General features: G+C 64.4%; 51 protein-coding genes (2 of these 51 running past the window's edge). 40 read left to right on the forward strand and 11 right to left on the reverse strand.

Going from position 1 to position 57,295, the window contains the following annotated elements:
- The 5 genes from FXB41_RS24325 to FXB41_RS24345 form a co-directional block, all read left to right on the forward strand.
- A protein-coding gene (locus FXB41_RS24325) for a dihydrofolate reductase (protein WP_007600976.1) crosses the window boundary here: on the forward strand, positions 1-218 show its 3' end. The gene continues 292 nt to the left of window position 1, outside the view; 218 of the gene's 510 nt are visible here — the last part of the coding sequence; its start codon lies beyond the left edge, outside the window; it ends in the stop codon at positions 216-218.
- A gap of 153 nt (positions 219-371) precedes the next feature.
- The gene (gene hflK, locus FXB41_RS24330) at positions 372-1,508 is read left to right on the forward strand and encodes an FtsH protease activity modulator HflK (protein WP_007600977.1); all 1,137 of its coding nucleotides are present in this window, start codon (positions 372-374) and stop codon (positions 1,506-1,508) included.
- Positions 1,505-2,401 carry a protease modulator HflC gene (gene hflC / locus FXB41_RS24335; RefSeq protein ID WP_219683472.1) on the forward strand — a complete coding sequence of 299 codons (897 nt, stop codon included), beginning with the start codon at positions 1,505-1,507 and terminating at the stop codon, positions 2,399-2,401. The genes hflK and hflC overlap by 4 nt, the downstream gene beginning before the upstream one ends.
- A gap of 83 nt (positions 2,402-2,484) precedes the next feature.
- Complete coding sequence (locus FXB41_RS24340) at positions 2,485-2,691, forward strand: DUF2065 domain-containing protein (protein WP_007600979.1); 207 nt, start codon at positions 2,485-2,487, stop codon at positions 2,689-2,691.
- 144 nt (positions 2,692-2,835) lie between these two features.
- Positions 2,836-4,332, forward strand: coding sequence for a Do family serine endopeptidase (locus FXB41_RS24345; RefSeq protein WP_007600980.1), 1,497 nt, complete (start codon positions 2,836-2,838; stop codon positions 4,330-4,332).
- 139 nt (positions 4,333-4,471) lie between these two features.
- On the opposite strand, the gene serB is transcribed toward FXB41_RS24345, so the two are convergent.
- Entirely contained in the window at positions 4,472-5,377 is a 906-nt protein-coding gene (serB, locus tag FXB41_RS24350) for a phosphoserine phosphatase SerB (RefSeq protein ID WP_007600981.1), read from the reverse strand.
- An 11-nt stretch (positions 5,378-5,388) separates the two neighbouring features.
- Between serB and miaA the strand changes: the two genes are divergently transcribed.
- The 12 genes from miaA to FXB41_RS24410 all read left to right on the forward strand — a co-directional run bounded on the left by miaA (position 5,389) and on the right by FXB41_RS24410 (position 21,654).
- Positions 5,389-6,345: a tRNA (adenosine(37)-N6)-dimethylallyltransferase MiaA gene (miaA, locus tag FXB41_RS24355; protein ID WP_219683473.1), complete on the forward strand. Its 957-nt coding sequence runs from the start codon at positions 5,389-5,391 to the stop codon at positions 6,343-6,345.
- Positions 6,346-6,675: 330 nt separating this feature from the next.
- Positions 6,676-8,451: an acetolactate synthase 3 large subunit gene (locus FXB41_RS24360; protein ID WP_007600983.1), complete on the forward strand. Its 1,776-nt coding sequence runs from the start codon at positions 6,676-6,678 to the stop codon at positions 8,449-8,451.
- A 154-nt stretch (positions 8,452-8,605) separates the two neighbouring features.
- A complete protein-coding gene (locus FXB41_RS24365) occupies positions 8,606-9,589 on the forward strand; it encodes a threonine dehydratase (protein WP_219683474.1) in 984 nt (327 codons plus the stop codon).
- A gap of 23 nt (positions 9,590-9,612) precedes the next feature.
- On the forward strand, positions 9,613-10,155 hold the full coding sequence (ilvN, locus tag FXB41_RS24370; protein WP_007600986.1) for an acetolactate synthase small subunit: 543 nt from the start codon (positions 9,613-9,615) through the stop codon (positions 10,153-10,155).
- A 3-nt stretch (positions 10,156-10,158) separates the two neighbouring features.
- Positions 10,159-10,848, forward strand: coding sequence for a class I SAM-dependent methyltransferase (locus tag FXB41_RS24375; RefSeq protein WP_007600988.1), 690 nt, complete (start codon positions 10,159-10,161; stop codon positions 10,846-10,848).
- Positions 10,849-11,037: 189 nt separating this feature from the next.
- Positions 11,038-11,934 (forward strand): EamA family transporter, encoded by an 897-nt coding sequence (locus tag FXB41_RS24380; RefSeq protein WP_007600990.1) that lies wholly within the window; start codon positions 11,038-11,040, stop codon positions 11,932-11,934.
- A gap of 2 nt (positions 11,935-11,936) precedes the next feature.
- Positions 11,937-12,539 carry a LysE family translocator gene (locus tag FXB41_RS24385; protein WP_007600991.1) on the forward strand — a complete coding sequence of 201 codons (603 nt, stop codon included), beginning with the start codon at positions 11,937-11,939 and terminating at the stop codon, positions 12,537-12,539.
- A 147-nt stretch (positions 12,540-12,686) separates the two neighbouring features.
- Positions 12,687-13,706 (forward strand): ketol-acid reductoisomerase, encoded by a 1,020-nt coding sequence (ilvC, locus tag FXB41_RS24390; RefSeq protein ID WP_007600992.1) that lies wholly within the window; start codon positions 12,687-12,689, stop codon positions 13,704-13,706.
- A gap of 351 nt (positions 13,707-14,057) precedes the next feature.
- A complete protein-coding gene (locus FXB41_RS24395; RefSeq protein ID WP_246649119.1) occupies positions 14,058-17,441 on the forward strand; it encodes a bifunctional diguanylate cyclase/phosphodiesterase in 3,384 nt (1,127 codons plus the stop codon).
- A 51-nt stretch (positions 17,442-17,492) separates the two neighbouring features.
- A complete protein-coding gene (locus FXB41_RS24400) occupies positions 17,493-18,593 on the forward strand; it encodes a DUF2336 domain-containing protein (RefSeq protein WP_007600994.1) in 1,101 nt (366 codons plus the stop codon).
- A gap of 59 nt (positions 18,594-18,652) precedes the next feature.
- Positions 18,653-19,504, forward strand: a complete 852-nt coding sequence (locus tag FXB41_RS24405; RefSeq protein WP_219683476.1) for an SDR family oxidoreductase — start codon at positions 18,653-18,655, stop codon at positions 19,502-19,504.
- Between the two features lie 437 nt (positions 19,505-19,941).
- A complete protein-coding gene (locus tag FXB41_RS24410) occupies positions 19,942-21,654 on the forward strand; it encodes a sulfatase-like hydrolase/transferase (protein ID WP_219683477.1) in 1,713 nt (570 codons plus the stop codon).
- A gap of 33 nt (positions 21,655-21,687) precedes the next feature.
- On the opposite strand, the gene FXB41_RS24415 is transcribed toward FXB41_RS24410, so the two are convergent.
- On the reverse strand, positions 21,688-23,247 hold the full coding sequence (locus tag FXB41_RS24415; RefSeq protein WP_219683478.1) for a glycine betaine ABC transporter substrate-binding protein: 1,560 nt from the start codon (positions 23,245-23,247) through the stop codon (positions 21,688-21,690).
- The gene (locus FXB41_RS24420) at positions 23,244-24,026 is read right to left on the reverse strand and encodes an ATP-binding cassette domain-containing protein (protein WP_219683479.1); all 783 of its coding nucleotides are present in this window, start codon (positions 24,024-24,026) and stop codon (positions 23,244-23,246) included. The genes FXB41_RS24415 and FXB41_RS24420 overlap by 4 nt, the downstream gene beginning before the upstream one ends.
- A 145-nt stretch (positions 24,027-24,171) precedes the next feature.
- On the opposite strand from FXB41_RS24420, the gene FXB41_RS24425 reads away from it, so the two are divergent.
- Positions 24,172-24,990, forward strand: coding sequence for an ABC transporter ATP-binding protein (locus FXB41_RS24425; protein ID WP_219683480.1), 819 nt, complete (start codon positions 24,172-24,174; stop codon positions 24,988-24,990).
- Positions 24,990-25,775 carry an ABC transporter permease gene (locus FXB41_RS24430; RefSeq protein ID WP_007601005.1) on the forward strand — a complete coding sequence of 262 codons (786 nt, stop codon included), beginning with the start codon at positions 24,990-24,992 and terminating at the stop codon, positions 25,773-25,775. The genes FXB41_RS24425 and FXB41_RS24430 overlap by 1 nt, the downstream gene beginning before the upstream one ends.
- 44 nt (positions 25,776-25,819) lie before the next feature.
- Here the strand turns inward: FXB41_RS24430 and FXB41_RS24435 are convergent, their stop codons facing one another.
- A complete protein-coding gene (locus FXB41_RS24435) occupies positions 25,820-26,269 on the reverse strand; it encodes a cupin domain-containing protein (protein ID WP_007601007.1) in 450 nt (149 codons plus the stop codon).
- Between the two features lie 137 nt (positions 26,270-26,406).
- Between FXB41_RS24435 and FXB41_RS24440 the strand changes: the two genes are divergently transcribed.
- The 18 genes from FXB41_RS24440 to FXB41_RS24525 all read left to right on the forward strand — a co-directional run bounded on the left by FXB41_RS24440 (position 26,407) and on the right by FXB41_RS24525 (position 47,762).
- Complete coding sequence (locus FXB41_RS24440) at positions 26,407-27,432, forward strand: ABC transporter substrate-binding protein (RefSeq protein ID WP_219683481.1); 1,026 nt, start codon at positions 26,407-26,409, stop codon at positions 27,430-27,432.
- A gap of 29 nt (positions 27,433-27,461) precedes the next feature.
- On the forward strand, positions 27,462-28,166 hold the full coding sequence (locus FXB41_RS24445) for a hypothetical protein (protein WP_007601019.1): 705 nt from the start codon (positions 27,462-27,464) through the stop codon (positions 28,164-28,166).
- 95 nt (positions 28,167-28,261) lie between these two features.
- The gene (locus FXB41_RS24450; protein ID WP_007601021.1) at positions 28,262-29,584 is read left to right on the forward strand and encodes an ABC transporter substrate-binding protein; all 1,323 of its coding nucleotides are present in this window, start codon (positions 28,262-28,264) and stop codon (positions 29,582-29,584) included.
- Positions 29,585-29,615: 31 nt separating this feature from the next.
- A complete protein-coding gene (locus FXB41_RS24455) occupies positions 29,616-30,386 on the forward strand; it encodes an ABC transporter ATP-binding protein (RefSeq protein ID WP_007601023.1) in 771 nt (256 codons plus the stop codon).
- Positions 30,386-31,090, forward strand: coding sequence for an ABC transporter ATP-binding protein (locus FXB41_RS24460; RefSeq protein WP_007601025.1), 705 nt, complete (start codon positions 30,386-30,388; stop codon positions 31,088-31,090). Before FXB41_RS24455 ends, FXB41_RS24460 begins: the two co-directional genes overlap by 1 nt.
- A 13-nt stretch (positions 31,091-31,103) precedes the next feature.
- Positions 31,104-31,985: a branched-chain amino acid ABC transporter permease gene (locus FXB41_RS24465; RefSeq protein ID WP_219683482.1), complete on the forward strand. Its 882-nt coding sequence runs from the start codon at positions 31,104-31,106 to the stop codon at positions 31,983-31,985.
- Positions 31,982-33,001: a branched-chain amino acid ABC transporter permease gene (locus FXB41_RS24470; RefSeq protein WP_007601029.1), complete on the forward strand. Its 1,020-nt coding sequence runs from the start codon at positions 31,982-31,984 to the stop codon at positions 32,999-33,001. Before FXB41_RS24465 ends, FXB41_RS24470 begins: the two co-directional genes overlap by 4 nt.
- Entirely contained in the window at positions 32,961-33,920 is a 960-nt protein-coding gene (locus tag FXB41_RS24475; RefSeq protein ID WP_007601037.1) for a polyphosphate kinase 2 family protein, read from the forward strand. Before FXB41_RS24470 ends, FXB41_RS24475 begins: the two co-directional genes overlap by 41 nt.
- 1,049 nt (positions 33,921-34,969) lie before the next feature.
- Positions 34,970-37,300 carry a mechanosensitive ion channel domain-containing protein gene (locus FXB41_RS24480; protein ID WP_219683483.1) on the forward strand — a complete coding sequence of 777 codons (2,331 nt, stop codon included), beginning with the start codon at positions 34,970-34,972 and terminating at the stop codon, positions 37,298-37,300.
- 98 nt (positions 37,301-37,398) lie between these two features.
- Entirely contained in the window at positions 37,399-38,397 is a 999-nt protein-coding gene (locus tag FXB41_RS24485; protein ID WP_219683484.1) for a tripartite tricarboxylate transporter substrate-binding protein, read from the forward strand.
- Positions 38,398-38,851: 454 nt separating this feature from the next.
- Positions 38,852-40,504 (forward strand): NAD-dependent malic enzyme, encoded by a 1,653-nt coding sequence (locus FXB41_RS24490; RefSeq protein WP_219683485.1) that lies wholly within the window; start codon positions 38,852-38,854, stop codon positions 40,502-40,504.
- Positions 40,505-40,849: 345 nt separating this feature from the next.
- Positions 40,850-41,242, forward strand: a complete 393-nt coding sequence (locus FXB41_RS24495) for a BlaI/MecI/CopY family transcriptional regulator (RefSeq protein ID WP_007601043.1) — start codon at positions 40,850-40,852, stop codon at positions 41,240-41,242.
- Positions 41,239-43,758: a M56 family metallopeptidase gene (locus tag FXB41_RS24500; RefSeq protein ID WP_219683486.1), complete on the forward strand. Its 2,520-nt coding sequence runs from the start codon at positions 41,239-41,241 to the stop codon at positions 43,756-43,758. The genes FXB41_RS24495 and FXB41_RS24500 overlap by 4 nt, the downstream gene beginning before the upstream one ends.
- 167 nt (positions 43,759-43,925) lie before the next feature.
- Positions 43,926-45,377, forward strand: a complete 1,452-nt coding sequence (locus FXB41_RS24505) for a DUF1800 domain-containing protein (protein ID WP_219683487.1) — start codon at positions 43,926-43,928, stop codon at positions 45,375-45,377.
- A 2-nt stretch (positions 45,378-45,379) separates the two neighbouring features.
- Positions 45,380-46,630 carry a DUF1501 domain-containing protein gene (locus tag FXB41_RS24510; RefSeq protein ID WP_219683488.1) on the forward strand — a complete coding sequence of 417 codons (1,251 nt, stop codon included), beginning with the start codon at positions 45,380-45,382 and terminating at the stop codon, positions 46,628-46,630.
- Between the two features lie 30 nt (positions 46,631-46,660).
- Positions 46,661-46,885, forward strand: a complete 225-nt coding sequence (locus tag FXB41_RS24515; RefSeq protein ID WP_219683489.1) for a hypothetical protein — start codon at positions 46,661-46,663, stop codon at positions 46,883-46,885.
- 94 nt (positions 46,886-46,979) lie between these two features.
- Positions 46,980-47,495 (forward strand): septal ring lytic transglycosylase RlpA family protein, encoded by a 516-nt coding sequence (locus FXB41_RS24520; protein ID WP_219683490.1) that lies wholly within the window; start codon positions 46,980-46,982, stop codon positions 47,493-47,495.
- A gap of 111 nt (positions 47,496-47,606) precedes the next feature.
- Positions 47,607-47,762: a hypothetical protein gene (locus FXB41_RS24525; RefSeq protein WP_198288273.1), complete on the forward strand. Its 156-nt coding sequence runs from the start codon at positions 47,607-47,609 to the stop codon at positions 47,760-47,762.
- A gap of 20 nt (positions 47,763-47,782) precedes the next feature.
- Here FXB41_RS24525 and FXB41_RS24530 read toward each other — a convergent pair whose 3' ends face one another.
- The 3 genes from FXB41_RS24530 to FXB41_RS24540 form a co-directional block, all read right to left on the reverse strand.
- Complete coding sequence (locus tag FXB41_RS24530) at positions 47,783-48,088, reverse strand: hypothetical protein (protein WP_007601056.1); 306 nt, start codon at positions 48,086-48,088, stop codon at positions 47,783-47,785.
- Between the two features lie 86 nt (positions 48,089-48,174).
- Positions 48,175-48,447 (reverse strand): hypothetical protein, encoded by a 273-nt coding sequence (locus FXB41_RS24535; protein WP_007601058.1) that lies wholly within the window; start codon positions 48,445-48,447, stop codon positions 48,175-48,177.
- Positions 48,448-48,576: 129 nt separating this feature from the next.
- Complete coding sequence (locus FXB41_RS24540) at positions 48,577-51,267, reverse strand: flavin-containing monooxygenase (protein WP_007601060.1); 2,691 nt, start codon at positions 51,265-51,267, stop codon at positions 48,577-48,579.
- Between the two features lie 191 nt (positions 51,268-51,458).
- Between FXB41_RS24540 and FXB41_RS24545 the strand changes: the two genes are divergently transcribed.
- Both FXB41_RS24545 and FXB41_RS24550 read left to right on the forward strand, forming a co-directional pair.
- Positions 51,459-51,704: a hypothetical protein gene (locus FXB41_RS24545; protein WP_007601066.1), complete on the forward strand. Its 246-nt coding sequence runs from the start codon at positions 51,459-51,461 to the stop codon at positions 51,702-51,704.
- An 81-nt stretch (positions 51,705-51,785) separates the two neighbouring features.
- Entirely contained in the window at positions 51,786-53,246 is a 1,461-nt protein-coding gene (locus FXB41_RS24550) for a carboxylesterase/lipase family protein (RefSeq protein ID WP_219683491.1), read from the forward strand.
- 17 nt (positions 53,247-53,263) lie between these two features.
- Here FXB41_RS24550 and FXB41_RS24555 read toward each other — a convergent pair whose 3' ends face one another.
- Positions 53,264-53,443: a hypothetical protein gene (locus FXB41_RS24555; RefSeq protein ID WP_007601069.1), complete on the reverse strand. Its 180-nt coding sequence runs from the start codon at positions 53,441-53,443 to the stop codon at positions 53,264-53,266.
- 156 nt (positions 53,444-53,599) lie between these two features.
- On the opposite strand from FXB41_RS24555, the gene FXB41_RS24560 reads away from it, so the two are divergent.
- The gene (locus FXB41_RS24560; protein ID WP_219683492.1) at positions 53,600-54,394 is read left to right on the forward strand and encodes a DODA-type extradiol aromatic ring-opening family dioxygenase; all 795 of its coding nucleotides are present in this window, start codon (positions 53,600-53,602) and stop codon (positions 54,392-54,394) included.
- 96 nt (positions 54,395-54,490) lie between these two features.
- Here the strand turns inward: FXB41_RS24560 and FXB41_RS24565 are convergent, their stop codons facing one another.
- The 3 genes in view from FXB41_RS24565 to glgC are tightly spaced (at most 36 nt apart) and all read right to left on the reverse strand, a layout consistent with a single transcriptional unit that may run on beyond the window.
- A complete protein-coding gene (locus tag FXB41_RS24565) occupies positions 54,491-54,751 on the reverse strand; it encodes an SWEET family sugar transporter (protein ID WP_007601071.1) in 261 nt (86 codons plus the stop codon).
- A 36-nt stretch (positions 54,752-54,787) separates the two neighbouring features.
- Positions 54,788-56,242: a glycogen synthase GlgA gene (gene glgA, locus FXB41_RS24570; RefSeq protein ID WP_219683493.1), complete on the reverse strand. Its 1,455-nt coding sequence runs from the start codon at positions 56,240-56,242 to the stop codon at positions 54,788-54,790.
- On the reverse strand, positions 56,239-57,295 hold the 3' portion of the coding sequence (glgC, locus tag FXB41_RS24575; RefSeq protein ID WP_007601076.1) for a glucose-1-phosphate adenylyltransferase. The gene runs 206 nt beyond the window's last position; the window shows 1,057 of its 1,263 coding nt (coding positions 207-1,263); its start codon lies off the right edge, out of view — the gene reads right to left on this strand; the stop codon is at positions 56,239-56,241. Before glgC ends, glgA begins: the two co-directional genes overlap by 4 nt.

Consider the following 57,295-nt stretch of genomic DNA (forward strand, 5'->3'; position numbering starts at 1 on the left):
AGATCGCCGTGATTGGCGGTGCCGAAATCTATCGGCAATGGCTCGATCGCGCCGATCGCCTCGAAATCACCGAAGTGCATGCCCGCCCCGAGGGCGACACGCATTTCGACATCGACAGGGCCGAGTGGGATGAGGTTGAGCGCATCCGTCATCCTGCCGGACCCCACGACAGCGCCGACTACTCCTATGTGACATATCGTCGGCGGGCGGGCCATTAACCGCATTTGCCAATGTTAACATTGACTTTTCTGCCCCCAAGCTTAGCTCGGAGGGCGGCGAGGGCTGCGTTGTAAGGGACCTGCCTGTCCCCTATAAAGCCGGACCGGACAAAGCGGGCGGGGGCAATTTCACCCTGCCGAGGAGAGCGTCGAATGCCGTGGAAGAATCAGGGCGGTGGCCCATGGGGCTCGGGTCCGAAGGGACCATGGGGCAACGGCCCGCAACCGGTCGGGCCAAGGCCGCCGGATCTGGAAGATCTTCTGCGGCGCGGCCAGGATCGCCTCCAGCAGATCATGCCGGGCGGCTATTTCTCCGGCATCGGCATCACGCTGATCGTGCTGCTCATCGTCGCGTTCTGGCTGCTATCGGGCTTCTTCCGGGTGCAGTCCGAAGAGCTCGGCGTCGTGCTGCGCTTCGGCAAGCATGTCCGCACCGTGGAGCCCGGCCTGAACTATCACCTGCCGTATCCGATCGAGACCGTGCTGCTGCCAAAGGCATTGCGCGTTTCCACCATTTCCATCGGCATGACGCTGATCGACGATCCGGCGCGGCGCGGCCGCTCCATTCGTGACGTGCCGGAAGAGAGCCTGATGCTGACCGGCGACGAGAACATCGTCGACGTCGACTTCACCGTGCTCTGGCGCATCAAGCCCAACGGCGTCGGCGATTTCCTCTTCAACATCCAGAATCCCGAAGGCACCGTAAAGGCGGTCGCCGAGAGCGCGATGCGCGAGGTGATCGGCCGCTCGCAGATCCAGCCAATCCTGACCGGCGCGCGCAACGTCACCGAACAGGGCGTGCAGGAACTGATCCAGAAGACCCTGGACAGCTACGGCGCCGGCATTCAGATCAGCCAGGTGCAGATGCAGAAGGTCGACCCGCCGGCGCAGGTGATCGACGCCTTCCGCGACGTCCAGGCGGCGCGCGCCAACCTCGAGCAGCTGCAGAACGAGGCGCAGACCTACGCCAACCAGGTCGTGCCGCAGGCACGCGGACGTGCGGCGCAGATCATGCAGGCCGCCGAAGGCTACAGGGAGCAGACGGTCGCCGAGGCCAAGGGCCAGAGCTCGCGCTTCCTGAAGGTTTACGAGGAATACAAGAAGGCGCCCGACGTGACGCGTGAACGGATTTATCTGGAGACGATGGAGCGCGTGCTCGGCGGCTCGGAAAAGCTCATCTATGACGGCGGCCAGTCGGGCCAGGGCGTCGTGCCTTATCTGCCGCTCAGCGAATTGACGGCCAAGCGGCCGCCTGCAACCGGCCAGCAGACGACCGGAGGCAACCGATGAGATCTCCGGTCACAGGCATTGTCACGCTGCTCGGCCTCCTGCTCGTCGTGATCGTGGGCTACATGTCCCTGTTCACGGTGGCGCAGACCGAGCAGACCATCGTGCCGCAATTCGGCAAGCCCGTCGACGTCGTCACCGATCCCGGCCTGCACTTCAAGGCACCGTGGAATTCGGTGATCAACATCGACAAGCGCATCCTCGATCTGGAGAACCCGTCGCAGGAAGCGATCGCGTCCGACCAGAAGCGGCTCGTGGTCGACGCCTTTGCGCGTTACCGCATCAAGGACGCGCTCCGCTTCTATCAGAGCATCGGCTCGATCCAGGCCGCCAACATCCAGCTCACCACGCTCTTGAACGCGGCGCTGCGCCGCGTTCTCGGCGAGGTGACCTTCATCAACGTGGTCCGGGACGACCGCGAGAAGCTGATGCAGCGCATCCGCGATCAGCTCGATCATGAGGCCGACGGCTACGGCATCCAGGTCGTCGACGTCCGGATCCGCCGTGCCGATCTGCCCGAGCAGAACAGCCAGGCGGTCTATCAGCGCATGAAGACGGAACGCGAGCGCGAAGCCGCCGAGTTCCGCGCGCAGGGCGGCCAGAAGGCACAGGAGATCCGCTCCAAGGCCGACCGCGAGGCGACCGTGATCGAGGCGGATGCAAGGTCGCTGGCCGAGCAGACGCGCGGCGTCGGCGATGCCGAGCGCAACCGTCTGTTCGCCGAAGCCTACGGCAAGGATGCGGATTTCTTCTCCTTCTACCGCTCGATGACGGCCTATGAGAACGGGCTGCGCGCGAACGACACCCGCTTCCTGCTGCGCCCGGACTCGGATTTCTTCCGGTTCTTTGGTAACCCGTCCGGCAAGACGGCGACCACGACGCCAGCGAAGCCGTAAGTGAGACAAGGGCGGCAAGTCGGGCCTCAGGTCTGGCCGCCCCTCGTCCAGACAAGAACAGCACAGCGGGAGGTTCCAATCCGATGAGGTCCATTGCGTTCACCGACTTCCTCATCGGTTTGGGCATCCTGTTCGTGCTGGAAGGCTTGATGTTCGCGGCAAGCCCGGCCTGGATGCGCAAGGCCATGAAAAGCGCGATGGCCACACCGGACAATGTCCTGCGAGCGGTCGGCATTGGTTCGGCCGTGGCCGGCTTGGTCCTGATCTGGGTTATGCGACGGCCAATTTAGCCGTCGCACCAACGCCAAAGTGAAGGCGAGGGACCGGTTTTCGCCTTATTGTCCGGGTCTTGAGGCCCGTTAAGGTCCGCGCTTGCGCCGTCCCCCCGTTCGAGCGCAGTCTTGACGCCGAATCCTTGCTTCCTGGAGATCACAATGACCGCTGCCACCATTGCCCCGACCCGTTTGCGCTTAGGGCTGGCCGCGCTCGCCGTTGGCGCTTTCAGCGCATTCGGCACACCGGCCTCTGCGCGCGGACCGGACGGCATCGCCGACGTCGCCGAGAAGGTGATCGACGCGGTCGTCAACATCTCGACCTCGCAAACCGTCGAAGCCAAGGGCGGCGGCGGCAATGCCATGCCGCAACTGCCGCCCGGCTCGCCCTTCGAGGAGTTCTTCGACGACTTCTTCAAGAATCGCAAGGGTCCCGGCGGCGGCAGCAAGGGCGGAGAGAATAGCCCGGCGCCGCGCAAGACCAACTCGCTCGGAAGCGGCTTCATCATCGACACGTCAGGCGTCGTCGTCACCAACAACCACGTCATCGCGGACGCCGACGAGATCAACGTCATCCTCAACGACGGGACCAAGATCAAGGCCGACCTGGTCGGCGTCGACAAGAAGACCGACCTCGCCGTGCTGAAGTTCAAGCCGCCGAAGCCGCTGGTGTCGGTGAAGTTCGGCGATTCCGACAAGCTGCGCCTCGGCGACTGGGTCGTCGCGATCGGCAATCCTTTCAGCCTCGGCGGCACCGTGACGGCCGGTATTGTTTCGGCGAAGAACCGTGACATCTCGTCAGGTCCGTACGACAGCTACATTCAGACCGACGCCTCCATCAACCGCGGCAATTCCGGCGGTCCGCTGTTCAACCTCGATGGCGACGTCATCGGCGTCAACACATTGATCATCTCGCCCTCCGGCGGCTCGATCGGCATCGGCTTCGCCGTACCGTCGAAGACGGTCGCGGGTGTGGTCGACCAGCTCCGCCAGTTCGGCGAGTTGCGCCGCGGCTGGCTGGGCGTGCGCATCCAGAGCGTTACCGACGAGATCGCCGAGAGCCTCAACATCAAGCCGCCGCGCGGCGCGCTGGTTGCCGGCGTCGACGACAAGGGCCCGGCCAAGCCGGCCGGCATCGAGCCCGGCGACGTCGTCGTCAAGTTTGACGGCAAGGACGTCAAGGACCCGAAGGATCTGTCTCGCGTGGTCGCCGACACGGCGGTCGGCAAGGAGGTCGACGTCGTCATCATCCGCAAGAGTCAGGAGGAGACCAAGAAGGTCACGCTCGGCAGGTTGCAGGATCCCGACAAGGTGCAGGCCGCAGTGAAGACCGACGAGCCTCCGCCTGAAAAGACCGTGACGCAGAAGGCGCTCGGCCTCGATCTCGCGGCGCTGAGCAAGGACCTGCGTGCGCGCTACAAGATCAAGGACAGCGTCAAGGGTGTGGTCGTCACCAATGTCGACGCCAATTCGGACGCCGCCGAGAAGCGCCTCTCCGCCGGCGACGTCATCGTCGAGGTGGCGCAGGAGGGCGTCTCCAGCGGCGCCGACATCCAGAAGCGGGTCGACCAGCTCAAGAAGGACGGCAAGAAGTCGGTGCTGCTGCTGGTGTCGAACGCCGACGGCGAGCTGCGCTTCGTGGCGTTGAGCGTGCAGTAAGGGGCATGAGTCGCCACACATTCACTGTCATGCTCCGCGAAAGCGGGGCATCCAGTACGCCGCGGCCTTTCCGTATCCTCGCCCTGTCTCTGGAATACTGGATCACCCGCTTTCGCGGGTGATGACAGCGGAGAGGAGGCTACGCCTCCACGAACTCCTCGCGCCGATACCCCTGCGCATACAGCAGCGCGGTGAGATCGCCATGATCGATCCGGGCTGCCGCAGCCGCGGCCACCGCAGGCTTGGCATGATACGCCACGCCCAGCCCAGCCGCCTGGATCATCGCGAGATCATTGGCGCCGTCGCCGACCGCCAGCGAGTCGACGTCGTCGAGATCGAACGACTCCATCAGATCCACCAGCGTCGCGAGCTTTGCCGCGCGCCCCAAAATCGGCTCCTTCACCTCGCCGGTGAACTTGCCGTCGCGGACGACGAGCTCGTTGGCGCGGTTCTCCTGGAAACCGATCCTGGTGGCGACCGCACTGGTGAACAGTGTGAAGCCGCCGGAGACGAGACAGGCATAGGCGCCATGGGCGCGCATGGTCGCGACCAATTCGCGGCCACCCGGCGTCAGCGTAATGCGCTTGGCCAGCACCTCGTCGACGGCACTGGCGGGGAGGTCTTTGAGCAGCGCGACGCGCTCGCGCAGCGCCGGCTCGAACTCGACCTCACCGCGCATCGCACGCTCGGTGATGGCTGCCACATGGGCCTTCACCCCGACGCAATCGGCGAGCTCGTCGATGCATTCCTGGCCGATCATGGTGGAATCCATGTCGGCGAGAAAAAGCTTCTTGCGCCGGAAGCCGACTGGTTGCACCACGATATCAATCGGTAGGTCGCCGCGAAGCTCGCGGAGCCGCTGTTCGATGGCGTGACGGTCGCCTTCGAGGTTACTGTCGGCGCCGAAGGGGATGTCGACTGCCACCCCGTCGAACAGCCAGTGCGCGGGAGCTGCCTGAGGCAGCACGGCGCGGGCGCCGTCGACGATGGTCGAGTCGAGCGCGGGGTTATTCGGGTTGCAGATCAGCGTGGCAACGAGGGACATTTGAGGTTTTCGTGAGCGAGGGGCAAGTCGGCAGAGGGCATGTTGGCAAGGCCGTGCTTATCGCAGGCCCGACCGCCAGCGGCAAGTCGGCGCTCGCGATCGAGCTTGCGCTCGCTGCGAACGGGGTCGTGATCAATGCCGATTCCATGCAGGTCTACCGCGACCTCCGCATCATCACCGCGCGCCCCACCCTAGGCGACGAGGCGCAGGTGCCTCATCGCCTGTACGGCCATGTCGATGCGGCCGTGAATTTTTCGGCCGGAGCCTGGGTGAGTGACGCGGCGAGGGCGCTTGAAGAGGCGCAAGCCGAAGGCCGCCTGCCGATCTTCATCGGCGGCACCGGGCTGTATTTCAAGGCGCTGACGGCGGGCCTTTCCGTGGTGCCGCCAATCCCCGCCGAGGTGCGCGAGGACGTCCGGGCGCGGCTGGAGCGGAACGGCGTTGAGGCGATGCACGCGGAACTCGCAGCCGCCGATCCCAGGGCGGCCGAGCGATTGAACCTGCGTGACCGCACGCGCATTGCGCGCGCGCTCGAAGTGGTCGAAGCCACCGGCCGTTCGCTGCTGGACTGGCACCATGAGGGGCAGCCGCCGCTCTTGCCCAAGGACAGTTTTCGCGCTGTGTTCCTCGCGCCCGAGCGCGACGACCTCTATGCGCGCATCGACGCCCGCTTTGATGTCATGTTGGAGGCCGGCGCGCTGGAGGAGGTCGAGCGTCTCGCCGCCCGAGACCTCGATCCGTTGCTGCCGGCGATGAAGGCTCACGGCGTGCCGGCCCTGGTCCGGCATCTGCGTGGTGAGCTCAGCCTGGAGCAGGCGGCCACCATCGGCCGCGCCGACACCCGCCACTACGCCAAGCGGCAGTTCACCTGGTTTCGGCACCAATTGCCCGAATTCGAGTGGGTGAAGCCGGAGGGGGTGCGGGGCTGGCTGGCGGCGGCGGTGAACGCGGCCCGGGACCCCGGTTGATACGCTTTTGTGCCTCGGTCGCCGAATTTACCTCTCGCCCAACCCCGGGAACGCCGCTACACTGCCAAAATCGCGCAGGAACGGCCGCATCGCCTTGACATCCGGGCTTTGGCCGCTATGTTTCGCGCAACCTTTGGGAAGCCGAGCCGCCGCCATGCGTAATATTATTACCAAACTCCTTATCGCCGTCGTACCCAGGCACACCGCCGGGGGTGGCTAGCTGCCATCCACATGACAGGCGGTGTGCATGGGCCCTCTTCGGGGCCTTTTTTATTTCCGAAAACCCGACACGAACGAAGCCGCTGACAACAGCGCATCCGGAGCAAGCCAATGAGCGACAAGAGCCACGATCCGAACCAGATGACCGGCGCCGCAATGATCGTCCGCGCGCTCATCGATCATGGCGTGACCGACATTTTCGGCTATCCCGGCGGCGCGGTGCTTCCGATCTACGACGAGATCTTCCAGCAGAGCGAAGTCCAGCACATCCTGGTCCGCCACGAGCAGGGGGCGGGCCACGCCGCCGAGGGCTATGCGCGTTCGACCGGCAGGCCGGGCGTTGCACTGGTGACCTCCGGCCCCGGCGCCACCAACATGGTGACGCCGCTCACCGACGCGCTGATGGACTCGATCCCGCTGGTCTGCATCTCCGGCCAAGTGCCGACGCATCTGATCGGCAACGACGCGTTCCAGGAATGCGACACGGTCGGCATCACGCGCCCCTGCACCAAACACAACTGGCTGGTGCGCGACGTCAACGATCTCGCAAAGGTGCTGCACGAGGCGTTTTACGTTGCGACCACGGGTCGGCCGGGCCCGGTGCTCGTCGACGTGCCCAAGGACGTGCAGTTCGCGACCGGCACCTATCATCCGCCGCGCAAGTCCGACGTGCATCGCTCCTACGCGCCGCGCGTGAAGGGCGATGCGACGCAGATCCGCAAGGCCGTGGCGCTGCTCGCAGGCGCCAAGCGCCCCGTGATCTACAGCGGCGGCGGCGTGATCAATTCCGGTCCCGAGGCCACCAGGCTGCTGCGCGAGCTGGTCGAGGTCACCGGCTTTCCGATCACCTCCACGCTGATGGGCCTCGGCGCATATCCCGCGTCGGGCAAGAGCTGGCTTGGCATGCTCGGCATGCACGGCACCTACGAAGCCAACATGACCATGCATGATTGTGACGTCATGCTGTGCGTCGGCGCGCGCTTCGACGACCGCATCACCGGCCGCGTCGATGCGTTCTCGCCGGGCTCGAAGAAGATCCACATCGATATCGACCCGTCCTCGATCAACAAGAACATCCGCGTCGACGTGCCGATCATCGGCGACTGCGGCAACATCCTCGGCGACATTCTCCAGGTGTTCAAGGCGGAGGCGAAGAAGCCCGACATCAAGGCCTGGTGGCAGCAGATCGCGCAGTGGCGCGCCCGCAACTCGCTCTATTACAGGAAGAGCAACGACGTCATCCTGCCGCAACACGCGATCCAGAGCCTGTTCGAGGCGACGCGCGGCAGGGACACCTACATCACCACCGAGGTCGGCCAGCATCAGATGTGGGCCGCGCAGTTCTACGGCTTCGAGGAGCCGCATCGCTGGATGACCTCGGGCGGTCTCGGCACCATGGGCTACGGCCTGCCGGCCGCGGTCGGCGTGCAGGTTGCCCATCCCGACAGTCTCGTCATCGACATCGCGGGCGATGCCTCGGTGCAGATGACGATGCAGGAGATGTCGACGGCGGTGCAGTACGAGCTGCCGATCAAGATCTTCATCCTGAACAACCAGTACATGGGCATGGTGCGGCAGTGGCAGCAGCTGCTCCATGGCAACCGGCTGTCGCATTCCTACTCGGAGGCGATGCCGGACTTTGTCAAGCTCGCGGAAGCCTATGGCGGGGTCGGCATCCAGGTGCACAAACCCGGCGATCTCGACGGCGCCATCCAGGAGATGATCTCGGTCAAGCGCCCGGTGCTGTTCGACTGCCGCGTCGCGTCGCTGGAAAATTGTTTCCCGATGATCCCCTCCGGCAAGGCGCACAACGAGATGCTGTTGCCGGAGCAGGCGAACGACGAAGCCACCGCAAAGGCGTTCGCCGGCGGAAAGGCGCTTGTGTGAGCGTGATCGTCACAAATTCCGCTGTCATCGCCCGGCTTGACCGGGCGATCCAGTATGCCGCGGCCTCTCGATCGCTCTCGGGGGCCTCTGGAATACTGGATCCCCGCCTTCGCGGGGATGACAGTCGCGAGAGATGGAGTGATGAGAAGGTGAAATGTTCGACCTGAACGAACTCGGACGCGCACATGCGATCGTGGGGCAGGCGGTGCCGCCGACGCCGGCGCACGCCTGGCCGCTGCTCGCCGAGCGGCTCGGCACGCAGGTCGTGGTCAAGCACGAGAATCACACGCCGACAGGCGCCTTCAAGGTGCGCGGCGGGTTGGTCTATCTCGATCGGCTGAAGCGCGAACGGCCGAACATTCCGGGCATCATCTCGGCGACGCGCGGCAATCATGGTCAGAGCCTCGCTTTTGCGGCGAGCCGCCATGGCGTGCCTGCCGTGATCTATGTGCCGCGCGGCAATTCGGTCGAGAAGAACCGCGCGATGAAGGCGTTTGGCGCAGAGCTCGTTGAACATGGCGAGGACTTTCAGGCCGCACGCGAGGAGGCCGGGCGCCACGCGCAGTTCGCCGGACTGCACATGGTGCCGTCGTTCCATACGGACCTGGTGCTGGGCGTGGCGACCTATGCGCTCGAAATGCTCCGGGCCGCTCCCGATCTCGACGTCCTCTATGTGCCGATCGGGCAGGGCTCGGGGATCTGCGGCTGCATCATGGCGCGCGATCTGCTCGGCCTGAAGACCGAGATCGTCGGCGTGCAGTCGACCGAGGCGCCGTCCTACGCGCTGTCGTTCGCGGCGGGCCACGTCGTGACGACCGAGACCAGCAACACGCTCGCGGACGGCATGGCGACGCGGATTCCCGATCCGGAAGCGCTCGCGGTCATCCTCAAGGGCGCCTCGCGTATCGTCCAGGTGACGGACGATGAGATCGCGCTCGCGATCCATGCGCTCTGGACCGATACGCATAATCTCGCCGAAGGCGCCGGCGCCGCCGCGCTCGCCGCAGCGCTTCAGGACAAGTCAAGACTGTCGGGCAAGCGCGTCGGTCTCGTGCTGTCAGGCGGCAATATCGATTTCGATCTGTTCCGCGGTTGGGTCGGGACGGATGCGCCGGTCGCTGATCGGGCAACGGCGTAAAGACGAGAATAGAGGGGACGACAATGAACCAGCCCGCATCCGCCTACTTCATCGAGGAGCGCCACGACCCGAACGAGACACACACGCTTTCGGTGCTCGTGCAGAACGAGCCCGGCGTGCTCGCGCGCGTCATCGGACTGTTCTCGGGGCGTGGCTACAACATCGAAAGCCTCACCGTCTCGGAGACCGAGAGCCAGAAGCATCTCTCGCGCATCACCATCGTCACCACCGGTACGCCCATGGTGATCGAGCAGATCAAGCATCAGCTCGACCGCATGATCCCGGTCTATCGTGTCGTCGACATGACGCTGACCAAGCGCTCGATCGAGCGCGAGCTCGCAATGGTCAAGGTGCGCGGACAGGGCGAGCATCGCGTCGAGGCGCTGCGGCTGGCGGACGCGTTCCGCGCCCGCGTGATCGACGCCACCACCGAGAGCTTTGTGTTCGAGATCACAGGCAATACCGAGAAAATCAATCAGTTTATCGACCTGATGCGTCCGCTTGGCCTCGTCGAAGTGTCGCGCACCGGTGTTGCCGCGATTGGTCGCGGGCCTGAAGGAATGTGAGCCATGCTGGCGCGCGACTGGTATTACAACGAGCGGAACCGGATGGGGATCGGGCCCGCTGTGGCGTCGATCTACGACAGCCACGACGATGCTGATCTACGGGCGCGCGCCGCGCTGAAAATGCTCGGCGTCCAGCGCGGCTGGCGCATCGCCGATATCGGTTGCGGCAACGGCGTGCTCGCGACCGAGGCTGCGCTCATGGGCGCCGAGGTCGACGCCATCGACATCTCGCCCGCGATGCTGGCGCTCGCCGAGATCTACGCGCGCGACCGCAAGGCGCCCGTGCGCACGCAGTCCGCCGGCCTGCTCAGCTTCGCCTACCGGCCGGAATCCTATGACCTGATCGTCAGCGAGTTCACGCTGCACCATCTGCCGGATTTCTGGAAGGCGGTGGCGATGTCGCGGATCTATCGCGCGCTCAAGCCCGGCGCCACGTTCTATTTGCGCGACATCGTCTACGCATCGATGCCCGATGTGCTCGAGCGCGACGTCGAGCAATGGGCCGACTTCGAGATCAAGAACCACGATGTCCCGCGTGAAAGCGTCGTCACCCACATGCGCGACGAGTATTCCACTTTTGGTTGGGTCATGGAGCGGATGCTGACCGACGTCGGCTTTACGCTGGTCTCGGCCGATTACCACGCCCCGATGCACGGCACTTATCTGCTGCGAAAACCCAATTCTTCCACGTAAAGGCCGGCGAGCAAGGCTAAAGCTGTGAGAGCAAACTGCAACTACGATGTAGCTGCGCTCCCTCCCCCGCTTGCGGGGGAGGGCTGGGGAGAGGGTGTCTCCGCAATCGAGAATCCCCAAGAGGAGAGAACCCTCACCCGCGCCTTCGGCGCGACCTCTCCCGCAAGCGGGAGAGGTTAGGAGTTTGGAATGAAGCCGGCCGACATCCTCATCGCCATCCTGGTGGCGATCATCTGGGGGCTTGCCTTTGTGGCGAGCCGGATCGCGCTCGACGAATTTTCGCCGGAGCTGATGACGGCGATGCGCTTCACCATTGCCGCGGTCCCGTGCCTGTTCATTCGCAAGCCGAAAGTCGCCTGGTCGCTCCTGATCGCGATCAGCTTTACGCTCTTTCTCGGCCAGTTTCTGAGCCAGGCCTATGGCATCGCCCATGGCGTGCCAGTCGGATTGACTTCCGTCGTCGTGCAGAGCCAGGCGCTGTTCACGGTCGGCTTTGCCGCGATCGCATTCGGCGAGCGGCCGACGCCGGTTCAGACGCTGGGCATCGTCATCGCAGCCGTCGGGCTTTTGATGATCTGCGGCACGGTCGGCTATGATTTCAGCGTCGGTGCCTTCGCCGTGCTGATGATCGCGCCGGTCAGCTTTGCGCTCGGTAATATCCTGCTGAGGGGCGCTCGCGGCGTGCCGATGTTCGATCTGTTCGCCTGGTTGTGCCTCGCCACCGCGGTGCCGCTGTTCGCGCTCACGCTGGTCGTCAATGGACCGTCGCCGACCTGGCAGTCACTGATCCACATGTCGCTCACCGGCCTGATTTGCCTGCTGTTGATCGGCGGCATCTCCACCAGTATCGCCTATTGGCTGTGGGGCCGGCTGCTGCGTGACTATCCCACCGCGCAAGTGGTGCCGTTCGCGCTGCTGGTGCCGTTCGTCGGCTCGGCCGCGTCCAGCATCATGTTCGGCGAGCGCTTCGGTCCGCTGCGCCTTGCCGGCATGCTCACGGTGATCGGCGGTATCGCTGTGATGGTGCTGGCGAAGCGCCCCGAGGCGGTACCCCAGAGGACCGCAGCCGAAGGCCGCGTGAGGTAAGCATGTCCCAGTCGCTGCTGTATGCCTTCCTCGCCTTCATGGCCGTGATGTATTTCACGCCTGGGCCGAACAACATCATGTTGCTGTCCTCGGGGCTGACTTATGGCTTCCGTCGCACGATTCCCCACATCGCCGGCGTCGTCATCGGCTTCGCCTTCATGATTGCAGCGGTCGGCTTCGGGCTCGGCACAGTGTTCCTGGCTTATCCGATCCTGCAGACCATTCTAAAATATGCCGGTGCCGCCTACCTGGTCTACCTCTCCGCCGTGATCGCTTTATCGGGTCCGGCGAAGCCGGGCGAGGGAGACGGCCGGGGTCCGATGACCTTCCTGGGCGCCGCCATGTTCCAATGGATCAACGCAAAAGGCTGGGTGATCGTGATCGGCACCATCACCGCCTATGCGGCTATCGCCCAATTCCCGCTCAACATCGCGATCCAGACCTTGATCAGCCTGCTCGTGGGCACGGTCTCGACGGTAGCCTGGGTCTTCTTCGGCACCGCATTGCGGGCGGTCCTGACCTCCGTGCGGCTGGTCCGCGCCTTCAACATCCTGATGGCCATCCTGCTGCTGGCGTCCCTCTATCCCGTGGTCATGGATGCATGATGCCCCGACTTTCCATGCAGAAACGGGTTTCCCAGGGGGCCGAAAATGCTCTAGACAGCCCCCGAAATCCGCAAATTTCACCGTCCGAGACCTGACTGACAAGACCTGACCAACGGCCGATTTCGGCCCCTGAACGAGGAAACGACCATGCGTGTTTATTACGATCGCGACGCCGACCTGAACCTGATCAAGGGCAAGAAGGTCGTCATCGTCGGCTATGGCAGCCAGGGCCACGCCCATGCGCTGAACCTGAAGGATTCCGGCGTCAAGGACGTGGCGATCGCGCTCCGCAAGGGTTCGGCCTCGGCCAAGAAGGCGGAAGCTGCCGGCTTCAAGGTGATGGAAGTCGCCGAGGCCGCCAAATGGGCCGACCTCGTCATGATGCTGACCCCGGACGAGCTCCAGGGCGACATCTACCGCGAGCACCTGCATGACAACATGAAGAAGGGCGCCGCCCTCGTCTTCGCGCACGGTCTCAACGTCCACTTCAACCTGCTCGACCCGCGCGCCGATCTCGACGTTCTCATGATCGCGCCGAAGGGCCCCGGCCACACTGTGCGCTCGGAGTATCAGCGCGGCGGCGGCGTGCCCTGCCTGATCGCGATCGCCAAGGACGTCTCGGGTAACGCCCACGACCTCGGCCTGTCCTACGCCTCCGCCGTCGGCGGTGGCCGTGCCGGCATCATCGAGACCACCTTCAAGGAAGAGTGCGAGACCGACCTGTTCGGCGAGCAGGTGGTGCTCTGCGGCGGCCTGGTCGAGCTGATCAAGGGTGGCTACGAGACGCTGGTCGAAGCCGGCTACGCCCCGGAGATGGCCTATTTCGAGTGCCTGCACGAAGTGAAGCTGATCGTCGACCTGATCTATGAAGGCGGCATCGCCAACATGAACTACTCGATCTCCAACACCGCGGAGTACGGCGAGTACGTCACCGGTCCGCGCATTGTCACCGACGAGACCAAGAAGGAGATGAAGCGGGTTCTGAACGACATCCAGTCCGGCAAGTTCGCCCGCGACTGGATGCTCGAGAACAAGGTCAACCAGACCTCGTTCAAGGCGACCCGCGCCAAGCTCGCCGAACACCCGATCGAGGAAGTCGGCGCCAAGCTGCGCGACATGATGCCCTGGATCAAGAAGGGCGCTCTGGTCGACAAGAGCAAGAACTAACGGCAACGACGTGGTTACCGGGGGCGCGACGGAGCGCCCCCGGGCCTCCGTCCATCTTCGCCGGTTTCCCGCGCTTGCGCGGACGCCGGCCTTGGAATGACGTGGCGAGACGCCGTCCCGCCTCCGCGCGATCTCGCTAATGATCTTAGCTCACCGCGCACGCGAGGCGCCCTGCTGAAACCGGTTCTACACGGTAGTATGGTGCGTTTTTCTAAGCTTTTTCGAACATTGCGACACAGTTACTGCCGTAGTTCCGTACGATTACGGAGTGAATTAGCGATAGGCAACTCAACCAAATCTTAGTGCGACCGGGCGATGGTGGAAGCTGATCGCTCGAACCACAGAAATGTAATGCTGAGAGCTTGGCGAAGGCTGGCCGGGTCGCCAGGATCGTCCGTCACGATCCTGGGGCTGCTGTTTTCTTTCGTTGTCGTCACCCTGTTTCTGGTTGATCTGGCTGCTCGCTATCGAGAAGCGGTCGCCTCTGCGAAAACCGATGCTCTCAATCTTTCGGCCATCCTGGCCGAGCATGCCGCAGTGACGTTCGAAGACATCGATCGTGTCCTGCTCGAGGCGCAGGCAATCCGCAACGATTCCTTGTCCGGAAAATACGCCGACGCCGGCGCGGCCAACACCGCGCTCCGTCAACTGGTCAAGAGCTCGTCGATCCTGGTCGCGGTTGGTTGGACCGACGCATCCGGAGCCGTCGTTGCGCACTCCTACGACCGTGCGCCGCCGCGCGGCAACATCTCCGAAATGCCGCACTTCATCGCGCAACGCGATGGCGCTGGCACCGAGTTGTTCGTTGCGCCGCCCTATCGGTCGGCAGGCGGTGATAAATGGTTCAGTGCGGCGTCGCGCCGGTTGAACAATTCGGATGGGAGCTTTGCGGGCGTCGTGACCGCGCCATTGGATCAATCCTATCTGTTGAAGATCTATCGCAAGATCAATCTGGGCCCGGGCGGCTCCGTCGTGTTGATCCATCGCAACGGACGGATCCTGGCGCGCGTGCCGGAACAGAAAGATGTGCTGGGCATGTCTGTTGCTGGCGGCCCGATGTTTACCCAGTATCTGCCAGTCTCGGAAGCGGGCTCATACGAACTGACGAGTCCCGTCGACGGCATCAACCGCATTGCGGCCTACAAGGCCGTATCCGGGCTGCCGCTGGTTCTGGTCGTGACCTATTCGCGTGATTACGTGCTGCAGCCGTGGTATCGGCATCTCTACACCTTCGGCCCGCCGGCTGCCGCGATCGTCACCATCATCCTGATCGGAACCTTGCTGCTGCGACGGCAAACAAACGCACTCGCGGCCGCGAGTTCCCGTTTCGACGCGGCGTTGAGCAACATGCCGCATGGGCTCAGCATGTTCGACGCCGATGAGAAGCTGCTGATCGCCAACAGCCGCTATCGTGAGATGTATGATCTCACTGAGGCGCAGGTCGAACCTGGAACGCCGCTCGGCAGCATCGTCGGCCACTACAAGAGCGCCGGGGGTGATCTCGACGTCAAGGAATTCCTCGACGGCGCAAGACACCGGACTCCGAAGATCGTCATGCTCGCCGATGGCCGGATCATCTCGATCGTGCGTACGCCGATGCAGGATGGTGGCTGGGTCGCGACCCATGAGGACATCACCGAGAAGCGGCGCGACGAGACCTTGCTGGCGGAAAATGCTGCCGAGCTAAAACGCATCAACACGCGTTTCGACGTCGCCATCAGCAACATGTCCCAAGGGCTCTGCCTGTTCGATGCAGACAAAAACCTCGTGGTATCGAATAGTCGCTATCAGCAGATGTACGGTCTGCCCGACGAACTCGTCAGGCCCGGTACGCCCCTGCAACTCATATTGCAGCACTACGTGGATCGCGGCGAAGCCAGTCCGCTCAGCGTCGACCAGCATGTCCGGCTGATGCCGACCCAGCGCCAGCAGGACTACGAGCTGAGAGACCACCGGCAGATACTGATCCAGCGCAAGCCGTTGCCGGATGGCGGCTGGGTCGCGACGCACGAAGACGTCACCGAGCAAAAGAGCGCCGAGAGAATGTTGGCGCAGAAGGCCGCTGAACTCGAGGCGATCAACATGCGCTTTGATGCCGCCCTCAACAACATGGCTCAGGGGCTTTGCATGTTCGATGCGGAGCAGAGGATCGTGGTGTCGAACGCGCGCTATTGCGACATTTACCATATTGACCCCGATCGGATAAGGCGCGGAACCACACTGGCGCAAATTCTCGAATATCGCCGCGAGCAAGGCACGCATTTCGTCGATGTCGCGCCGGAGGTCTATCTCGATCAGAACGTCAAGCAGCTCAGTGAGACGCGGGAGCTTGCGGACGGACGGGTGATCGCGATTGCTCGCCACATGATGCAGTACGGCGGTTGGCTCACGACCCACGAGGACATCACCGATCGGGCGAGAAACGAGAAGCGGATCGTATATCTGGCCCAGCACGATCTGCTCACCGGCTTGGCGAACCGCGCCGTGTTTGCGGAAAAGCTCGATGAAGCGGCAAGGCGGTCGCAGCGTCGTGGCACGACGTTTACCGTGCTGATGCTCGATCTCGACAGGTTCAAGCTCGTCAACGATACGCTCGGTCACGCCGCAGGCGATCAGCTGCTGATCGAGGTCGCGCAGCGACTGAGCTCATCACTGCGAGATACCGATGTGCTGGCCCGCCTCGGTGGCGACGAATTTGCGATCATCCAGGAGAACGAAAGCGATCAGAGAGAAGGTGCCATCGCGCTGGCGCTGAAGATCATTCGTCTGGTCGAGCAACCGTTCGATCTTGGCAGCAACCGTGTCAGCGTCGGTACCAGCATTGGCATCGCGTTCGCGCCCGAGCACGGCATCGACGCGGAGATATTACTACAGAAGGCGGACGTCGCGCTCTACGCGACGAAATCCTCAGGCCGGAATGATTTCCGAATCTTCCAGCCGGAAATGACCGTGGCTGCCGACACACAGAAGTCGATGGAGGGCGAGTTGCGGGAGGCGATGGCCCGCGACGAGTTCGAGCTGCACTACCAGCCGGTGATCGAGGCCGGAACGCGCGCGCTGACCGGGCTGGAATGCTTCGTGCGATGGCACCATCCATCGAGGGGCGTGCTGGCGCCTTCGCAGTTCCTCGATGTCGCCGAGCAGGCTGGATTGATGCTGCCGCTCGGTGAATGGATCTTGCAACAGGCCTGCCTGGACGCGGCCGCTTGGCCGGCGCACATCAGAGTCGCCGTCAACATGGGTGCCGCCCAGTTCCACAGGAGTAATGTGCTCGACGTCGTGCTGTGCGCGCTGGTTGAATCGGGATTATCGCCCGAACGCCTCGAACTCGAAATTCCCGACGCTGCGCTCTTGGGCGGGAATCCTGCGGCTCACTTGCTTGCGGTCCGACAACTGAAGAACCTCGGTGTCGGCGTCGTCCTCGACAATTCCGGGCTAGGCTATTCCGCGGCCAGCTACCTCCAGAGTTTCCCATTCGACAAGTTCAAGATCGACCGGGCGATCGTGCAGGGCTGCACGACGCGAAGGGATTGCGCCGCGGTCGTCGCCTCCGCTGTGGCATTGGGGCGCGGTCTTGATGTCACGACGGTGGCCAAGGGCGTCGAGACCCCAGCGCAGTTGGACGCCCTCCTTGCGGCAGGAGTGGACTACGTACAGGGCTATCTGATCGGACGGCCCGTGCCGAATTCCGAAATCTGTTTCGATTCACCGTTACAGGCGCGAAACGTCGCGTGATCCCATGACCTCCGTCGAAATACGTGCAACTCAACCGCCAGGACACGAGAGATGACTCTGGAGAACGGTCTGATCGACCGGCTCGAGATCGCACTGGCGAGCCGGGAGCTGTCGAAGCGCGCCGAACTCCTGCGCCAGGTCGCCGATCTCTTCGTGGTCGGCTCAGGCAAGTTCACCGACGAGCAGATCGACCTGTTCGACGAGGTGATGAGCGCGCTCCTCAAGAATATCGAATGCGCCGCGCGAGCGGCGTTCGGGAGCCGGCTTTCAGGATTGCCCGATGCGCCGCGTCGGACGATCCGCTTGCTGGCCTTTGACGACGCGCCCGAGGTGGCGGCGCCGGTCCTGGAGCACTCACCACAGCTCGACGAGGCGAGCTTGGCGGAGAATGCGCGGACCAAGAGCCAGGATCATCTGCTGGCTATCGCCGGCCGCAGCCTGTTGACGGAACCCGTCACCGATGCCCTCCTCGAGCGCGGCAACAACGATGTCGCCATGCGGACCGCCGGCAACGACGGCGCCAGCTTCTCGACTAACGGAATGTCCAAGCTCCTCAGCCGGGCGCGGGACAATGGCGCGCTCGCGATGTGCATCTGGGCTCGGCCCGATATTCCTCGTGAGACCATGTTGAAGTTGTTCGTCCATGCATCTGAGATGGTGAGATCCAAGCTGGAGGCAGCCGATCCCCGCCAGGCAGCTCTGACCCGGCGTGCAATTGCGGAGGGCTCCGATGAGCTGCAAGCGATGGCGCGGGCAGGCTCCAGCGAGCACGCCCGGGCGTTGGCCGAGGTGACGTCCTTGTATTCGAGTGGGCAATTGGACGAGGCACGCGTACTCGGCTTCATCGGCGAGCGAAGCTTGGACAAGACGGCTGTCGCGCTATCGCTCATGAGCGACCTGCCGATCGGAGCGATTGAGCGTGCGCTGGTCCGTTCGCAGCCCGAGCAGATTCTCATCCTCGCGAAGGCGATCGGTCTGTCCTGGGACACGACGAAGGCAATCCTGACGCTTTACCCCGGTGAGGCTCACGAGAGCCGAGAGCGATTGGAGCAGTGCTTCGCGAGCTTCCTTCGGTTGAGTCCAAATACGGCGAAGGCTGCACTCCAGTTCTACAGGCTCCGTGAGCGTGCCGGCCCGGGTCCTGTCCACTAACGGCGTTGCGCCCCAGCACCTTTCCCCTGCATGATGCGGGAGCTCTTGGGGGGAAGACCATGCGATCCGTCGTCATCACCGGCGCGTCCACCGGCATCGGCTGGGCCATTGCGAAATTTCTGGTCGGGCGCGGCTATCGTGTTTTCGGTAGTGTCCGCAAGCAGGCCGATGCGGATCGGCTCATGGGTGAATTCGGTGCGAACTTCACGCCGCTGCTGTTCGACGTCACCGACGAGGCGGCGGTCCTCGCCGCTGCGCGAAAAGTCCGCGAGGCTCTGGGCGGTGAGACGCTGGCCGGTCTCGTCAACAACGCCGGCGTCGCGGTGGCGGGGCCCGTGCTCGAATTGTCGGTCGACGACTTCCGCCGGCAGATGGAGATCAACGTCATTGGCCCGGTCATCGCGACGCAGGCCTTTGGGCCGCTGCTCGGCGCCGATCCGTCGCTGAAGGGGCCGAAAGGACGGATCGTGATGATCAGCTCGGTCGCGGGCAAGAACGGCAATCCGTTGTCGGCGCCTTACAGCACCTCCAAGCACGCCATCGAAGGCCTGTCGGAGAGCTTGCGCCGCGAGTTGATGCTGTTCGGCATCGACGTCATCATCGTCGCCCCCGGCGCGGTGAAGACGCCGATCTGGAGTAAGGCCGAGCAGATCGATCTCTCAGTCTACCAGAACTCGCCTTATCTGCCGGCGCTGAACAAGGTCAGGGCGTTCATGATGAAGCTCGGCGAGACCGGGCTGCCGGCCGAGCGGATCGCCGAGGTCGTTTTCGAGGCGCTCACCGCCGAGAGGCCCAAGGTTCGCTACCAGATCACGCCGGACCGGACGCGACATTTGATGACGGCCACGCTGCCCAAACGTGTGGTCGACCGCATCATCGCCAAGCGGCTCGGGCTGCTGCCGCAGGGCTGACCGACGTTCAGCCCGCCTCTGCCGCACGTCGGGCCGCGGTTTCGCCGGGGGGCACCATTCCGGCACTTCCCCAACCGCGACGCGTCCATGTCAGCGGCGGCCGAGGAGGCGCAGCCGCGCTTTCGGGCCGAGATCGAGGTGGCGCTGGAACAGGCACCCGCCGCCGACCCGGAGGAGGCGAGATCGAGCGGATGGCGGAGAGGGTCATCGACCTCTTCATCGCGGGCATCGCCAAAGCTTAAGCGTGGCTGGCCCATGCGGCCCATTCGCCCATCGCTAACATTAAGCGAAGGTCGGACCGCGACACGCGTTGCTTGTCCGTGACCGTTCAATTACAGTTTTATGACACGGTGCAGGCCTTCCGGCTGCGCCGAACGCCGCAGGCCCGGTCAGCCGGCTCGGCATCACCGTGCCGGACCAGCAGTTGCGTGTCGTCAATGGCGTCCGCGCCCAATCCAGGTCCTTCTGCCACGACCGCCGTATTGGCGAGCGTCGCCGCGCTCGGCATCTGGCGGCTGCTCGCGGTTGCGGCGCCGCATCTCGCCGCGCTCGTCCTGATGTACGAGACCGAGACGGATTTCGGTGCACGGCTCTCCTTCGTGCTGGCCTGGGGCATCCTCAACTTCTTCTGGATCATGCTGCTGCGGCGTCCGGCGCTCTCGGGTGCGCTGTCGCTGACCATGGTCGTGGTGCTGGTGCTGCTGTCACGGCTGAAGCACGACGTCGTGCAGATGACGGTCAACTTCATCGACCTGATGATGATCGACCGCGACACGGTCGCGTTCCTGTTCACGATCTTCCCGAATTTGCGCTGGTCGGTGATCGGGGCCGGCCTCGTCACGCTGCCGCTGATGTATGCGCTGTGGTGGCTCGACCCATTCCGCATCCGCAGGCTGCCGGCGCTCGCCTGCAAGCTCGCCTGCCTCGCCGCGCTGGTCGGCTATTCGCTCTATCATCCGGACGAGGCCTGGCGCGGCTATTACGACGACGGCTATCTCTCGAAGTTCTTCCGCTCCGGCGTCAGCGCGGTCTCCGACTTCGCGCAATACGGCTTTATGGAGTCGGCCGCTTCGACCAACGAACGGCTCAACATGCCGCTGGTCGATGCCTGCCATCCCGCCGGCCGGCGGCCGAACATCATCATGGTCCATGATGAATCGAGCTTCGACATCCGCGCCGCGCAGGGCATCAAGGTGCCGGCTGGCTACGGCAGCCATTTCAAATCCTGGGACGGCAAGGAGCGCACCTTTCTGGCCGAGAGCAATGGCGGGCCGAGCTGGTTCACCGAATACAATGTGCTCGCGGGGTTGTCGTCGCGTTCGTTCGGCCGCTTCGCCTATTTCGTGACGCGCATCGCAACAGGCCGTGTCGAGCGCGGCCTGCCGCTGGCGCTGCGCCGCTGCGGCTACGATACGATGTCACTCTACCCCGCCTATGGCGGCTTCATGGCCGCGCGCAGTTTTCAGATGACGACCGGCGTCGAACGCTTCCTCGACTCCAAGGATCTCGGCGCCAAGGATGTCGAGCCGGATAGCTTCTTCTACGACAAGGCGCTCCGGCTGATGGGCGAGCGGACGCCGAACAAGCCGCTGTTTACCTTCATTTACCTCGGCGCCAATCATTTCCCCTGGGAGACGCGCTTCCGCCCGGATCTGCTGCCGAACTGGCGCGCACCGGGCAATGTGCCGTCCATCGACGAATATCTGCGCCGGCAGGCGATGAGCGCCGAGCAGTACAAGGCTTTCCTCGCGGGCTTGAAGAAGAATTTTCCCGGCGAGCCTTTCCTGATCGTGCGCTATGGCGATCATCAACCCGAGTTTGCGCCTGCTATCCTCGAGCCCGGGCTCGACGAGGGTGCAATCGGCAAAAAGCTCGACGCCTACGACCCCCGCCTCTACGCGACCTACTACGCGATCGACGCCGTCAATTTCGACCCGGTGAAGAGCGAGGCCGTGATGGACACGGTCGATGGTCCGTATCTGCCGCTGGTCATCCAGGAAGCCGCCGGCATCCCGCTCGATCCGTCCTTCGCCGAGCAGAAGGAGATCATGCTCCGCTGCAAGGGCATCTTCTACGGCTGCAAAGACGGTGCCGAAGCGAGCCGGCTGAACCGGCTGCTGATCGATGCGGGGATGATCCGCGGGTTGTAGCGTCCTCCAACGTCGTCGAATGAATGGCGCGGCTTACCGCCCACCCACCTTCTCCCACAGCCATTTGGCCACCGCATCCGGGGACGAATTCGCGTCATTTCCGGCGGCGCGTAAATTGGCTTCGCGCATGGTCGCGATGTCGATCTTGCCGAGCAGCGGTTTCAGCGCGGCCCGCAGCCGCTCGTCGCCGGCGCGTTTCGGAGCCAGCAGCAGGATGGCATCGTAGGGCGGGATCGCGTGCCTGGGATCGTCGAGCGCAACCAGATCGTATTTTGCGATCAGCCCGTCGCTGGTGTAGCCCGCGATGACATCGACTTCGCCGCTGGCGACCGCCGCATACATGAAGTCCGGCTGCATCTGGCGCTGGGCGCGGAACGAGAGGCCATAGGCCTTTTGCAGCGCCGCCCATTCGGGTCGCGAGAAGAACTCATAGTCGCCGGCGATCGACAGGGTCGAAGCATGCGCGGCGAGATCGGCGATGGTGCGGATGCCAAGCGCCTCCGCCCGCTTCTTCGGGATCACCAGCGCATAGGCATTCTCGAAACCGAGCTCGCCGAGTAGCGTGATGTTCTCCTTCGCAAGCGTTGTCTGCAGCTCCGCCAACAGCTCCGCGCGCGGCTTGATGTCCGTGCGGTGAAGCTGATTGGCCCAGAGCGTGCCGGAATAATCGACATAGAGATCGATATCACCGGCCTTCAATGCCTCGAAGATCACGCTCGAGCCGAGACCGGATCGTGCGACGGCGGAAAGACCGACCGCCTGCAGCCGGTCCCGCATCAACGCCGACAGCACGTACTGCTCGGCGAACGTCTTGGCGCCCACGACATAGCTTTGCGACGAGCGCCCCATCGTCGGCACCAATGTTGCGGCGACCAGTGCCGCGATCCCGGCCGCGCCAAGCGCGGTACGCACGCGGCTGCGCCGGCGCAGGCCGCTCTCGATCAGGCCGAGCAGTTGATCGACGGCGAGCGCCAGCAGGGCCGAGGCAAAGCAGCCGAACAGCACGAACACCCAGTTCTGGGTCTGGAGCCCGGCAAAGATATAATTGCCGAGGCTGGTCTGCCCGATCGGGGTCGACAGCGTCGCGGTGCCGATCACCCACACTGCGGCGGTACGGATGCCAGCCATCATCACGGGGAGGGCCAGCGGCAGTTCGACCATCACGAGCGACTGCCGTGCGGTCATTCCGACGCCTTTGGCAGCCTCGATCAGCGCGGGATCGATGCCGTTGAGGCCGGTGATGCCATTGCGCAGCACCGGCAGCATCGAATAGAGCGCAAGCGCCAGCATCGCCGGCAGGAAGCCGAAAGCGGAGAAGGAGACGCCGAACCAGGCCAGCGCCACGGAGGCCGCGAGCAGCAGCAGCGGATAGAACAGCGCGAGCAGCGCCAGCCCGGGCACCGTCTGCACGATACTGGCGAGCGCGAGCAGGACTGCGCGCGGGGTAGGGCGGTTGCGCGTCAGGATCGCCAGCGGCAGGCTGACGATCAGGCCGAGCGCAAGTGCAGCGAGACTCACCCGGACGTGGTTGCCGAGATAGTCGGGCAAATGTCCCAGCGCCTCGCCCCAGCGCGGATCGGTGAAAAGGCTCATGCCGCCCCGCTCTGTAGCAGCAGCGCGTTCAATCGCTCGACCTGGCGTCGCGGCGTCCGCAGCAACTCCAGTACGTAGGCGTCGCTGCTTTTCGAGAGCTCCACTGGCGTACCCTGCGCCAGCAGCTTTCCGCCGCGCATCACCGCGATGCGGTCGGCCAGCAAAATCGCTTCCGTCATGTCGTGGGTGATCATCACGGTGGTCAGGCCGAGCTTGCGGTGCAGCTCGCGAAAATCGTCGCCGAGCGCATCGCGGGTGAGAGGATCGAGCGCGCCGAAGGGCTCGTCCATCAGCACGATGCGGGGCCGTGCCGCGAGCGCGCGCGCCACACCGACACGCTGGCGCTGGCCGCCCGAGAGCGCATCCGGCAGCCGCTCGCGATGCGCGGCCCGGTCGAGCTGCACGAGCTCGAGCAACTCATCGACCCGCGTCGCGATATCCGCCGCCGGGACGCCGAGCAGTTTCGGCGTGATCCCGATATTGTCCGCGACGCTCAGATGCGGGAACAGCCCGCCGCTCTGGAAGACATAGCCGATGCGACGCCGCAGCGCGACCGGATCGACGGATTGCACGTCGTCGCCCTCGACGGTGATCGTGCCGCCATCCGCCTCGATCAGGCGGTTGGCGAGCCGCAGCAGCGTCGTCTTGCCCGAACCCGAGCCGCCGACGACGGCGACAAACTCGCCTTCGGCGATGTGGAGTGACACATCGTCCACGGCCTTGAGCGCGCCGAAGCTCTTGGTGACGTGGGCATAGCCAATCATCGGCCTGGACGGCATCGGGCGGGTCTCACTGCGCTGACCCGCCCCAAGGAGGGAGGGAGGAAGGGAGGGATGACAAGGCCCATGCGTACCACGCTTGGCGGCTTGATTGAACTTGGCTGCGCGAGCGGCTAAGGCATCGGGCCAAGCTCGGAGGGAACACATGACAACGCCCACGGCGGTGGCGCTGGAAGATGCCAAGGTCGCGTTCCAATTGGGGGACGGGCGGGTCTATACGGCGGTGGAGAAGGCGAATCTGACCGTCGGAGAGGGCGAGTTCGTCGCCATCGTCGGGCCGACCGGCTGCGGGAAATCGACGCTGCTCAACGTCGCGGCCGGGCTGCTCAAGCCGGCTGCCGGGAGCGTCAAAATATTCGACCAGCCGCTCGCCGGGCTGAACCGGGATGCCGGCTATCTGTTCCAGGCCGATGCGCTGTTCCCCTGGAAGACCGCGCTCGACAATGTCGCGATCGGGCTCGAAGTCAGCGGCACGCCGCGCAGCGAGGCGCTGCCGCGGGCGCAAAAGTGGCTGACCTCGGTCGGTTTGGGCGCCTTCGCCAACCGCTATCCGCATATGCTCTCGGGCGGCCAGCGCAAGCGCGTGGCGCTGGCGCAGGTGCTGATCCGCGATCCAAAGATCCTGCTGATGGACGAGCCGTTCGGGCCGCTGGATGCACAGACCCGGCAGGTGATGGGCAACCTGCTGCTCGACCTCTGGAATGCGGACCGCAAGGCCGTGCTGTTCGTCACCCATGATCTGGAAGAGGCGATCGCGCTCGCCGACCGCGTCGTGATCATGTCGGCGGGGCCATCCTCCCGCATCATCGGCGACTGGCGCGTGAGCCTGCCGCGCCCGCGCGACATTTTCGAAGTGCGGCTGGACAAGGAATTCCATGCGCTTCATCGCGAGATCTGGAGCGTGCTCAAGGACGAGGTCATGAAGGGCTATGCGCAGTCCACCCAAGCGGCGGAGGCGGTGTGATGTCGCGCGTCACTCTCCTTGCGCTGCAAGTGCTGGTCGCGGTGGTCTGCCTCGCGCTGTGGCAATTGCTCTCGACCGTGCCCGTGTTCGGCAAGATCCTGCTACCGCCGTTCTTCTTCTCCAATCCGGTCGATGTCTTCGCCCAGATCGTCAAATGGTTCTCGTCCGGTGTGATCTGGAAGCATCTCGGCATCACGCTGACGGAATCGATCCTGGCCTTCGTGATCGGATCGGCCGGCGGCGTGCTGATCGGCTTCTGGTTCGCGCGCCAGCCGCTGGTCGCCGCGGTGTTCGATCCCTACGTCAAGATGGTCAACGCACTGCCGCGGGTGGTGCTGGCGCCGATCTTCGCGCTATGGCTTGGGCTGGGCATCTGGTCCAAGGTCGCGCTCGGCGTGACGCTGGTGTTCTTTATCGTGTTCTTCAACGTCTATCAGGGCGTCAAGGAGGTTAGTCGCACCGTGCTCGATAACGGCCGCATGCTCGGCATGAGCGAGCGGCAACTGATGCAGCACGTCTATTGGCCGTCGGCGCTGTCGTGGATGTTCTCCTCGCTGCACACGTCGGTCGGTTTTGCCGTGGTCGGTGCCGTCGTCGGCGAATATCTGGGGTCGGCGGCGGGGCTCGGCTATCTCATCCAGCAGGCCGAGGGCATCTTCGACGTCGCCGGCGTGTTCGCCGGCATGTTCGTGCTGTCGGCCTTCGTCATCCTGATCGATTTTGGGGTGACATTGGTGGAGCGGAGACTGCTGGTCTGGCGCCCGACCGTGGACGGGCGCGGCTAGGCCGAAAGGGGCCCGCGCGTCGCGCGAGCCCGGATCGCGAAAGTTCAATCCAGCAACTTGGTGTCGTCGGGCGCCTGCGGCGGCGTCTTGATCGCGATCGCCTTGACCTGTCCGCTGATCGGTTTGGTGCCGCCATGCGGCGTCCCCTTCGGGATGATGACGAGGTCGCCCGGCTTCACCGTGACTTCCTTGTCGCCGAACCAGATCGTGCCGGTGCCCTCCAGAATGTACTGGATCTCGTTGGTGTTGGGATGCATGTGCTTGGGCACATTGCCGACCTGGATCGAGATGGTGGCGCCATCGGCGCTCGCGAACATCTTGGAACGGAAGCCGACGGCGTTCGCGTTTCCGAGCGCGTCGCCCTCCATCTCGCTGGTATGGATGATCTGCGGAGTGATGTTTTCCGCAGCCAGCGCCGGCCGCAGCAGGTGGGTTGCGCCGCACCCGGCGGCAAAAGCGGTGGCGATCGACAGTCCGATTGCAAGGCGATTCATGGATGATCCTCCCCATCAAGAATTGTTCTTGTGGGCTCATGCTATTGCGCCGAAAGGCCGATGGCCAGCGCCTTCGGTCCTGCTTCTCAAGCCAGTCCCGCTGCTCTATGGTGCCGCCAGCCGAACGGAGGAAACCAATGAAGAACACGATAGCCAGGCTCGCGGGCGCGCTACTCGCGCTGACGCTCACCACCGGTCTTGCCGCGGCGCAAAGCAAGGTCACCATCGCGATCGGCGGCGGCTCGTGCCTGTGCTATTTGCCGACGGTGCTGGCAAAACAGCTCGGCGAATACGACAAGGCCGGTCTCAATGTCGAGCTCGTGGACCTCAAGGGCGGCTCGGACGCGCTCAAGGCCGTGCTCGGCGGCAGCGCTGACGTGGTCTCCGGCTATTTCGACCATTGCGTCAACCTCGCGGCCAAGAAGCAGGAGCTTCAGGCATTCGTCGTCTATGACCGCTATCCCGGCCTCGTGCTGGTGGTGTCGCCGTCGCACACCAACGAGATCAAGTCGATCAAGGACCTCGCCGGCAAGAAGGTCGGCGTCAGCGCGCCCGGCTCCTCCACCGACTTCTTCCTGAAGTATATGCTGAAGAAGAACGGCGTCGATCCCGCCAGCACCGCCGTGATCGGCGTCGGCCTCGGTGCCACTGCGGTCGCTGCCATGGAGCAGGGCCAGATCGACGCGGCCGTGATGCTCGATCCGTCCGTGACCGTGCTCCAGGGCAGCCACAAGGATCTGCGCATCCTCTCGGACACCCGCACGCAAAAGGATACGCTCGAGACCTTCGGCGGCGAATATCCGGGCGGCGCGCTGTACTCGACCGCGGCCTGGGTCGCCGGCCACGAGAAGGAGACGCAGGCGCTCACCAACGCGATCCTGGGCACGCTCGCCTGGATCCACTCGCACTCGCCCGAGGAGATCATGGCGAAGATGCCGGAGGAGACGGTGGGCAAGAACAAGGACCTCTATCTCGCGGCACTCAAGAACACGATCCCGATGTACTCCGAGACCGGCAAGATGGATCCGAAGGGCGCTGACGCCGTGCTCGCGGTGTTCAGCGTCGGATCGCCCGAGGTCGCCAACGCCAAGATCGACGTCAGCAAGACCTTCACCAACAAGTATGTCGAGCAGGCCAAGAAGACCACGGGGAGCGCCAAATAACTGACGCGAAGTCTCGGTAACCAGGCGTCATGACGTCACTGACAATCCATCGCGTCACGACGCTTGATCTTGCCGTGCGGCCGATCGTCTGGCCGTTCGCGGAGGAGCGGCGTGACGAGATCGCGGCGCATTTCGCCGAGAAGCAGCGCGAACGACCAAAACTCTGGAACGGTGGCGTCCTGCTCGGGCGCGATGCGATGTTCGCCGACGGCCATCTTTCTACGACCTATTTCGAGACGGATTTCGCGAGCTTCCTCGCCTGGCGCGACTGGGGCTTTCCCGACAAGGCCGTGTTCAACGGCTTTGGCATGGGCGCGCTGCTCACCTCCGACGGCGCCTTCGTCATGGGCGAGATGGCGCAGCACACCGCCAATGCAGGCCGGATCTATTTCCCGTCGGGCACGCCCGATCTCGGCGACGTCAGGGGCGACACGCTGGACATTCCCGGCAGTGTGATCCGCGAACTCGAGGAAGAGACCGGCCTGACCGAGGCCGACTATCGGATCGAGCCCGACTGGCACTGCGTCGTCACTGGCCCAACGATTGCGATGCTGCAAATTATCAACCTGGACATGCCGGGTGATGTGGCGCGTGCGCGGATCGAAGCCAATCTGGCGGCGGAGGCCGAGCCAGAGCTCTCGGCGATCCATCTCGTGCGCGGGATGAGTGATCTCACGCCGTCCATGCCGCGATTTGTCACGGCTTTTGTCGAGCAGCAGTTCGCGTCGCGCTGATGCGCGAGGCTTGACATCGCTGCGCCCAGCCCATGTGATGGGTAAAAATACAAAACCAAAAAGAATGCAATGCACAATCGTCCAAGGAGGTTCTGATGCGCGTGCGCATGGCTGCCCGTTTGGTGCGTGGGCTGTTGGTCGCGATATCAGCGACGGGCTTGGCGCTGTCCGTCCAGGCCCAGGATCAAGGCAAAGAGAAGAAGATCAAGATCGGCGTCGTATTCGATCTGACCGGGCCTCTCGCCGGCGGCGGCTCTGAACTCGGCTATATCGGCGCAAAGATCGTTCTCGACCATTTCGCCAAGACCGGCGTCGAGGGTTACAAGATCGAGGCGGTCTATGCCGACGCCCAGAGCAAGCCCGACATCGCGATCAACGAATCCGTCCGCCTGCTCGAGCAGGAGAAGGTCGACATGGTGCTCGGCTTCTTCTCCTCGGCGCAATGCGTGCCGGTCGCCGCTCGCGTCGAGCAGCTCAAGAAGTTCATGTGGATGACGACCTGCATCTCGTCGGCCGTGTTCAACGAGAAGGGTTATAAATACGTCTTCCGCCCGCAGGCGAGCGGCGATCAATTCGGCATGATGACGATGGATTTCATCGCGCAGAACGCCAAGGCGAAGTTCGACAAGGAGCCGAAGGATCTGCGCGTCGCCATCATTCACGAAGACGGCGCTTATGGCGTCGACGTGTCCAGGGGCAACGAGGCCGGCGCGAAGAAGGCGGGCTTCAACGTCGTGATGAAGGAGGGTTATTCGGCCACCGCGCCTGACCTCTCCGCGCTGGTGACCAAGCTGAAGCGCGCCAAGCCCGACGTCATTTTCCACACCGGCTACAACCCTGATATCACGCTGTTGCTGCGTCAGGCGCGCGAGCAGGGGCTGAAGTTCGGCGCGCTGATGGGACACGGTGCGGGTTACGGCGTCTACGAGAAGCTGAAGGAAGGCATGGGCACGGATGCCACCTACATCTTCAACACCGACCCGATCTCGATCTGGCTTGCCAACCAGAAGACCATGGATCCCAAGCTCCCGCCCGTGATCAAGATGGTCGGCGAGGAGTTCGACAAGATCCGGCCCGGCGTCGCGATCCGCTCGGCGCATGTCGGCATCGGTGCGTCCAACACGTATGTGTTCATGAATGACGTGCTGCCGCGCGCAATCAAGAAATATGGCGGGGTTGATCCGGATGCGCTGCGCAAGGCTGCGCTCGATACCGATATTCCCGAGGGCGGCACCATGCTCGGCTTCGGTGTCAAGTTTTACGGCGAGGGCACGCCGATGGCCGGGCAGAACGAGCGCTCGTTCCCGGTCGTGATCCAATACATCGACGACAAATCCTCCGTGGTGTGGCCCAAGAGCCAGGCGCAGCGCGAGGCCGTGCTGCCGCTGCCGAAGGGCACCACCTACAGCAACCAGTAGCGCCAAGGCGCGCAGAGAGGAGAGCGGGACGGTGCTGGAAGTCAACGGGCTGGTGAAGCGGTTTGGTGGCTTCACCGCCGTCAACAATGTGTCGTTCAAAGTCGATCAGGGCGAGATCCTCGGCCTGATCGGCCCCAACGGCTCGGGCAAGAGCACGATCTTCAATATGCTCTCGGGTACGCTGGCGCCGACGTCCGGTTCGATCCTGTTCGACGGCTCCGAAATCGCAGGCCTTCCGCCGCACCGGATCATCAACAGCGGCATCGGTCGCACCTTCCAGATCCCGCGACCATTCCGTCGCTTGACGATCTTCGAGAACGTCGCGCTCGCCGGATTCTACGGCCAGGGCCGCCACAGCCGTGCCAGGGCCGAGGAGGCGGCCGAGCGATCGCTGGCGATGGTCGGCTTGCCGACCGATCGCCATGCCAGTGTCGATGGCCTCGGCGCAGCCGGTCTGAAAAAGCTCGAACTGGCGAAAGCGCTCGCCACCGCGCCAAAACTTCTGCTGGCCGATGAGAGCCTCGGCGGCCTCGACGAGGCCGAGATGGGTCAGGCGGCCGACATGCTGCGCAACATCCGCGACGAACTCGGCATCACCATCATCTGGGTCGAGCACATCATGGGCGTGCTGATGCGCGTCGTCGATCGCGTCATGGTGCTCGATCACGGCGAGAAGATCTCGGAAGGGTTGCCGAGTGCCGTTGCCGGCGATCCCCGCGTCATCGAGGTCTATCTCGGCACCGACGCCGAGACAACGCAGGCCGCGGCCGCCGCAGCGCGCCGCCGCGCAGGGGTGCAGTGATGTTGGAGCTCCGCGGCGTCAATGCCGGCTACGGCACCTTCCAGGCACTGTTCGACGTCGATCTCGACGTGAGGGCGGGTGAGGCCGTCGGCGTTATCGGGCCCAACGGGGCCGGAAAGACCACCCTGATGCGTGTCATCTCCGGGCTGATCCGCCCCTCGCGCGGGTCGATCAGAATGGAAGCCGTCGACGTCGTGGCGACGCCGCCGCACAAGATCGTCAGCCTCGGGATCGCGCATGTGCCGGAGAACCGGCGGTTGTTTCCGCAGCTATCCGTCGACGACAATCTCAAGATGGGCGCCTTCATGAAGGAGGCGCGTGGGCACTATCCCGAGCGGCTGGACGTGGTGTTCGACCTATTTCCGCGCCTGAAGGAGCGACGCCACCAGATGGCCGGCACCATGTCCGGCGGCGAGCAGCAGATGTGCGCGATCGGCCGCGCGCTGATGTCGAATCCAAAGCTGCTGCTGCTCGACGAGCCGTCGGCGGGGCTCGCGCCGGTCGTGGTGCAGCAGGTGTTCGAGCTGGTGAAGCGGATCCGCGCCAGCGGGCTGACCGTGCTGATCGTCGAGCAGAATGTGCAGCAGGTGCTGCGGGTGGTCGATCGCGCCTATCTGATCGAGGCGGGCACGATCAGGTCCTCGGGCACCTCGGCCGAGATGCTGGCGAGCGACACGGTCAAGGAAGCGTATCTCGGGGTGTGAGGTTCATGCGGGCATGCAAGCATTTCTGGACATTTTCGACATCTACCTGCTGGAGGCCGTGATCAACGGCATCCTGCTCGGCGGCGTGCTGGCGCTACTCGCGCTCGGGCTCAATTTGATCTTCGGCGTCATCGACGTGACCTGGATCTGCTACGCCGAGCTGGTGATGATCGGCATGTACGCGATGTATTTCCTGGTGCAGTATTACGGCATCAGCTATTTCCTCGCCGCGCCGCTCACCATCCTGCTGGTCGCGTTGCTCGGCGCGGCGCTGCATTACCTCGTGATCGCGCCGCTGCTCACGGCGCCGCCGATCAACCAGTTGCTCGCGACCGGCGGGGTGCTGTTCGTGCTGCAGAGCTTTGCCACCGTTGCCTTTGGCATCGACTTCCGCAACCTCGGCATCCGCCTGCCGGTGCTCGCTTTCGGCGACATGAATTTCAGCTACGCACGACTTCTGTCCTTCCTGGCCGCGCTAGTCGGCATGGTCGCGGTCTATCTGTTCATGACGCGGACTTTCACCGGCACCGCGATCCGGGCGATCTCGCAGGACCGGCAGATCATGGCGCTGATGGGCGTCGATACCAAGCGCATCTATCTCATTACATCCGCGATCGGCGGTGGGCTGGCCGGGCTCGCCGCCTGCCTGTTGGTTCTGCAATATGATGTGCATCCCTTCGTCGGTCTGTCGTTCGGGCCGATCACCTTCCTGATCTGCGTGCTCGGGGGCTTGGGCAATTTCATCGGCGGCTTCATCGCCGCCTTCGTGTTCGCCGAGATCATCTCGCTCGGCGGCCTGTTCTCCGATCTCGAATGGGGCTACGTGCTCGCCTTCGCGTTCTTCATCGTCATGATGTTCGTCCGGCCCGCGGGCCTGCTTGCGAGGCGCCGATGATGGGGCGGGGACGGCTTGCAGCTTGGGGTATCGGATTGGCGGCGCTGGTCGCGCTGCCTTTCGTCTATCGCGATCCCTATCATCTGCACATCATGGTGCTGATCCTGATCTGGTCGTTCGCCTATACGTCATGGTCGATGATGGGGCGGTTCGGCCTGGTCTCGCTCGGCCATGGCGGGTTCATGGGCATCGGCGCCTATGTCACGGCGCTGCTCTGGAATCACCTGGGATGGTCGCCCTGGATCGGCATTCCCGTCAGCATGGCCGCGGCCGGCGCCCTGGCGCTGATCGTCGGCTATCCCTGTTTTCGCTTTCGCATCACCGGGCACTATTTCGTGCTGGTGACGCTGGCGCTCTCCGGCATCGTGCTCCAGGTCATCACGGCGACGCGCGATTACACCGGCGGGTCGCTCGGCTACACGCCGAACCGAGCCGCCGGCAACAAGCTCTGGTCGCTGCAATTCGACGACAAGATCACCTGGTACCTGATCGCGCTCGGGGTCTGGCTGTTCGGCATCGTGCTCTGGCACTGGGTGGACCGCAGCATGGCCCGCTATGCGCTGGAGGCGATCTCGGAGGACGAGGACGCCGCGGCCGCCGCCGGCGTCGACGTCACGGCGGAGAAGCTGAAGATCACGCTGCTCAGCGCGCTGATGACGGCCTTGGCCGGCGCGCTTTACTGCCAGTACCAGATGTTCATCACGCCCGACACCGTCAGCGGCATCGCGGTGTCGCTCCAGATGGTGTTCGCAGCCATCGTCGGCGGCCTGTTCGTTTCGCTCGGTCCGACCTTCGGCGCCATCATCACGATTATGCTGGCCGAGACCCTGCGCATCGGCTTTGGCACCAAGGCGGTCGGCTGGGACAATCTCGTCTACGGCGTGCTGCTGGTGCTTTTCATCATATTCCTTCCGAAGGGCATCCTTGGTAGCTTGCTCGATCGATTGAAGCCGCAACGCAAGGTGCCCCGCGCTCATGAGCAAGAAGCCGTCCAAATCGCTCGCCCAGGAACTTGACCGCTACATCACGCCATTCCGCTACGACGGTTCGGGCAAGTTTCATCTCAAGGACCACAAGACCGACGAGAAGGGCGATCTCGACAAGGAGAAGGCGCAGGAGCTTCTCGACGCCAACAAGAAGCGGCTGATTGCGTTTCAGGAGAAGCTCTACGCCCAGGACCGCTGGTCGGTGCTGATCGTGTTCCAGGCGATGGACGCTGGCGGCAAGGATTCTGCGATCAAGGCGATCTTCGAGGGCATCAATCCGCAGGGCTGCGCAGTCAGTGCCTTCAAGGCGCCGAGCAGCAGAGAGCTCGACCACGACTTCCTCTGGCGCCACGCGGTCGCGCTGCCGGAGCGCGGCCATATCGGCATCTTCAACCGCTCCCATTACGAGGAATGCCTGGTGACGCGGGTGCACCCGGAGATACTCGCCAAGGAGAAGCTGCCGCCAAAGCTCGTCACCAAGAGCATCTGGAAGGAGCGGTTCGAGGACATCTCTGCGTGGGAGCGCTATCTCTGTCGCAACGGCACCGTGGTGCTGAAATTCTTCCTCAACCTGTCCAAGGACGAGCAGCGCGAGCGCTTCCTCGACCGGCTGGAGGAGCCGGCCAAGCAATGGAAGTTCTCGATGGACGACATCAAGGAGCGCGCGCTGTGGCCGCGCTACCAGGCGGTCTATCAGGACATCGTCCGGCACACGGCAACGCCGCATGCGCCGTGGTACGTCGTGCCGGCCGATCACAAATGGTTCGCCCGCGTCGTGATCGGGTCGGCCATCGTCGCGGCGCTCGAAAAGCTCGATCTGCGCTTCCCCCGCGCCGACAAGGCTTCGCTGGGCGAATTCGACGAGGTGCGCAAGGCGCTGGAGAAGGAGGAGAACGAGGAGAAGGCGGGCAAGAAACAAAAAACGCGAAAACAACCCCATGCACAGTAGCCGGGGATAGCGAAATCAATGACTTGAAGGTCAGCGCGAGCGCCTGCGGATTTAACGAAATCGTTGACACGTCGGGCAAAACAGGAGCATGATGTCACCATCCCCAAACCCTCAGTACCCGCGCGCCATCCCGTAGCAGACGCGCTCCACATTGGCGGGAAGGGCGGTTCTTGCAATCCGCCTACTTCTCGTATTTCGCTGCAGCGAATCCCTCGCGGTGGAATGGAACGCGCCCTCAAATGTGATTTGCGCACCATTGATCTTGCTTGACAGTCTTGCGTCACGGGAGGACCATCCCAATGGTCGCAAACAAGCGACGCGCAACGTCCACATCAAGAGCAAGGGGAGGTCTATGACACCACCTCCGCAGAACCAGCCGCGTTAAGTGCGATGGAGCTCGTTCGGACTATCGCATAGCGGCAGAAACGCGAACGGCACGCCGGGCCAAGGTCTAGTGGGCTGCATCAGTGTGGCATAGCCCCTACCTGCCCGGCGCTGTATTCTGCATCACACCGATTGCATCACAGCGATCATGTCGGATGGCCGTGACGAGGCCGCCGCGCTTTCGATATCCTGCTTCTCTCCTCCTCCTCATCGCGTCATTCCGGGCCGACTCCCGGAATGACGCAGGGTGATCTCATATCAGCACGATCGCACATGACGTCTCGGCGGCGCCTGAGCGAGCGCCTCGTCCTTCGAGACGACCGCTTCGCGGCCTCCTCAGGATGAGGCTCAGCTGCATCCAGCTGCATTGAAATGCAGCCGCATACTCATCCCTCATCCTGAGGGGCCCGCCGCAGGCGGGCGTCTCGAAGGATGGCCGCAGCCGAGCTTCCAGCCGCGTGCCCGCATTCCAATCGCTGCACGTCCGGCCTTGAGACCGGGGTTCCCGCTTCCTGCACCGCGGCAAATGCCAAGAGAATGTCGCCTCATTGGCCAACTTCCGACACAGCGCCCGGGCGAATAGCGTCGATCCGACATGATGCATGTGCTTCGGCGGTGACGGTCCCGACGTCGCCGTCGCATTCATTTTTCCCAGGGAATCCCTCGTGTCGCATAAGCTTGCCTTCGCGCTTCTCGCCGCGCTCTTGATCGCGATCTCGTCTCTCTCCAGCGTCCGCGCCGCGCCGCCTGCGCCTGCGGCAAACAGCGCTGCCGCGTTATCGCCCGATGAGGCCAAGCGCGCGCTGGAGACGCTGCAGGATGACAAGAAGCGCGCGCAGATGATCGACACGCTGCGTGCGATCGCCAATGCGTCCGGTGCACAGCAGCCCGCGCCCGAACCAAAATCGCCGATCCCGCTCGCGGCCGACGGTCTCGGTGCGCAGCTCATGCTCACCGTGTCTGAGGAGATCGGTGAAATTTCGCGAGACGTCGCCGATATGGCCAGGACGCTCACGCACTTCCCGGCGTTCTATTACTGGATCGTGCGGACCGCGAACGATCCCGCGGCCTACAATCTCCTGATCGAGATTGGTTGGAAGCTCGCGCTGGTGTTCGGCTGCGCCTTCTGCGCCGAATGGGTGATCTTCCGTCTGATCCGGCGCCCCGTCGCCTTCCTGGAAGGGCGCATGCCGCAAACGGCGCGTCTGCCGGTGCAGGTATTGCCCATTGCCGATCCCCCGTCATCGGTGGCCGATGTCACCCCCGCGCCAGAACTGCACATGCGCCGCCACAGCCTGGCGCGGGCCTGGCAAATCATGCTGCGGCTGCCGCTCGTGCTGGGACGCTTCCTGCTCGAGCTGCTACCCGTGTTGGTCTTTGTCGGTGGCGCCACGGCGCTGCTCGGCACCGAGATCGGCGAGCCCACCACCGTCCGCCTCGTGATCCTCGCCGTCGTCAATGCCTATGCGTTCTCGCGCGGGCTCATCTGTGTGGTCCGTGTGCTGGCGGGACCGTTCGGCTTGTTTCCGGTCAGGGCCGAAACCGCCGCCTATATCGAGATCTGGGCGCGCCGTATCGTCGGTGTCGGCGTCTCCGGCATCGCCTTTGCGAATGTGGCGCTGCTGCTCGGCCTGCATCGCGGCGGCTATGCCGCGCTCCTGCGCATGGTGATGCTGGTCGTGCATCTCTTCATCGTCGTGATCATCCTGCAATGCCGCCGCCAGGTCGCCGAAGCCATCCGCGCTCCGGCCGACCGGCAGGGGATCGCGGCGGGACTGCGCAACCGCATTGCGGGCGGCTGGCATTATCTCGCCATCGCGCTCGACCTGGCGCTGTGGGCCGTGTGGGCGCTGAACATTCGCAACGGCTATTCGTTGCTGCTGCAATATTTCGTCGGCACCATCGCGGTGGCGCTGATCACGCGCGTTGCCATCATGCTGACGCTGGGCCTGATCGACCGCGGCTTCCGCATCAAGCCGGAAATCCTCCAGCGCTTTCCGGGCCTCGAGATCCGCGCCAACCGCTATCTGCCACTGCTGCGCAAGATCGTATCCGGCGTCATCGCCTTCATCGGCCTGGTGGCCGTGCTCGAAGTCTGGGGCGTCGACGCCATCGTCTGGTTCTATGGCGGCCAGATCGGCAGCCGGCTGATCTCGGCGGTGGTGACGATCGGACTTGCCGTATTCATTGCAGCTGCGATCTGGGAAGCCAGCAACGCGCTGCTCGACCGCCAGATCAATTCGCTGTCGCGGGACGGGCACTATGCGCGCGCAGCGCGGCTGCGGACCTTTCAGCCGATGCTGCGCACGGCATTGCTCTGCCTGATCGCCACTGTCGTCGGCCTCACGGCGCTCAGCGAAATCGGCGTCAACGTCGCACCGCTGCTGGCGGGCGCCGGCATCGTCGGTATCGCCATCGGCTTCGGTTCGCAGAAGCTGGTGCAGGACCTCATCACCGGGCTGTTCCTGCTGCTGGAGAACACCGTCCAGGTCGGCGACAACGTCAGCGTGTCCGGGCTATCGGGCGTGGTGGAGAACGTCTCGATCCGCACGATCAGGCTCCGGGCCGGCGACGGTGCCGTGCACATCGTGCCGTTCAGCGCGGTCACGACCATCACCAACGCCAGCCGCGGCGCCGGCAATGCGTCCGTCAGCGTCAACGTCGCCTACAAGGAGGATACCGACCGCGCCGGCCAGATTCTCAAGGACATCGTCGACGAGATGCGCCGCGAGGTGGAATTCCGCAGCCTGATCCGCGGCGATCTCGAGCTCTGGGGCATCGACAAGGTCGACGGCGCCATGGTGTCGATCGTGGGCCAGATCCGCTGCACCGAGGCTGGCCGCTGGCCGGTGCAGCGCGAATTCAACCGCCGCATGAAGCAGCGTTTCCAGCACAACGGCATCGAGGTCGCATCCGCCACCCAGACCATCCTGATGCACATCGCGCCGCCGGCTGACAGCGCCGCTCATCTGACGCCGCGTCGAGCGGCAGGATAGTCGCTCGGTAAACTTACCGCTTGCCTTGGTTGAACCGGCAGCGTTCACTTCGCCCCAGTTCGCTGACGACATGCGGGCGGTGAAAAAGGGTGGATGGAATGTGGGGGCGGTGGGCTGGACTGCGCGGTCATGTGATCGTCATTTGTGCGTTGCTTGGATGTGCGGCGTGGGCCACACCGGCAAACGCCCAGCTGTTTCCATCGCGTCCCATCACCCTCGTGGTGCCGTTCGCTGCGGGCGGTCCGACCGATACTCTGGCGCGGATCCTGTCCGAGCGGGTCGCTGCCGAGTTGCACGCGACGATCGTGGTCGAAAACGTCGCCGGCGCCTCCGGCAGCATCGCCGGCGCCCGCGTCGCGCGCGCAACGCCTGACGGCACCACGATCACGATCGGCCATTGGGGCACGCATGTGCTCAACGGCGCGATCTTCAAGCTGCCCTACGACGTGATCGCCGACTTCGAGCCGGTCGCGACGATCGCGATGGGCACGCAGCTCATCGTCGGCCGGAAGTCGATCGAGGCCAACACTCTGAAAGAGATGATCGCGTGGCTGAAGGCCAATCCCGGCAAGGTGACCGCCGGCACCGCGGGCGCCGGCACCGGGGCCCACGTCGCCGGTGTCTTCTTCAAGGAGAGAACCGGCACCGACTTCCAGTTCGTGCCGTATCGCGGCGCGGGGCCCGCCATGATCGATCTCGTGGCCGGGCAGATCGACATCATGTTCGATCAGGCCTCCAACTCGCTGCCGCACTACAAGAACGGTGCGATCAAGGCGTTCGCGGTGACATCGCCGACGCGGCTCGCCTCCGCGCCCGATATCCCGACGGTCGACGAGGCGGGGCTGCCCGGCCTCTACATCTCCTATTGGCACGGCATCTGGGCACCGAAGAACACGCCGAAGGAGATCGTCGCGAAGCTCAACGCGGCCATCGTCACCGTGCTTGCCGACGCTTCCGTCAAGCAGCGGTTTGGCGAATTGGGGCAGGAGATTCCTCCGCCCGATCAGCAAACGCCCGCAGCGCTCGGAGCCTTCCAGAAGGCCGAGACCGAGAAATGGTGGCCGATCGTGAAGGCCGCCGATATCAAGGCGGAGTAACTCGCGGCGCCACACGCGCTTCCCTCATCCTGAGGAGGTCGCGCAGCGGCCGTCTCGAAGGATGGCCGCGGGTGTGAGATCGCGCGGGCTTGCCTCTCCCGCTTGCGGGAGAGGCCGACGCGCCGCAGAGCGCGGCGGGTGAGGGCTCTCACCACACAGGGACATCCGCCGCGATTCTCGACAGTCCCGACGCGGAGATACCCCCACCCCAACCCTCCCCCGCAAGCGGGAGAGGGAGCCCCACCGCCAACGCGGCGCGTCTTGCACACCCTCACATGAGAGGAGTGTCTAGCTTTGCGGCGTTAACCTTTTCGTGCACGACGGCCGGTCTGTCGCGAAAACCTCGCTGCGGTGCGGCATCACAATCCGTGCCGCGGTTTTCTGCCTCCTTGATCTCCAGTGAGCGCTGGCCGACAATGCCCGCCCTTCAATAAGAAACTCCCTGGGGGAATTCGTGAATAGACCTGCTCGGGTCAGCGCCCATTCGACATCGTCCGATTCCGTGCACGGCATGGCGCTGCTGCGCGATCCCCTGCTCAACAAGGGCACCGCCTTCACCGCGCAGGAGCGCGATGCGCTCGGCCTGCGTGGGCTGCTTCCGCCTTGCGAGCTGACGATGGAAACCCAGGTCGAGCGCGTGCTCGTCAATCTGCGCACGCTGCCGACCGATCTCGAGAAATATGTCGCGCTGAATGCGTTGCATGACCGCAACGAGGCGCTGTTCTTCCGTGTCGTCGTCGACAATATCGACGAGATCCAGCCGATCATCTACACGCCGACGGTCGGGCTCGCCTGCCAGAAATACGGCCTGATCTTCCAGCGCCCGCGCGGTATGTTCATCTCCTCGCGCGATCGCGGCCAGATCGCCGAGATCCTGAAGAACTGGCCCTATCCGGCCAAGCTGATCGTCGTCACCGATGGCGAGCGCATCCTCGGCCTCGGCGATCTCGGCGCCAACGGCATGGGCATTCCGGTCGGAAAGCTCTCGCTGTATTCCGCCTGCGCCGGCGTGCATCCCGAAACGTGCCTGCCGATCGTGCTCGACGTCGGCACCAACAATGAAGAGCTGCTGAAAGACCCGTATTATCTCGGCTTGCGCGAGCGGCGGCTCACGGGCGAGGCCTATGACAGCTTCGTCGACGAGTTCATGGTCGCCGCGCGAAAGACCTTTCCGGGAGTGCTGATCCAGTTCGAGGATTTCGCCAACCATTCGGCGTTCAAGCTGCTGCACAAATACCGCGATGAGGCCTGCGTCTTCAACGACGACATCCAGGGCACGGCTGCGGTGGCGCTCGCGGGCCTGTTTTCGGCGCTGCGCGTCAACGGCGGCAAGCTGAAGGAACAGCGCATCCTGTTCCTCGGCGCGGGCGAGGCCGCGACCGGCATCGCCGATCTCGTGACGTCCGCGATGATGGCGGAGGGCGCCTCTGAGGCAGAAGCGCTCCGCCGCAACTGGCTGGTGGATTCCCGCGGCCTCGTCGTCGGCGGCCGTGAAGGCCTGTCCGGCCACAAGCTCCGTTATGCCCATGCCGGCCAGGCGCCGATCGCCGACTTCCTCACGGCGATCAGGACGCTGAAGCCGACGGCGATCATCGGTGTTGCCGCGGTCGGGGGTGCCTTCACGCCCGACGTGCTCAAGGCGATGGCCGAGCTCAACGAGCAGCCGATCGTGTTCGCGCTCTCCAATCCGACTTCGAAGGCCGAATGCTCGGCGGAGGACGCCTACCGCTACACCGGGGGCCGCGCGCTGTTTGCCTGCGGCAGTCCGTATGACCCGGTCAAGCTCAACGGTCGTACCTTCGTGCCGCGCCAGGGCAACAACTCCTACATCTTTCCGGGCGTCGGCCTCGGCGTCATCGCCAGCCGCTCGCGGCTGGTGACGGACGAGATGTTCATGGCGGCCGCCCATACGCTCGCCGACTGCGTCGGCAAGGACGATCTCGCGCAGGGCAGCCTCTATCCGGCGCTGCCGCGCATCCGCGAGGTCTCGGTGCGTATCGCCGCCGCCGTCGCCGATGTCGCTTTTCAGCGCGCGCTCGCGGACGGACCCGCGCCCAATGACGTGAAGGGACTGGTTCAGTCCCAGATGTACGAGCCGCAGTACTGAGGCTCACAATTCGATTTGAATTTGCGGAGGCAGCCCCTCACCCCACCCTCTCCCCGTAAGAACGGGGCGAGGGAGTGAGAGAGGTTGCCTCCCTAACCTCTCCCCGCTCTTCTGCGGGGAGAGGTCGGATTGCCCCGGCGATGCGAAGCATCGTCCGGCGCAATCCGGGTGAGGGGCAGGGCAGTCTGCTAGCCCGATCGAAAGTCGATCCGACTTGCGAGACGTTATTTCCACGGTTCGGTCAGCACGCGATACCATTTCAGGTAGAAACTCCGTTGCGCGGCGCGGGCGTATATGCGACGCTCTGTAGCGTTACAAGAAAATGCGAAACCAAGGTAAGCCGCCATGGACGATCGTTTGCCGGACCTGGGCGACCTCGAGCACGAGGTCATGCAACTGGTTTGGGCCCATGGTCCTGTCACGGCCGAGGTTGTGCGCGAGAAGCTGTCGCGTCGGCTGAAGGAATCGACGGTCCGCACGGTGCTGCGCCGGCTGGAAGAAAAGGGCTATGCTCGGCACACGGTGGACGGACGCACCTATGTCTACCACGCAGCCGAAGCGCGCGCGCGGGTTGCGGCCAAGGCGGTGCAGCGCATCGTCGACTGGTTCTGCAACGGCTCGATGGAGGAGGTCCTCGTCGGCATGGTCGACAATGCAATGCTCGACCAGCAGCAGTTGCGCACGCTGGCCGACCAGGTGGCCAAGGCGAAGAAGGCGAGGGGAGTGAAGAAAGAATGATCGCAACTCTGGCGGAGGCGGCGCTACGCTCCCTTGTGCTGGGAGGCGTCGTCTGGTTCGGTCTCAACCTGTTTCGCGTGCGCAATCCGCACGTCCACATGACGGCGTGGGTCGTCGTGCTGCTGGCATCGCTGGCGATGCCCTTGGTGATGCATTGGCCGACGGTCACGATCACCCGGCTGCCATTGCCGGTATCGGTGCCGGCTGATGTCCTGCCGGCTGATATCTCGATGTTTGAGATGCCGCAGCCCATGCAGCCGATCGCGCCCGGCGCGGCGATTGCTTCTCCGGCGCAGAGCGGCGTCTCGATCAATTGGTGGCTGATCGCCACCGTCGTCCATGCCGGCGTTGCCAGCCTGTTGCTGCTGCGGTTGGCCATCGGCCTCTGTCTGACCTGGCGCCTCGCGCGCGCGGCAAGACCGATCAACGGTCTGCAGATGGTCGACGCCGATGTGCGCGTCAGCCGCGAGGTCGGCGGTCCCGTCACGTTTGGCTCGACCATTCTGGTGCCGCCGCAATTTTCCGGCTGGGACCCAAAGAAGCGCCTCGCGGTGCTCGCGCATGAGGGCGCGCATGTCGCCAACCGCGATTTCCATATCCTCCTGCTCGCTTCCCTCAATCGCGCGGTGTTCTGGTTCAGCCCGTTCGCCTGGTGGCAGCTCGCGCGTCTTGCCGAACTTGCCGAGATCATCAGTGACGCCGAGGCGATCGAGGTGATCGACGATCGGCTGTCCTATGCGGAAATCCTGCTTGATTTCGCAAGCACGGTAAACCCGCGGCCGGTCGAGCTCGCGATGGCGCGGGCCTCGACCGTGCGCGCGCGCGTCGAGCGCATCATCGCGACTGCCGTGATGCCGGTCGCGGTCGGCTGGCGCAAGCGGCTGTGGATCGCGGCCGCGATCGTCCCGGCCGTGATCGTGTCCGCCGGCATGATCGCCTATCGCACCCCAGAGCCTGCGCCGCTCGCCGGCGATAGTGGAGAGGTGCCGGCCCAACATTACCGCCCCTTCGTCAATTTCTACGCCATGGGCCCGGCCTCGGTGTTCGCCATCTTCCGCGAGGGTGATGATCTCTACGGCCAGCTCACCGGGCAACGTCGGCTGCGCCTGACCGTCGGCAGCGACGGCACCGCGTCCTACCTGGCTTCGTCGAGCGAGATCACGTTCCCGCTCGATGCGGAACGCCGCTCCTCCGAACTGATGCTGCGGATCAACGGCCGCGACGTGCGCGCGGTGCGTGTCGCCGAGATGCCGGCGCCGACGACCGAACCTGCCTCGCTCGATCAATATGTCGGCTGGTATAGGATTGCGCCGAACCGCGTGCTCACCGTCCGCCGCGATGGCGACCGTCTCTGGCTGCAGGAAACCGGGCAGGGGGCGACGCAAGTCCTGGCCGAGGGCACTGATGCCTTCTCCTTTCGCGGCGACCATCTCGTGATCTTCCTGCGCGACGAGCAGTCGAGGGTCTCGCGCGTGTTGCTACAAAGTGCGGTTTTCGGCGGCCGCCTCGCAGCCCGCGTCGATGCGGCGGTGGCACAGGCGGTCCAAGCGGATTTCGCGCGCCGCCTTGCCGAAGTCCCCGATCGCTTCAGGGAGCAGGTCCCGGCGGTCGGCGGCAAGGAGATGATCTTGCGGGGGATCGAGGATCTGCGCGCCGGCACGCCGAACTACGATCGCATGAGCGCGCCGCTCGCGGCCAAGATCCACCGCCAGCTCAATGAAATGCACGCGACGTTCGTTGCGCTCGGCGGATTGGAATCGATCTTCTTCCGCGGCGTCGGTCCCGGCGGCTACGACATCTATGGCGCGAAATTCGAAAACGGCACGGCCGAATTCCGCCTGCTGATCGAGCCCGACGGCAAGGCCGGCGATGTGATCTTCCGAGCCGACGGCAACGACGAACTCGGTGGCATCGTGCCTTGCTCGGAGGAGGCGAACGTGCGCGGCCGCGCCGGCACCTCGCCGATCAGGATCATGGTCTATAACGAGATGCGCGACGACATCCAGGTTTTCAATCTCGATGCCGACGGCAATCGCAAGATGCAGAGCGTCGTCAGGCCCAACATGACCTGGGCCTCCACCACCACCGTGAACAATCCGTGGGTGATTGCCGACAAGTCGGGACGGTGCATGGAGATCCTGGTGCCGGGTCGGCAAACGCGCTTCCACAATGTCGAGGCCTCAAACCTCGGCGCGCGTCCGGGTCGCGCAGCGCGGCGCGCCGTTCCGATCGCCAATGGCGAGGAGATGCTGCGCCGCTACATCGAGGGCGTCGGCAGGGGACAGCCGGACTACGAGCGCATGACGTCTGAGGTCGCCGACATCACACGCGCGCAGCTTCCGTTCGATCAGGCGATTCTGACGCGACTGGGTGCGCTGCGTGCGGTCTCCTTCCGCGGCGTCACTGCGCTCGACAGCGATATCTATGTCGTCCAGTTCGCCAACGGTTCGGCGGAATGGCGCATCGGCGTCAGAAACGGCACGATCACGAAAATCGCGCTCGGGCCGAATTTTTAGGACGAGCGCCGCTGCCGCTCTGCGGGAGTGGTGGCGCCCGAGTTCGTGGCGGCGGTCGCTCAATCTATGCTTGCAGACTCACGTCGTGAATGCTACAATACGTAGCATTACGGTTCGTAGCTTCGCGCCGACACCGTCGGCAGGCTCGAAAGAATTAGGCATTCGTTATGAGCAGTTCTGCAAAGGCCGATTCTGTGCTGGCGCTTCATCGCTTCGGAATGGGGCCGCGTCCGGGATCGATTGCGGCTGTCGGGACCGACCCGCGTGGCGCGCTGATCGCCGAGCTCGACCGTCCGCTCGTCCTGAACGCTGCCGCCACCCTCCCCTCCAGCGCAAAGGCCTATCGCACCGTGGCCGATGCCAATGCGCGGCGCACGGCGCGCGCCAAGCAGGCCCAGCAGCAGGCTAAAAAGCAGCAGGTGGCGGCGACGCCGACCATGTCGGAAGACCAGACGCAAGGGCAGGTAGCGGACAAGGACGCCGCCGAGATGGCGGCCAAGCAGGCAGCCGACGCCATTCCCGATCCCGGACGTCCGATCTATTTGCAGGAAGCCAAGGTGCGCACCGAAGCTGCGCTTTCCGCCGACATCGGTTTCGCCGAGCGGCTGGTGTGGTTCTGGTCCAACCATTTCTGCGTCTCGGCCAACCGGATCCAGAGCATGTCCGGCGCCTATGAGCGCGAAGCCGTTCGCGCAAATGCGCTCGGCCGCTTCGTCGATCTCCTGCTGGCCGTCGAGGGTCATCCGGCGATGCTGGTCTATCTCGACAATCTTGGTTCGATGGGCGCGAATTCGACGGCCGGCATCAACCGTAGCAGCGGCCTCAACGAAAACTTCGCGCGCGAGATCATGGAGCTGCATACGCTCGGCGTGCGCGCCGGCTACACCCAGGACGACGTCATCAGCTTCGCCAATGTGCTGACCGGCTGGACGCTGGTGCCGCCGGGCGCCGATCCTCAGCACGGCGGCGATTTCACCTTCAATCCGCGGCTGCACGAGCCCGGCGGACAGACCGTGCTGGGCAAACGCTACGAGCAGGAGGATGCCGAGCAGGGCCGCGCCGTGTTGCGCGACCTCGCCGCCCATCCCGCGACCGCGACCCATGTCGCGACAAAACTCGCGCGCCATTTCGTCGCCGACGATCCGTCGCCGGTGCTCGTCGAGCAGATGGCAAGGACCTTTCGCGACACCGAGGGCGATCTCAAGCAGGTCGCGATTGCGATGGTGTCCTCGGACGAGGCCTGGCGCGGGCCGCCGTCGAAGCTCAAGCGTCCCGGGGAATGGGTCGTCGGCATGGTGCGTGCGACCGGCATCACGGTCGTCGATCCCGTCCGCTTCACCGGCGGCCAGGAGCTGCTCGGTGAGGCGCTGTGGCGTCCGTCGGCGCCGAAGGGCTATCCGGATGACGAGCCCAGCTGGATCGACGGCGTCGGCCGGCGGCTCGACGTCGCCAACAATTTCGCCGAGCGCATCACCGGCATGGCCGATCCGCAAGTGATCATCGAAGACGTCTTCGCATCGGAGATAGCGCCCGAGGTGAAGCAGGCGGTCAGCCGTGCCGAGAGCCGGCAGCAGGCGTTGGCGCTCTTGTTCATGTCGGCGGATTTTCAGAGGAGGTGAGCATGGGCGTCGTCAATCATTTGCCCACGCGGCGCGAGCTTCTGGTCGGGTCCGGCGCGCTGTTCGCGTGGAGCCAGATGCCTGGGATCGCGCGCGCCGAAGGGCGCGATCCGCGACTGCTGGTCATCGTGCTGCGCGGAGCGCTCGACGGCCTCGGCGCGGTTGCGCCGGTCGGCGATCCCGACTGGATTTCCTTGCGCGGCGATCGTGCGCTGGTGCTGGACGGCAAGCCGCCAGCGCTGCCGCTCGATGCCTTCTTCGCGCTCAATCCTGCGATGCCGAATCTGCATCGGCTCTACAAGAGCGGCAAGGCTGCCATCGTCCATGCCACCGCGACGCCCTATCGCGAGCGTTCGCATTTCGACGGCCAGGACGTGCTGGAAAGCGGGCTCGTCAAGCCCGGCATGACCAGCTCGGGATGGCTCAACCGCGCGCTGCTCGCGCTGGAATCCGGCGGGCGTGTCGACCCGCGCGGCAGCCGCGCGCTCGGCATCGGCTCCGTGACGCCGCTGGTGGTGCGCGGTTCGGCGCCCGTCATGACGTGGGTGCCGCAGCGATTGTTGCCGGCGAGCGAGGACACGCAGAACCGCCTGCTCGATCTCTACCAGCACACCGATCCGAAGCTTGCGACCGTGCTCCAGGCGCGCATGAAGCTCGCTTCGCTCGGCGGCGCATTGGGCACGGGCGATCCGATGTCTGACGATCCGACCTTGGCGCCGCCCGGCATCGCGCGCGTCCGCGCCTACTTCGCCGAAGCCGCCGGCACGGCCGCGCGCTATCTCGCCAAGCCCGACGGTCCGCGCGTCGGCGCCATGGGCTTCGTCGGCTGGGATACGCACATCGCCGAGGGCGCGGCCTCGGGCCAGCTCTACAATCTGCTCGGCGCGCTCGACGGCGCCTTTGCCGCAATCGAGAGCAACATGGGCGAAGCGTGGCGCGAGACAGTCGTGGCCGTTGTCACGGAGTTCGGGCGAACCGCGCGCATCAACGGTACGCAGGGCACGGACCACGGCACGGGCACGGTCGCCTTCCTGATCGGCGGCGGGCTCACCGGTGGCCGCGTGATCGCGGACTGGCCGGGCCTGAAGCCGGCGCAACTCTTCGAGGATCGCGATCTCAAGCCGACCACGGATTTGCGCGCAGTGTTGAAGGGCCTGCTGAGGGATCATCTGCGTGTCGAGGAGAAGGTGCTCGCAGACGCCGTCTTCCCGGGCAGCGCCGACGTCAGGCCGATGGGAGGCCTCGTCGGCTGACGGCGCGGCTCTCGCAACCGGATCGGGTTCATGATGTGCACGCTGACACAACGGGAGCTCGACTTTCTCGCCAGCCTGAAGACCGGCTGGCGGCTGCTCTATCGGCGCGAGCTCGCGCGGCTGTTGAAGGGCGACGCCGAGCCTGGTGAGGTTCAACCGCAGACGCGCCCGATCGTCTGGCGCGTCGTATCGGGCTTATCCCAGGAGTCTGTCTCGATTCAGGACAAGCCAGTGTGGTGGAATCGTCACAGCTAAACGCGAAACGGCTGCGGCCTCAGGCGCGCTTTCGTTCCGACAAGGTTCTGCCCTCATTGCCCACCGAAACTCGGGGCCGTTCGGAGGGCGCATCATGTCTCGATTTGCACGTGCCGAAACTGCCCGGATTTCGCCGGCAACCCTGTGCCGGATCCTGCTCGCCATCATCGGCGCGGCGTCGCTTGCGGCGTGTGCGCAATCGCCGGTCGGCCGCCAGAAGGCCGATCTCGGCCCCCACCGCCAAGCCGCTGTCGAGCGCCCGCACAGGGTGGCGGCGCTGCATCCGCGTCCGATCAGCCGGGCGCGCGTCCCCGACGGTGATGCAAAGCAAAGCGTCTCGCATGGCGTCGCCAGTTTCTATTCGGACACGGAGACGGCAAGCGGCGAGCGGTTTGACAAGAACGAATTGACCGCGGCCCATCCCAGCCTGCCGTTCGGCACCAAGCTGCGCGTCACCGATGTCTCGTCCGGCCGGTTCGTGACCGTCAGGATCAACGATCGCGGGCCGTATGTTCGCGGACGCGTGGTCGACATCTCTCCCTCCGCGGCTGAGGCGCTCGGCATGGTCGACAAGGGTGTCACCAATGTCCGGCTCGACGTGGTGCGATAATTTGCAGTGACATCGATCCGAAATGCTGTGCTTAACCGACTGTTAGCCGCCTCCAGCGCACCATGGATACCGAGCAATTCGGGAATCCACCGAAGCAATTGGGGGCGGCGTTTGACCACGATCCAGTATCTCGAAGATCAGGCCGCACGCGCCGAGCGGCTGGCCAAACGGATCACGGATACATTGACGATCGAAAAGCTCCTGACCTTCGCGGGCGAACGCCGCCGCGAGATCGAGGTCATCGCCGGCAAGTACCGGCGCGCCTGATTTTCATCCTCCATGCACGCTCAGCTATGGCTCTCGACGAAGTCGCTGAGATAGTCGGGCAGCGTCACGCCATCGATGTCGCAGCGCGCCCGAATCTCGCCGGCGACGTCGGTCGAGATGTCCTTCATCCAGTGCTCGAGCGTGTTGAAGGAGATGACCTTGACGGGGTCGTTGAAGCAGCCGGCGACGAGTTCGCCAATCGTGGCGTCGAGATCGCTTCGCTCGACACGGATTTCGGTCGCCTTGTCGAGGCGGTCGATCACCACGAACAGGGTCTGGTCTGCGCCATAGGGCACGACCGGGGCTGGCACGCCGGCTTCAAGCATGTGAGGCACTCACGCCTTCGCTTCCGATCACCATCAACGGGAAAAACCGGAAGAAGGTTCCTGCGGTCAGCAAGCTTCTGCGAAGATCAGAGAAATTCGCGCAGGCGCGCCAGCTCGGTGATGTGCTCAGGCGAGAGGATGTCCGTGACCAGCGGCGGCTGCGCGATCGTGCGGATCTCATAGAGATGCCGGGTCGCCGCCGGCTTCGCCATGAACGCCGAGATGCATTCGTCGAGCGTGCCCTCGATCACCTGGTACGACGCTCGGTCCGACCGTCGCCGGTTCGCAAGCGATGGCCATTTATGCAGCACCGCAAGGACACCAAAATCGACCTTTGAATCCCCAACTACGTCCCCCATCGTCCCGCCTCACGCAAAAAGAACCCCGGCACACGATCCTGCGTACCGGGGCCTACACCCATTACTGCATCTCAATGCCACAGCACCAAACGCGATGACGGGGAAATAGTTCCCGGCCAATGTTCGCTTTCAGCTCGCGGCCGCGGCGATTCTATGCCCTGGGCCGGTGTGACTGTGGCTGGTCTCATCGCCGCGACCAACTTCGGGCGGAAGCCCGGCGAAGCGCCGCAAGGCCTCGGCCATCTGCACCCGGCCGGAGACCCCGGTGATCACCACGTCCACCATGGTGAACGACGAATGGAAATGGCCGCGCGCCCTAAGTTGCTCGACCGGGACGCCGGCGGCAGCCATTTTCTCGGCATAGGCGATGCCTTCGTCACGCAGGGGGTCGAATTCGCAGGTGACGACGAAGGCCGGCGGCAACCCTGAGACCTTGCCGCGGAGCGGCGAGACGCGCGGATCGGTGCGGTCGGCCGGCGAGCAATAGAGGTCCCAGAACCAGTACATTAGCGACCGGGTCAGGAAATAGCCGGTCGCATTGTCGTTGTAGGAGGGGCGGTCGAAGCTGCAGTCGGTGACCGGGCAGATCAGGAGCTGACCCGCGATATCAGGGCCGCCGCGATCGCGCGCAAGCTGGCAGGTGACGGCGGCGATGTTGCCGCCGGCGCTCCAGCCCGCGACCAGCACCGGGCCCGGCCTGCCGCCGAGCTCGGCGGCGTGCTCCGCGATCCAGCGCGTCGCCGCGTAGCCGTCTTCGGCCGCGGCCGGGAAACGATGCTCGGGCGCATGACGATAGCCGACGCTGACGAGCATCATGCCGGTCCGCCGCACCATGTCGCGGCAGAACGGCTCGTCGGATTGCTCGTCGCCGAGCACCCAGCCGCCGCCGTGGAAATAGACCACGACCGGATGCGGCCCCGGTGTTGCCGGCCGGTACACCCGGTAGGGCAGCGGGCCGTCGGCGCCGGGCAGGGTGCCGTCGACGATCTCGCCGATCGGCCGTCCAGCCGGGCGGCCCTTGTTGAACTCGTCGACGAAGGCGCGAGCGCCGAGCGCGCCCATCGACTCTATCGGCGGCAGGTTGAGCGACGCCAGCAGGTTCAGCACCAGCCGCACATCTGGCTGGAGGCGCACCACCTCGCCGTCATTGCATTGCGCGGCGACATCGGGGCCGGTCAGCTTGAAGCCGAGCATGCCCCGGCTGACGACCTCGTCGCAGATGCTGCGATAGGGACCGACACCGCCGGTATAGGGCATCAGCCCCTGCACCTTGCCGGGAACGTTGGCGCCGGTGTACCAGGTGTTGGCGAGCCGGTGCAGCGTCACCATCGAGCAGTCGGCCATGTGCCTGCCCCAGCCGGCCTGCGCCGTCGCGGTCGGCTCGATCGTGGTGAAGCCGGCGTCGCGCAATGCTGCGAGACGATCGACCACCCAGTCGACATGCTGTTCGATCGACACTGCCATGTTCGACAGCACCGACGGGCTGCCGGGGCCGGTGATCATGAAGAAGTTCGGGAAGCCTGCGACGGTGAGCCCGAGATAGGTCTGCGGCCCCTGCGCCCAGACATCGGTGAGCGATCTGCCGCCGCGTCCGCTGATCGGGTGCACGGCGCGGATCGCGCCGGTCATGGCGTCGAAGCCGGTCGCGAACACGATCACGTCAACGTCGACGATGCGCCTCGACGTCGTGATGCCGCTTGCGGTGATCGCCTTGATCGGTTCCTGACGCAGATTGACCAGCGTGACGTTCGGCCGGTTGTAGGTCGCGTAATAATTGGTATCGAGGCAGGGGCGTTTGGCGCCGAACGGATGATCGTCCGGCATCAGCGCCGCGGCGGTCTCGGGGTCTTTGACGGCGGCGCGGATCTTCTCGCGGATCAGGTCCTGGACGATCTTGTTGCCGTCGATGTCGACCGCTTGGTCGGCCCAGAGCTGGGTCAGGATGTGGACGAGGTCGCCGGCCGCCCAGGCGCGTTCGAACCGCTCACGACGCTCGGCATCGCTTAATTGCCAGCTCACGACCGTCTGCTGCGGATAGGGCACGCCGGCCATCGACTGGCGCGCCTGCTCGCGATAGGCCGCGCGATCGCCTTGCAGCAGGCTCATGCGATCGGAAGGCGCAGGGCCGTTATGCGCCGGTAATGCGAAATTCGGCGTGCGCTGGAACACGGTCACGTGTGCGGCCTGTTCGGCGATCAGCGGGATCGATTGGATGGCCGACGATCCCGTGCCGATCACCGCGACGCGTTTTCCCGCGAGATTGACGCCGTCATGCGGCCAGCGTCCGGTGAAATAGACCTCGCCCTTGAAGTCCTTGACGCCGTCGATCTCCGGCGGCTTCGGCGCCGAGAGGCAGCCGGTGGCCATGATGTAATGGCGGCAGGAGACCGCTGCGCCATTGTCGGTGGTGAGCTGCCAGCGTTCGGTGGCCTCGTCCCATTTCGCTTCCGTGACTTTGGTCTTGAAGCGGATGTCACGCCTGAGATCATAGCGGTCGGCGACGAAGCCGAGATAGCGCAGGATCTCCGGCTGGGTCGCGTATTTCTCCGACCAGGTCCAGGCGGTCTCGAGATCGGGATCGAAGGTGTAGCTGTAATCGATGGTCTGGATATCGCAGCGCGCGCCGGGATATCGGTTCCAGTACCAGGTGCCGCCGACGTCGCCGGCTTCTTCGAGGCCGACCGCCGTCAGGCCGGCCTTGCGCAGCCGATGGAGAAGATAGAGGCCGGCAAATCCGGCACCGACCACGGCAACATCGACCTGCTGGCTGGTTCCGCGCCCCGCGTCAGAGGCACGCGCAGCAACCATTGCATCAGGCATGGCATTTCCTCCCGTCTGTTTTGTTTTGCCGGCAGGCTATCGCTGCAGGTTCGGCTTGTCATCACGGCATGTGCAATCTTCGGTAGCCATTTGCGGCGTCATCATGGCCGCGTGAATGTTGCGGCAGCACACGCATCGCGATGCACAATGGCCGTGATTTCCCGGGCTAATCAGGGTCGATCCACCTGTGTATGCTCTTGTTTTTGCCACGCGTGCCGACGGGCGTCATGACAGAGTTGAGTGAACGGACCAAAGCGAACATGGACGTCGTCCTTGAGGAGACGTGCCGCCAACTGCCGCACGGCGGCGATCACGACAGCCGCAGGTTCATCGCCCAGCGGCTGATCGAGGCAGCGCAGTCCGGTCACACCACGCTCGGTGAACTCGGCATCATCGCACGGCACGCACTGGCGGAGCTTGCGGCCAAGCGGAGCTAGGCGCAGCCGCGGCGCTTGCCTCGCAGCGGGCCACGGACATAACCTGCCCAAAATCCTTCCGCGCATCGAGATGCTCCGAAGATGCGGTCCGTGTTCGCGCTGTTTGCGACGTCTCTCGTCCTCTGTTGCGCCGGCTCGGCCGTGGCCCAGCCGGTCGGCCAATTTCCATTTGCGCTGACGCGCGAAGGACAGATGCTTGGCGCCGTCGAAGGCGAGATAGCCTCGTTCAAGGGGCTGGCCTATGCGGCCGCGCCGATCGGGCCGCTGCGCTGGCGTCCGCCGCAGGCCGCGCCCGAGAGTTCGGAGATGCGCACCGCCTATGCCTATGGCGCGCCGTGTCTTCAGCCCTCGCTGCCGGGTTCGAGCGAGGATTGCCTGACGCTGAACGTGTTCCGTCCGTTTGGGGTCGACGGCCCGCTGCCGGTGATGATGTTCATCCACGACGGCGCTTTCGTCAGCGGCACCGCGAATGATCCGCTGTTCGATGGTGCCAGGCTCGCGCAAGCCGGCGTCATCGTGGTGACCGTGAATTTTCGCCTCGGCGCGTTCGGCTGGCTCAGCGATCCCGCGCTGTCGGAAGGCGGCTCCGGTAATTACGGCCTGATGGACCAGATCGCGGCGCTGCATTGGGTGCACGACAACATCGCGGCCTTCGGCGGCGATCCCGCCAACGTCACCTTGTTCGGCAGTGGCGCAGGCGCGACCTCGATCGCGCTGCTGATGCTGTCTGAGCAATCGCGCGATCTCTTCCAGAGAGCCATTCTGCAATCGATCCCCGGCCGTGCGCGCCTGCGTTCGGCACAAGAGGCCGAGATTGTGGGTCGGCAATTCATGGCGGCGATGGGGCGACAGGCCGACTTGCGCGCAGCCGAGCCGCGACGCCTGCTTGCCGTCGAAAAACATCTCCTGGAAAAATCACCGCGCAGCTTTGGGCCGACGATCGATGGAAGTCTGGTGAGCGAGGATGTCGCCGCGGGCTTCGCGGCCGGACATGAGAGCCGCATTCCCTTGATCATCGGCTCGAACGACGACGAGACCGGTTTCGACGACGAGCTGGATATCCGGGAAGAGCTGGCATCGTCAGGCACCACCAGCGATGAGCTGCGCAGGCTCTATTCTGACCTCGCCAGATCTTCCAGCCGCGCGGCAAGGTTTTACACCGACAAGATCTTCTCCGAGCCGGTGAGACTGCTGGCGCGCCTGCACGCCGCCAGCGGTGCGCCCACCTTTCGCTATCGCTTCGCCTATGTGCCGGAGGCACGGCGCGCCAACCCCGAGGGCGGTCACGGGCGGGAATTGCAGTTCATCTTCGGCGTGGAAGGCATGCCGGGTGCGGGCATCCTGTCACGAGCCGATCGCGAGGTCGCAAATCGCATGCGTGCCTACTGGATCAATTTCGCCAAGAGCGGCGATCCCAACGGTGCGGACCTGCCCCATTGGGACGCGGCCGCAGGCAGCGATCGCCTGCTGCTGATCACGAACGATCGCATCGCGAGCGGAGACGACCCCTGGTCGGAGCGCCTGGACCGGTTCGGGCGTTAGGGCAGGTTGAGTTGGATTTAAGCCGCGAGTTCGACGCGCGGCGCCGGGCTCAGCCGGTCTTCCTCCAGATAATCCATCGCGCCGTCTTTCTCGACGGCATAGAATTGCTGGCCTTCCTTCGACTTGTAGGCGGCGCGAACGACGCCGCGGCGGCCCTTGTCGCTGTTGACCACGTCCCCCAACGCAAACTTCTTCATTTCACGTCCCTGGCTGCTGGCCGACTCCTTCGGCTACCCCCCGGATTCTGGGCGAAAAATCGTTAACGTCTTGCTAACCATACGGGTTTGCCTATGCTCGCGGCCGATCGCGCGGGCAGCTCGCACGCGCGTTGCCAATGAAACGAGCCTTCGCTCATGGTGCGATTTCCGACCTTCTTCCTGTCGCATGGCGGCGGTCCCTGGCCGTTCATGGAAGACAGGCGGGTGCAATATGCGAAAACCGTCGGGGCGTTCGGCCAGCTGCCGCAGCTCTTGCCGGAGAGGCCGAAGGCCGTGCTCGTCATATCAGGACATTGGGAGGCTGACGCCTTCACCGTGTCCACCTCGGCGCATCCGCCGATGGTGTACGATTATCACGGTTTTCCCGAGCACACCTACCACCTCAAATATCCGGCGCCGGGGCGGCCCGAGCTCGCCGCCGAGGTGAAGGCGCTGCTCATGCGCGCGGGCGTCGATTGCCGGGAGGATCCCAACCAGGGCTTCGATCACGGCACCTTCGTGCCGCTCGGGCTGATGTATCCGAACGCCGACATGCCGATCGTGCTGCTGTCGCTGAGATCGACTTACGATCCGGCCGAGCACATCAGGGTGGGCCAGGCCATCACTTCGCTGCGGGACGAAGGCATTCTGATCGTCGGCAGCGGGCTGACCTATCACAACATGCGCGGGTTCGGCCGTGCCGAGTCGAAGCCGGTCTCGTATGATTTCGAGGCGTATCTGAACGAGGCGATCAGCCACAAGGACGCGGCGCGCCGCAACGCGATGCTGGTTGACTGGGAGAATGCACCGAGCGCGCGCCTGGCCCATCCGCGCGAAGATCATCTGCTGCCGCTGATGGTAGCCGCCGGCGCCGCCGGCAGCGACGCGGGCAAGCGGGTCTTCGTCGACGAGGTCGCGAATGTCGCGATGGCGTCGTATGTGTTCGGATGAATCGTAGGGTGGATTAGCGAAGCGTAATCCACCATCGGGCCGCAATGAAGGCGGCGGATTACGCCTTCGGCCAATCCGCCCTACGCAGCTTCGAGCTCACCCGTATTTCAGCTTCATGAACAGGATGCCGCCGGCGAGCACGATGGTGATGGCGTTTGCGGCGACGAGGGGCGCGTCGCCCGACAGCAGGCCGTAGACGAGCCAGAGCGCCAGCCCCAGCACCATGACCAGGAACATGCCGAGCGAAATATCGCCGGTGGAGCGGGTCTTCCACACTTTGATGGCTTGCGGCGCGTAGGCCACGGTGGTGCAGGTCGCGGCGGCAAAGCCGATCAGCTTGATCAAGAACGGGTCCATGACGGCTCTATAGCATTGATTCGACGATGTCGTGCCTCAGGCGCGCGCGGTCATGAGGCCGCGATAGAGCGCGGCATAGTCACCGGCGCGGTTGCGCCAGGACACGTCGGTCGCAAGGCCGCTCAGTTGCAGGCGGCGCCAGGTCAGCTTGTCGTGGAAGGCGATGTTGGCCTTGCGCAGCGTGCCGGCGAGAGCATCCGCAGTCACAGGACCGAACTTGAAGCCGGTGGCGTCCTGGCCCGATTTATCGGCCTCGCCGATATCGACGATGGTATCCTCGAGGCCGCCAACGCGCGAAACGATGGGCACGGCGCCGTAGCGCAACGCGCAGAGTTGGGTCAGGCCGCACGGCTCGAACCGCGAGGGCACGATGAGCGCGTCCGCGCCGGCCTGGATCAGATGCGCCATGATCTCGTCGTAGCCGATCACGACTCCGATCCGGCCAGGGTGCGCGCGCGCAACGGCCTGATAACGATCCTGGAGATCGCGGTCGCCGCTGCCGAGCAGCGCGAGCTGCATGCCTTCGCGCAAAATGGTCGGGATGGCCTCGAGCAGGAGATCGAGCCCCTTCTGCCAGGACAGGCGGCTGATGACGCCGAGCAATGGCGCTTCGTCCGAGGAATCCAGATTGAACTGTTGCTGAAGCAACGCCTTGTTGGCGGCCCGGAACGTGAGGTCCTCCGCGCCGAAGCGGTAGGCGATGTGCGGATCTTCTTGCGGATTCCAAACGGATACATCGATGCCGTTGAGGATTCCGCTCAGCACGTTGGCGCGGGCGCGAAGCAGGCCGCCGAACCCCATGCCGCCCTCGTCGGTCTGGATCTCCTGCGCATAGGTCGGCGAGACCGTGGTGATGCGATCGGCGAATTGCAGGCCGGCCTTCAAAAAACTAATGCCGCCGAAATATTCGAGGTCGTTGACGCCATAGGCGCGCCAGGGCAGGCCAATCGAACCGATCAGCTCGGGCGCGAACTTGCCCTGATAGGCCATGTTGTGGATGGTCATCACGGTGGCGGGCCGCGGCCGGTTGTCGTAGTGCAGATAGGCCGGCGCCAGCCCGGCCTGCCAATCGTGGGCATGCACCACGTCGGGCACGAAGGCAGGAACGAGGCCGTGGCCGATATCGGCCGCGATGCGCGACAGCGCGGCGAACCGCACGCCATTGTCCGCCCAGTCGACGCCTTCGGCCGTCACGTAGGGGTTGCCAGGCCGTGCGTAGAGATGCGGCACGTCGAGCACGAACAGATCGAGGCCGTCATGCGAGCCGGCGAGCAGACGTCCGGGTCCGCCGAAATAATCCGGCCAGCGCCGGATTTCGTCGGCTCCCCCCAGCACCCGCATCACGTCCGGATAGCCCGGCATCAGCGTGCGCATCTCGACGCCATGCGCCTTGAGCGCAATCGGCAGCGCGCCCGCGACATCGGCGAGGCCGCCGGTCTTGACGATGGGATAGACTTCAGAGGCGACCGCGAGGACGCGAACAGGCGTCATGTATTGAGCCTGTCGAGCATCGGCTGGGTGATGAGCGAAATGCCCTGCTCGGTGGTGCGGAAGCGTCTTGCGTCCAATTCGGGATCTTCGCCGACGACGAGCCCTTCCGGGATCTCGACGCCGCGATCGATCACGACGTTCTTCAGGCGCGCGCCGCGGCCGACATTGACGTAGGGCATGATCACGGCGTTCTCGACATTGGCGTAGGAGTTGACGCGCACGCCGGTGAACAGCAGTGAGCGCCGCAGCGAGGCGCCGGAAATGATGCAGCCTCCCGAGACCAGCGAGCTCACGGCCTGGCCGCGCCGGCTCTCCTCGTCGTGGACGAATTTTGCCGGTGGTGTGATCTCCGAATAGGACCAGATCGGCCAGGCGCTGTCGAACAAATCGAGCTCGGGCACTACGTCGGTAAGGTCGATATTGGCGGCCCAATAGGCGTCGACGGTGCCGACATCGCGCCAATAGGCGCGGGGGTCGCTGCCGGAGCGGACGCAGGAGGTCGAGTACTGGTGCGCCATGGCGCGGCCGTTCTTGACGAGGTAGGGGATGATGTCCCTGCCGAAATCGTGGTTGGAATTCGGATCCTCGGCGTCGCGCTTGAGCTCCTCGAACAGAAATTTCGCGTCGAACACGTAGATGCCCATGCTGGCGAGCGAGACGTCCGGCTTGCCCGGCATCGGCGGCGGATCTTTCGGCTTTTCCAGGAACTCTTTGATCCAGCCGTTCTCGTCGATATGCATGATGCCGAAGCCGGAAGATTCCTGGCGCGGCATCTCCAGGCACCCGACGGTGACGTCGGCGCCGCTGTCGACATGCTGGCGCAGCATCACCTCGTAATCCATTTTATAGATATGGTCGCCGGCGAGAACCACGATGAAACGGCAGGCGTGGGATTCGATGATGTCGATGTTCTGGTAGACCGCATCGGCCGTGCCGACGTACCACATGTTTTCGGAGACACGCTGGCTCGCCGGGAGGATGTCGAAGCTCTCGTTGCGCTCGGGACGGAAGAAGTTCCAGCCCATCTGAAGGTGCCGGATCAGGCTGTGCGCC

This window comes from Bradyrhizobium canariense (assembly GCF_019402665.1).
GTDB classification, from domain to species: Bacteria; Pseudomonadota; Alphaproteobacteria; order Rhizobiales; family Xanthobacteraceae; genus Bradyrhizobium; species Bradyrhizobium canariense.

Excerpts from the sequence above, each read along its gene's own strand:
- hflK (WP_007600977.1), top strand. The coding sequence starts at position 372 with ATGCCGTGGAAGAATCAGGGCGGTGGCCCATGGGGCTCGGGTCCGAAG.
- hflC (WP_219683472.1), top strand. The coding sequence starts at position 1,505 with ATGAGATCTCCGGTCACAGGCATTGTCACGCTGCTCGGCCTCCTGCTC.
- FXB41_RS24340 (WP_007600979.1), top strand. The coding sequence starts at position 2,485 with ATGAGGTCCATTGCGTTCACCGACTTCCTCATCGGTTTGGGCATCCTG.
- FXB41_RS24345 (WP_007600980.1), top strand. The coding sequence starts at position 2,836 with ATGACCGCTGCCACCATTGCCCCGACCCGTTTGCGCTTAGGGCTGGCC.
- serB (WP_007600981.1), bottom strand. The coding sequence starts at position 5,377 with ATGTCCCTCGTTGCCACGCTGATCTGCAACCCGAATAACCCCGCGCTC.
- FXB41_RS24360 (WP_007600983.1), top strand. The coding sequence starts at position 6,676 with ATGAGCGACAAGAGCCACGATCCGAACCAGATGACCGGCGCCGCAATG.
- FXB41_RS24365 (WP_219683474.1), top strand. The coding sequence starts at position 8,606 with ATGTTCGACCTGAACGAACTCGGACGCGCACATGCGATCGTGGGGCAG.
- ilvN (WP_007600986.1), top strand. The coding sequence starts at position 9,613 with ATGAACCAGCCCGCATCCGCCTACTTCATCGAGGAGCGCCACGACCCG.
- FXB41_RS24375 (WP_007600988.1), top strand. The coding sequence starts at position 10,159 with ATGCTGGCGCGCGACTGGTATTACAACGAGCGGAACCGGATGGGGATC.
- FXB41_RS24380 (WP_007600990.1), top strand. The coding sequence starts at position 11,038 with ATGAAGCCGGCCGACATCCTCATCGCCATCCTGGTGGCGATCATCTGG.
- FXB41_RS24385 (WP_007600991.1), top strand. The coding sequence starts at position 11,937 with ATGTCCCAGTCGCTGCTGTATGCCTTCCTCGCCTTCATGGCCGTGATG.
- ilvC (WP_007600992.1), top strand. The coding sequence starts at position 12,687 with ATGCGTGTTTATTACGATCGCGACGCCGACCTGAACCTGATCAAGGGC.
- FXB41_RS24395 (WP_246649119.1), top strand. The coding sequence starts at position 14,058 with ATGCTGAGAGCTTGGCGAAGGCTGGCCGGGTCGCCAGGATCGTCCGTC.
- FXB41_RS24400 (WP_007600994.1), top strand. The coding sequence starts at position 17,493 with ATGACTCTGGAGAACGGTCTGATCGACCGGCTCGAGATCGCACTGGCG.
- FXB41_RS24405 (WP_219683476.1), top strand. The coding sequence starts at position 18,653 with ATGCGATCCGTCGTCATCACCGGCGCGTCCACCGGCATCGGCTGGGCC.
- FXB41_RS24410 (WP_219683477.1), top strand. The coding sequence starts at position 19,942 with ATGGCGTCCGCGCCCAATCCAGGTCCTTCTGCCACGACCGCCGTATTG.
- FXB41_RS24415 (WP_219683478.1), bottom strand. The coding sequence starts at position 23,247 with ATGAGCCTTTTCACCGATCCGCGCTGGGGCGAGGCGCTGGGACATTTG.
- FXB41_RS24420 (WP_219683479.1), bottom strand. The coding sequence starts at position 24,026 with ATGCCGTCCAGGCCGATGATTGGCTATGCCCACGTCACCAAGAGCTTC.
- FXB41_RS24425 (WP_219683480.1), top strand. The coding sequence starts at position 24,172 with ATGACAACGCCCACGGCGGTGGCGCTGGAAGATGCCAAGGTCGCGTTC.
- FXB41_RS24430 (WP_007601005.1), top strand. The coding sequence starts at position 24,990 with ATGTCGCGCGTCACTCTCCTTGCGCTGCAAGTGCTGGTCGCGGTGGTC.
- FXB41_RS24435 (WP_007601007.1), bottom strand. The coding sequence starts at position 26,269 with ATGAATCGCCTTGCAATCGGACTGTCGATCGCCACCGCTTTTGCCGCC.
- FXB41_RS24440 (WP_219683481.1), top strand. The coding sequence starts at position 26,407 with ATGAAGAACACGATAGCCAGGCTCGCGGGCGCGCTACTCGCGCTGACG.
- FXB41_RS24445 (WP_007601019.1), top strand. The coding sequence starts at position 27,462 with ATGACGTCACTGACAATCCATCGCGTCACGACGCTTGATCTTGCCGTG.
- FXB41_RS24450 (WP_007601021.1), top strand. The coding sequence starts at position 28,262 with ATGCGCGTGCGCATGGCTGCCCGTTTGGTGCGTGGGCTGTTGGTCGCG.
- FXB41_RS24460 (WP_007601025.1), top strand. The coding sequence starts at position 30,386 with ATGTTGGAGCTCCGCGGCGTCAATGCCGGCTACGGCACCTTCCAGGCA.
- FXB41_RS24465 (WP_219683482.1), top strand. The coding sequence starts at position 31,104 with ATGCAAGCATTTCTGGACATTTTCGACATCTACCTGCTGGAGGCCGTG.
- FXB41_RS24470 (WP_007601029.1), top strand. The coding sequence starts at position 31,982 with ATGATGGGGCGGGGACGGCTTGCAGCTTGGGGTATCGGATTGGCGGCG.
- FXB41_RS24475 (WP_007601037.1), top strand. The coding sequence starts at position 32,961 with ATGAGCAAGAAGCCGTCCAAATCGCTCGCCCAGGAACTTGACCGCTAC.
- FXB41_RS24485 (WP_219683484.1), top strand. The coding sequence starts at position 37,399 with ATGTGGGGGCGGTGGGCTGGACTGCGCGGTCATGTGATCGTCATTTGT.
- FXB41_RS24495 (WP_007601043.1), top strand. The coding sequence starts at position 40,850 with ATGGACGATCGTTTGCCGGACCTGGGCGACCTCGAGCACGAGGTCATG.
- FXB41_RS24500 (WP_219683486.1), top strand. The coding sequence starts at position 41,239 with ATGATCGCAACTCTGGCGGAGGCGGCGCTACGCTCCCTTGTGCTGGGA.
- FXB41_RS24505 (WP_219683487.1), top strand. The coding sequence starts at position 43,926 with ATGAGCAGTTCTGCAAAGGCCGATTCTGTGCTGGCGCTTCATCGCTTC.
- FXB41_RS24510 (WP_219683488.1), top strand. The coding sequence starts at position 45,380 with ATGGGCGTCGTCAATCATTTGCCCACGCGGCGCGAGCTTCTGGTCGGG.
- FXB41_RS24515 (WP_219683489.1), top strand. The coding sequence starts at position 46,661 with ATGATGTGCACGCTGACACAACGGGAGCTCGACTTTCTCGCCAGCCTG.
- FXB41_RS24520 (WP_219683490.1), top strand. The coding sequence starts at position 46,980 with ATGTCTCGATTTGCACGTGCCGAAACTGCCCGGATTTCGCCGGCAACC.
- FXB41_RS24530 (WP_007601056.1), bottom strand. The coding sequence starts at position 48,088 with ATGCTTGAAGCCGGCGTGCCAGCCCCGGTCGTGCCCTATGGCGCAGAC.
- FXB41_RS24535 (WP_007601058.1), bottom strand. The coding sequence starts at position 48,447 with ATGGGGGACGTAGTTGGGGATTCAAAGGTCGATTTTGGTGTCCTTGCG.
- FXB41_RS24540 (WP_007601060.1), bottom strand. The coding sequence starts at position 51,267 with ATGCCTGATGCAATGGTTGCTGCGCGTGCCTCTGACGCGGGGCGCGGA.
- FXB41_RS24545 (WP_007601066.1), top strand. The coding sequence starts at position 51,459 with ATGCTCTTGTTTTTGCCACGCGTGCCGACGGGCGTCATGACAGAGTTG.
- FXB41_RS24550 (WP_219683491.1), top strand. The coding sequence starts at position 51,786 with ATGCGGTCCGTGTTCGCGCTGTTTGCGACGTCTCTCGTCCTCTGTTGC.
- FXB41_RS24555 (WP_007601069.1), bottom strand. The coding sequence starts at position 53,443 with ATGAAGAAGTTTGCGTTGGGGGACGTGGTCAACAGCGACAAGGGCCGC.
- FXB41_RS24560 (WP_219683492.1), top strand. The coding sequence starts at position 53,600 with ATGGTGCGATTTCCGACCTTCTTCCTGTCGCATGGCGGCGGTCCCTGG.
- FXB41_RS24565 (WP_007601071.1), bottom strand. The coding sequence starts at position 54,751 with ATGGACCCGTTCTTGATCAAGCTGATCGGCTTTGCCGCCGCGACCTGC.
- glgA (WP_219683493.1), bottom strand. The coding sequence starts at position 56,242 with ATGACGCCTGTTCGCGTCCTCGCGGTCGCCTCTGAAGTCTATCCCATC.